A 57,671-nucleotide genomic window follows, 5' to 3' on the forward strand; every position below is an offset into this window, starting at 1 on the left:
CACGACAACCACACCAGGACCACCGGGAACGAACCATCAACCGGAAACCTACCGCCACCACGGGGCGAGAACCTCGCCCACCCGCAGCAACCCGGACGACACTACACCCACCCCCCGACACCGTCAAAACACCCGCCGACACCGCACGAACGGGGTGTGCCCGCAGACCCGGAACGGCATCGGGCAACTTTGCTGCGACGGACTTTCTGCTGCCGAGGGTCTGTGCTGACGGACCGGACAGCCCCCTCCCCGGCAGCCGCAGGTCGGACGGTGGGGGCACTGGCGGCATCGTCGTGCTGCACCGTGAATCACCAAGGATGTGGCGCCCGATCGATCCGGCGCCCTGCGCCAGCGCGAGCGCCCCTGCGGAGCAATGCGGGTCGGTCCCGGCCGCATCCGTGGGCCATGGGATCTGTGGTGCCTGCTGGGCCGCTCGGCGACGTCGTCGGCTGTTGAGCCGGCCGCTGCCCGGGACAGGCGAGTCATCGCTGCGGGCGGGGCTGCAGCGGACGTGCTGCGGACGAGGGATCGAGTCGTGGTGATCGAGCGGTGCGCATCCGCGTGATCACGCGCCATCTCTGTGGCGAGGACATCTGCGGCCGGTGAATTCGTTCGACACCTGGATCCGTCGATGACGGAAAGGTCCTCCGTCTCACCCTGCGAGAGGGTACGGGAAGAGCGGCAGACGGGAGTCGAACCCGCGACCTCCACCATGGCAAGGTGGCGCTCTACCAGCTGAGCTACTGCCGCATTCGTGGCTCCAGCAGGAGCCACGAGAAGACATTACCCGATTCTTGCGGCGTGTGCGTCACGCCGGCCAGGAAGGCCCCGGGTGCGCTCCCCTTTTCCGTGGTCCCGGCCTGTGCCATGACCGTGGCGATTACGCCTCAGGAGCGCAGGATTCGCCCGGCCGGGCTCAGAGGTGCGAGTCGCGCTCGGTGACGGACTCCCGGCCGGCAGGGTCGACGTGTCGGGTCTGGGTGCTGGTGCGCCGTGGGATGAGGGAGATCACCAGCAGCACCGCGCCGACCACGGTGAGGATCCACCCCACCGTGACCAGGCTGATGGCGAACGAGCCGAGGCTGATCGTGTTGCCGCTGGTGGCGAAGACCAGGATCAGTCCCAGAACGAGCGTGATGGCGGCACCGGCGGAGAAGTTGCGGTTCATGAGGGGCTCCTAGGAATCGCGGCAAAAGCATGTGCTTTGCAGTTGCAATCATCCTACAGACGGGCCGGCACGCTGATAAGCCCGCGAACGGTCGAAGACTCACAGGTTCTCCCCCAGCGCCGATGCGACGCCGGGGACGGTCTACAGCCCCTCGTGGGCCATATTGGCGAACCGGGAGTAGTGGCCCTGGAACGCCACCACGATCGTCTTGGTGGGACCGTTGCGGTGCTTCGCCACGATCACGTCCGCCTCACCGGCGCGCGGTGACTCCTTGTCGTAGACGTCGTCGCGGTGCAGCAGGATCACCATGTCGGCATCCTGCTCGATCGAGCCCGACTCGCGGAGGTCCGAGACCATCGGCTTCTTGTCCTGGCGCTGCTCGGAGCCACGGTTCAGCTGGGACAGCGCGATGACCGGGACCTCCAGCTCCTTGGCCAGCAGCTTCAGAGCACGGGAGAACTCCGAGACCTCCTGCTGACGGGACTCGACCTTCTTGCCCGAGCTCATCAGCTGCAGGTAGTCCAGCACCACGAGCTTGAGGTCGTGCTTCTGCTTGAGCCGGCGGCACTTCGCCCGGATCTCCATCAGCGACATGTTCGGGGAGTCGTCGATGAACAGCGGCGCGGAGTCCATCTTGCCCATCGTGGTGGCGATCTTCGCCCACTGCTCGTCCTGCAGGCGCCCCTTGCGCAGGTCCTGCATGTTCAGCGTCGCCTCGGCGGAGAGCAGGCGCATGGCGATCTCGTTGCGGCTCATCTCGAGGGAGAAGATCACCGTGGTCTGGTTGTGCTTGATCGCCGCGGACCGCGCGACGTCGAGGGCCAGGGTCGATTTGCCCATCGCGGGCCGCGCCGCGATGACGATCATCTGGCCGCCCTGGAAGCCCTGGGTCAGCTCGTCGAGCTCGATGAAACCGGTGGGCACGCCGCGCATGCCCTCGCCGCGGGAGCCGGCGGCCTCGATCTCGTCGACGGTGGACTCGATGACCTCCTTGAGCACCGTGTAGTCCTCGGAGGAGCGGCGATCGGCCACCTGGTAGATCTCGGCCTGGGCGGCGTTGACGATGTCGTCGACCTCGCCGTCGGAGCTGTAGCCCAGCTGCACGATCTTGGTGCCGGCCTCCACGAGGCGGCGCAGCACCCCGCGCTCGCGCACGATCTCGGCGTAGAACCCGGCGTTGGCGGCGGTCGGGACCGAGGAGATGAGGGTGTGCAGGTACGCGGGCCCGCCCACGCGCTCGATCTCGCCGCGCTTGGTCAGCTCGTCGGCCACCGTGATGGCGTCGGCGGGCTCGCCGCGCCCGTACAGGGAGATGACGGCCTCGTAGATGGACTCGTGAGCCGGCTTGTAGAAGTCGACGCCGCGCAGCACCTCCACGACGTCCGCGATGGCGTCCTTGGACAGCATCATGCCGCCGAGCACCGACTGCTCCGCGACGTTGTCCTGCGGCGGGGTCCGTCCGAACTCCCGATCGCCTCCGGACGACTGCTCCGACACGTGCCCACCTCTCCCTGCGCCCGCGCGGGGGCACGGACGGACGAACGACGACGCCGCCTCGTCTGCGGGCGGCCCCACCATTCTCGCACCGACCGCGGACACCGCTTGCCGCCCGGTGGTGTCCGTGGACACCATGGACCATGGCGCTCACCACAGACCTCAGCGGTCCCTGTTCGTGGGACATCCGGACCACGCGGGAAGAGCTGGCCGCGGGCCGGATCAGCCATGTGGAGCACCTCGACGCCCTGCTGGAGCGTCTGCCGCCGGCCCAGCGGCTCGGGGCGGTGATCAGCGTGGACCCGGAGCTGGCGCGCGCCTTCGCCCACGCCCTGGACCGCCGGGAGACGTGGGGGCCGCTGACGGGGATCCCCCTGGGCGTCAAGGACGTCGTGGACGTGGCCGGGTTCCCCACCACGGGTGGCACGCGGGCGCTGGAGGACCATGTGGTGGGCCGGGACGCCCCTGCGGTCCGGCGTCTGCGGGCGGCCGGCGCCATCCTGTTCCTGAAGACCAACCCGCACGAGCTGTCCTTCGGCATCACCTCGACCCACGGCTCCCTGGGCCCGGTGCACCACCCGCTGGACCCCGCGCTGGCCGCCGGCGGCGGCAGCGGGGGCTCGGCGGTGGCCGTGGCGGTCGGCCTGGTCCCGGCGGCGGTCGCCGCGGACACGGGCGGTTCCTCCCGCATCCCCGCCGCCCTCTGCGGGATCGTGGGGTTCCGGCCCACGCTGGGCCGCTATCCGTCGTCGGGGGTCCTGTCGATCGCCCACTCCCGGGCCACGATCGGCACCGTGGCCCGCACCGTGGACGACGTGGTCCTGCTGGACGCGCTGCTGGCCGGGGAGCGCCCGAGCGGCCCGCCCCGCGCCCGGCACCTGGAGGTCGAGGACGAGGGTCCCGGCCCGCTGCACGGGCTCCGGCTGGGCGTCCCCGGGCTGTTCCTCCGGGACCTGGAGCCCGGGGTGGACACGGTGTTCGGCGCGGCCCTGCGAGCGCTCGAGGCCGCCGGCGCGGAACTCGTCGAGGTGGACGTCGCCCCGGCCCGGGATCATGCGGCTGCCGCCGGGATGGCGATCGTCCTGCACGAGTTCCTGCCGGACCTGCAGGCGTACCTGGCGGACCGGGGCGGCGGGCCCTCCCTGGAGCAGGTGCGGCGCGGGATCGGCAGCCCGGACGTCCGGCGGATCTGGGAGCTGGCCGAGGTGTTCCGCGCCGCCGACGACGAGTACCGGGCCGCCCAGCAGGCCCGCCGGCTGGCCCTGCGGCTCTACACCGGGGCGCTGGAGGCCCGGGGCGTCACGGCCCTGGTGCAGCCGACCTGCCCGGTGACGGCCCGCCCGCTCGGCGACGACGGGACCGTGGAGCTCAACGGCCGCCGTGTGCCCACGCTCGAGACCTTCACGCGCCACTCCGACCTCGCGGACACCATCGGCACGCCGGGGATCACCCTCCCCGCCGGGCGCACCGCGGCGGGGCTGCCCGTGGGTCTCGAGCTGGCGGCCGGTCCGGGCGCGGACGCCGTGCTGCTGGACCTCGCCCGGACGGTGGAGGCGCTGCTGCGGGAGCGGTGAGCCGGCCGCACCTACGGACCGGCGCGCGGGCCGGGCCGCGGGGGCGGGAAGCCCTCGGCACGGTCGAGGGCCTCCTCGGTCGCCCGGCGCCCGAAGGCGATGAGCTCCTCGGCGCGGTGGAAGTCCAGGAGGCGGCCGGTCTGCTTGGGCACCGTGATGAGCAGGTCGGGAGGATAGCCGGCCAGCCGGTAGCGCAGCACCATGGACTGCAGCGCCTCGAGGGACAGCTGCATGACGTCGAGCGTGCGCAGTCCGGCGGGGAGCACCCCGAGCACGTCCTCGGCCGCCTCCTCGAGGAGCTCGGCGTCGAGCACCTGCGGGAGCTCCTCCGGGACCTCCCCGGGGAACTCCTCCCCGAGCCGGCGGGTGCGGGCCTCGGCACCGCGACCCCGAGTCTCCGCGATGCGCTCCATGACGGTGCGCGCCAGCTCCCGGTCCAGGAGATGGGCGGCGCTGCGGCGGAACCGCTCCGCCCGCTCCTCCGCGGGGCGCGCCGCGGCCGTCTCCCGGGCCGGCACCCTGCCCTCGCCGGGCATCCGCTCCCCCGACAGGGACACGGCCACGGTGACGTCCGCGCGGGAGGCGACGGTCGCGGCGATGGGCACGGGGTTCAGGATGCCGCCGTCCGCGAGCAGCCGTCCGTTGATCATGACCGGGGTGATGATGCTGGGCAGGGCGATCGACGCCCGCACGGCGACGTCGACCGGGCCCTCCTGGAACCAGACCTCCTTGCGGGCCAGCAGGTCGGTGGCCACGGCGGTGAAGGGCATGGGCAGGTCCTCGATCAGGGCGCCGTCCAGCAGCTCGCGCACCTTGGCCATGATCTTCTCGGCCCGGATCACCCCGGGGGACGACGGCGAGGGATCGAGCAGCCGGAGCACGTCCCGCTGGGTCAGTCCCTGCACCCACTGCGCGTACGGGCCCAGGCGTCCCGCCGCGTGCAGCCCGCCGACGAGCGCCCCCATCGAGCTGCCCGCGATGGTCACGATCTCGAAGCCCCGCTCCTCGAGCACCTCGATCACGCCGATGTGGGCGTAGCCGCGGGCACCCCCGCTGCCCAGGGCCAGGGCCACGCGCGTGGTGCTGCTCATCAGCCGCTCCTTCCCCGGCCGCCGGACGGCCCGTGCAGGTTCCCTGCCCAGGGTGGCAGGGAACCTGCACGGGAGGAAAGGACCACGTCCCGCCCACCGGGTGGAGACGTCGCTCCGCCCGTTCCGCACACGAGTTTTCCACCCTGTGGACAACCGGTGGAAAACGCCGGGCGCGGCTGTGCACAGGGTGGGGGAAACCCTGTGGAAATTTGTCCACAAGAAACAATCAATCCTGCGCTGACCAGGCCAAACGATCACTCACAGGCTGTGCAGGACCGGTGGGGCCGCCACCGGTGTCATCCACAGCACAGACGCGCCCGGCCGTGCTCAGAGCACCGAGGAGAGCACGCCCAGCCACAGCAGCGGATGGCACAGCACGGACAGCGCCAGCAGCACCAGGAAGCGGGTCCGAGCGCCCGCGAACCCGACGGCTCCGGCCAGTGCGACCACCGCCGTGACGGTGGCCCCCACCGCCGCGGCCACGAAGCCGACCACGAAGACCGTCATCGCGGTCTCGGCTCCTCCGGAGTTGCCTCCCAGGAAAGCGACGACGAAAGCCAGTACCGTGAAGAGCAGGCACCCCACGCCGAACCAGTACAGGGCGGACGGTGTGACACGCGGGATCAGGGACGGCATGCACCCATTGTCCCCCGAGGATCCGCGCCGCACCGGCACACCGCTCCAGGAGCGCCCCCCGGGCGCCCGAGCCGCCGAGGAGGCCCCGTGGACGACAGCCAGCGCATGTGGGAGGACCGGTACGCCTCCGGGGAGGACTCCCCGGACGGCACCCGTCCGCATCCGGAGGTCGCCGCCCTCCTGGAGCGGACGGCCGGGGAGCACGCGGGCCGCACCCCGGCCGCGCTCGACCTCGGGGCCGGCACGGGTCGGCACACCCTGTCCCTGGCCCTGGCCGGCTACGACCCCACGGCCGTGGACTTCTCCCCGAGCGCCGCGCGCGTCCTCGCCGACGCGCTGGCCGAGCGGGGTCTGCCCGGCCGCGCCCTGGTGGCGGACCTGCGGACCTGGAGCCCCGAACAGGAGCAGCTCTCCGGGCCCGATGTGGTACCCCGGCAGTTCGACCTGGTGCTCGCCGTCTACTTCCAGCACGACCTCTCGCTGCTGCGCCGCGCGACCGAGTGGCTCGCGCCGGGCGGCCGGCTGCTGTGGATCACCCACGCCCCCGGCAGCGTGGAGGGCCCGCCGCCGACCGTGCCGCGCCCGGACCTGGAGGAGACGGTGGCCGTGCTCGAGGGCAAGGGCCTGGACCTGCTGCGCGCCGAGCAGGTCCGCACGACGCCGACCGCGCTCGACGTCGTCGTCGAGGGGGTCCGGCCCCGCTGAGGCCCCCCGACATGCGGAAGGGCCCCCGCGGCGCACCGCGGGGGCCCTTCTGCCGTGCAGGACCGGGAACCGGTCAGGCGGGGACGACCTCGAACTCGACGTTCGCGTTGACGTCCTCGTGCAGGCGCACGGAGGCCTGGTACACACCGGTGGTCTTGATGTGCTGGTTGAGCTCGACCTTGCGCTTGTCCACGGAGCCGAGGCCGGCGGCCTCGACGGCGTGGGCGACGTCCTCGGCCTTGACGGTGCCGAAGAGACGTCCCTCGGCGCCGGCCTTGACCGGGATGGTCACGGTGGCGGAGGTCAGCTTCTGGGCCAGGGCCTGGGCGTCCTCGAGCGAGGCGACCTCGCGGGCGGCGCGGGCGGCCTTGATGCTCTCGATCTGCTTCTCGCCGCCTCGGGACCACGGGGTCGCGAAGCCGCGCGGGAAGAGGTAGTTGCGGGCGTACCCGTTCTTGACCTCGACCACGTCACCGGCAGCGCCGAGGCCGGTGACCTCGGTCGTCAGGATGATCTTTGCCATGAGTGTCTGTCCTCTCTGATCAGCGGCCGGCGCCGGAGTAGGGCAGCAGCGCGACCTCGCGGGCGTTCTTGATCGCCAGAGCGATCTTGCGCTGCTCCTGCACGGTCACACCGGTGACGCGGCGGGCGCGGATCTTGCCGCGATCGGAGATGAACTTGCGCAGCAGCGCAACGTCCTTGTAGTCGATCTCAGTGACTTTGGCAGCCTTGAGCGGGTTCTGCTTTGGTTTGGGCTTACGAAGTTCAGCCTTGGCCATCGTGGTGCTCCTTGTTCTTCAAGTGGAGCCCGCGGCTGGTCACCGCGGGATGGGGTGTGTGTCGGGAAAAGCGGGGAAGGCCTAGAACGGCGGCTCGTCGTCCTGTCCGCTGCCCCAGTCGTAGTTGCCGCCGGAGGACTGGCTCCACGGATCGTTCTGGGGCGCGGCCTGCGGAGCGGGCTGACGCCCGCCGCCGCCACCACGGCCACCGCCGAAGCCGCCGCCCTGCTGGCCGCCGCCGAACCCGGAGTCGCCCCCGAATCCGCCGCCGCCCTGCGGGGCGCCGCCGCCGAAGCCACCGCCCTGCTGGCCGCCGCCGCCGAAGCCGCCGCCCTGCCCGCCGGAGCGGGCGTTGCGGTTGACCTTGGCGGACGCGTAGCGCAGCGAGGGACCGACCTCGTCGACGTCGAGCTCCGTGACGGTGCGCCGCTCGCCTTCCTTGGTCTCGTACGAGCGCGACTTGAGCCGACCCTGGACGATGACGCGCATGCCCTTCTGCAGGGACTCCGCCACGTTCTCGGCCGCCTCGCGCCACACGGAGCAGCGCAGGAACAGGGTCTCCCCGTCCTTCCACTCGTTGGACTGGCGGTCGAAGGTGCGGGGCGTGGACGCAACGGTGAAGTTGGCCACGGCCGCACCCGACGGGGTGAAGCGCAGCTCGGGGTCAGCGGTCAGGTTGCCGATTACGGTGATGACGGTGTCACCAGCCATGTGGACCTCCCGGGTCGAAGAAGTTCGCGGTCGTACGGGACGTACTGGGGATCTCCAGCATCTCACCGGTGGGCCCTCGCGGGGCACCCTCGGCGATCAGCCTGTGAAGTCCTTACTCGGCGGAGATCTTCTGCTCTTCCGGGCGGATGATCTTGGTGCGCATGATCGCCTCGTTGAGGTTCAGCACACGGTCGAGCTCCTGGGCGGTCTGCGGGGTCGCGGTGAAGCGGACCACGGCGTAGATGCCCTCGGACTTCTTCTGGATCTCGTAGGCGAGGCGACGGCGGCCCCAGATGTCGACGTTGTCGACGGTGCCGTTGTCCTTGGTGACGACCTCGAGGAACTTCTTGAGAGTCGGCTCCACGGCACGATCCTCGACCTCGGGGTTGATGATCACCATCAGTTCGTATTCACGCATGTTCGAACCCACCTCCTTCGGGCTGAGCGGCTGCGGTCCTTCCGCAGCAGGAGGTTCTGTAGCGTCGTCCGCGCGCCGGCGCCGCACGTCGGGCGGCGGGCACACAGACCTCACAACACTACTACATCCGCGGCTCCGCACCGAACGGGGCGCACGGCCGGGGCAGCCACGTCCGGGGGACGCTCACCGGCGGTAGGCGCTCCGGGCGATCGAGGCGTTCACGAACGCGGTGCGGAACGGCATGGTGAAGATGTCCAGGAACATCAGCAGCGCCCACGGCACGAGGAACAGCAGACCGATGCCGATGCCCACCGTGCTCCAGCCGAGACCGCCCAGGAACAGGTAGATCAGGCCCCAGACGGGCTGGCGGAGATAGAATTTGTGCACTCCCAGCGAGCCCAGGAAGAACCACAGGACGTAGGCCAGGAGCAGGGACTTGCCGCCCACCACGTTCACCACGGGCGCCCCGGCGGGCACGCCGTGCCCGCTCCCGTAGGGCTGTCCGTACGGCGCGCGGGGATACCCGGTGGGCGCCCCTTGACCGGTTCCGAACGGCTGCCCGTAGGGCGCGCCGCGGTAGCCGGCACGGCCGGGATCGTCGTTCAGCGGGACGGGGCGGTAGTACTCGGGCTCGGGAGCCACGGGGGTCCTCTCGGGGGCGGGCCGTCCGCGCGGACGGGATGTCGGGGGACCGTCCGGGGGACGGCCTCGACCAGCACAACGACCGGTCGGTGAGCGCTATTCCGGGCGGCGGACCGCCGCGAGGTGCTCGGGGCGCACCGGCCCCACGTGCCCGGCGAACTCCTCGCGCCCGCGCAGCCAGGCCGCGACGAACGGGCACACGGGCACGATCGTCAGGCCTGCGGCCACGGTGTCCTCGAGCGCGGCGGCGGCCAGCCGGCTGCCCAGGCCCTCGCCCTCCCGGTCGTCGTCCACCGTGGTGTGGAAGAAGATCCGCTGGGGCCCGGCCGGGGTGCCGAAGGGACGGTAGTGGGCCTCCCCGACGACCGTGCCGCCGTCGAGCAGCTCGTAGCGGTGCCGGTCGGGGGCGTGGCGGACGGTGATCGTGGCATCCTGCGGCACGGGTGCTCCTGTCGGGTCGGTGGCGGATTCCCCCGTAGCCGGCCGCGGCACAGGGGTATTCCGATTAGGCTACGCTTTTCTTGTCAAATGATCGTCGTGCGGTCACCCGGACCGCCGCGCCCGAGGAAGAGGCCCCGATGCGCCGTCGCCCCCTGTACGTCACCACCGGCATCCTGACCGCGATGACGGCGGTCGTCACGGGCTGCGGCACGCTCGGCCTGGGCGAACAGCCCGCCGACCTGCAGATCTACTCGGCACGGCACTACGACCTCGAGGGCGCGTTCGGCCAGTTCACGGACGAGACCGGGATCACGGTGGAGTTCATCAGCGGCGACGACGCCGAGCTCCTCGAGCGGCTCAAGGCCGAGGGGGACGACACCCCGGCGGACGTGTTCATGACCGTCGACGCGGGCAATCTCTGGAACGCCGCCCGGCAGGACGAGCTCGCCGCGATCTCCTCCCCGACCCTGGACGAGGCGGTGCCCGAGGACCTCCGGGACCCCCAGGACCGCTGGTTCGGCCTGGCGATGCGGGCGCGCACGCTCACCTACAACCCGGACAACGTCGACCCCGCCGAGTTCGACGGCCAGGAGAGCTACGCCGGGCTGGCCGACCCGAAGTGGAAGGGACGGCTGTGCATGCGGGACGCCACCTCCGCCTACACCCAGTCCCTGGTCGCGAGCCTGATCGACCTGCACGGCCGGGAGAGGGCCCTGGAGATCGTGGAGGGCTGGGTGGCCAACGACGTGGACATCCAGAGCAATGACGTCCTGCTGCTCGAGTCGATCGACGCCGGGACCTGCGACGTGGGGATCAACAACCACTACTACCTGGCCCGCACCCTCGAGGAGAACCCCGAGCTGAACGTCGACCTGTTCTGGGCCAGCCAGGACGGCGCCGGCACCCACGTGAACATCTCCGGGGCGGGCGTGGTCGAGGGGTCGGACAACCCCGAGGACGCGCAGCGGCTCATCGAGTGGCTGGCCACCGACGGCCAGAACGCGTTCGTCGACGCCAACCACGAGTTCCCCGTCAACCCCGCGGTGGAGCCCGAGCCGACGATCGCCGCCTTCGGGGAGTTCGAGCGCATGCCGCTCAACGCGGAGGCCTACGGGGACCTCAACGCCGAGGCGGTCGATCTGCTGGCCGAGGCCGGATACCGGTGACCGAGACGGCCGTCCTCGCCGAGGCCCGGCCACCCGTCCCCCGCCCGCGCCGGGGCGCGGGCACGGGCCGCCCGTGGTGGACGGCCCTCGTCGTCCTCGTCGCGGTCCTCGTCGCGACCCCCGTCCTGGCCGTGGTGGCCGACGGCCTCGGCAGCCTGGGCGAGGGCAGCCCGCCGCGCGGGCTCGGCCGGATGGTGCTCACCACCCTGACGCTCATGCTCGGCGTCGGAGCGGGGACGCTGGTCGTGGGCGGGGGGCTGGCGTGGCTGGTCACGGCCTACCGCTTCCCGCTGCGCGACGTCCTGGTGTGGCTGCTGGTCCTGCCGCTGGCCATGCCCGCCTACATCCTCGGCTTCGTGTTCCTGTCCACCTTCGACGTCTCCGGGCCGGTGCAGTCCGCCCTGCGGGCGGTGCTGGGCACGGACGTGTGGACGCCGGAGGTGCGCTCGCTGCCCGCCGCGATCCTGGTGATGACCCTGACCCTCTACCCCTACGTCTACCTCCTGGCCCGAGCCGCGCTGGTCGAGCAGACGGCGGGCACCTACGACGCCGCGCGGACGCTGGGCGCCGGCCGGGCCCGGGCGCTGCGCCGCGTCCTGCTGCCCCTGGCCCGTCCCTCCCTGGCCGCCGGACTGGCCCTGGTGATGATGGAGACGCTCACCGACTTCGCCACCGTGCAGTACTTCAACGTGCAGACGGTCTCGGTGGGGGTCTACCTGGTGTGGAAGGGCAGCTTCGACTTCCACGCGGCCACCCAGCTGGCCGTGCTCGTGCTGCTCTTCGCGGTGGCCGTCCTGGCCGGCGAGCGCCTGCTCCGCGGCCGGGCCCGGTTCCACCAGCGGGGCGGCCGCGGCCAGGGGCTGCAGCCGGAGCGGCTCACCGGGTGGCGCGCCTGGGGCGCCACGCTCCTCGGCGTCGCCGCCCTGTCCGCCGGTTTCCTCCTGCCCGTGCTCCAGCTGCTCGTGTGGGCCATCGGCGAGGTGGTCGGCGATCCCGCCACCCTGACCGACCCGCGCTTCGCGGACCACCTCACCAACAGCCTCGTGGTCGCGGCGATCGCCGCCGGGGCCTGCGTGCTGCTCTCCCTGGCGATCGCGCACGGCGTGCGGATGAGCGGCGGGCGTCTGGCGGCCTCCGCGGCCCAGCTCACGACGTTCGGCTACGCCGTCCCGGGTGCGGTGGTGGGCATCGGCGTCCTCATCGCCTTCGCCGGGCTGGACACCGCCCTGGAGCGCGCCGGGGTCCCGGGCGGCACCGGGCTGCTGGTGACGGGCTCGGTCCTGGGGATCCTCTACGCGTACGTGATCCGCTTCCTCGCCCCGGCCTACCAGGCCGTGGACGCGAGCCTGGGCAAGATCTCCCCGACGATCACCTCCTCCGCGCTCAGCCTGGGCGCCTCCCCGCTGCGGGTCCTGACCCGGGTGCACCTGCCCCTGGCCCGCCCCGGCGTGGCGGTGGCCCTCGTGCTCGTGCTCATCGACGCGGTCAAGGAGCTGCCCATCGTGCTGCTGCTGCGCCCGTTCGGGTTCACCACGACGTCCGTGTGGGTCTACGAGCTCGCCCGCGAGAACTTCTGGGAACGGGCGGCCCTGCCGGCGCTGGTGATCGTGGCGGCGGCGGTCGTGCCCGTGTTCGTCCTGGTCCGGCAGACGCGCCGGGCCGAGCACCACGGAAAGGTGGGCCGATGACCGTGCGGACCGTGAGCGCGGACCGCGCACCCCGCGCCGGCCAGGCGCCGCCCGCCCTGGTCCTCGACCGGGTCAGCAAGCACTACGGGGACTCCGCCGGCGCCAGCGCCCTGGACCTGACGGTGGCGCCCGGGGAGCTGGTGACGCTGATCGGGCCCTCCGGCTGCGGGAAGTCCACGACGCTGCGGCTCGTGGCCGGGCTCGAACGGCCCGACGAGGGGACGATCCGCATCGCGGGGGAGGTGGTGGCGGACGGGCGCCGGTTCCAGGAGCCCGAGCACCGCCGGGTCGGCCTGGTCTTCCAGGACCACGCGCTGTTCCCGCACCTGACGGTCGCGAAGAACGTCGCGTTCGGGCTCGACCGGTCCCCGCGGGCCGGGCGCCGGGTCCGGGTCGGGGAGGTCCTCGAGCTCGTGCGGCTGAGCCACCTCGCCGACCGCTACCCGCACGAGCTCTCCGGCGGCGAGCAGCAGCGCGTGGCCCTGGCCCGGGCGCTGGCGCCCCGGCCGGCCGTCGTCCTGCTGGACGAGCCGTTCTCCAGCCTCGACGAGTCCCTCCGCGCCCAGGTGCGCCGCGACACCACGGCCACGCTGCGCGAGACCGGCACCACCGCGGTGCTGGTCACCCACGACCAGACGGAGGCCCTCTCCGTGGGCCACCGCGTGGTGGTCATGCACGACGGGGTGATCGAGCAGGCCGACACCCCGGAGAAGGTCTTCGAGCAGCCCAGCACCCGGTTCGTCGCCTCCTTCATGGGCGACGCGGACTTCCTCCCGGCGCGGGTGCACCGGGCGCTGCTGACCTGCGAGATCGGCATCGTCTCCACGGTGCCGGGCTGGGCCGACAGCGACGTGGCGGTCGACGTGGTGCTGCGCCCGCACGAGGTGGCGCTGCGCCCGGACCCGGACTCCCCCGCACGGGTCTCGGCGGTCGAGTACCACGGCGCGTTCGTGCTCCACCACGTGCGCCTGGCCTCGGGCCGGACGCTGCGCTCCTGGCAGCCCCACAACGTCCGCCACCCCGTGGGGACCCCCGTGGCCGTGACGGTGGCCGCGGGCACCACCCCGACGCTGCTCGTCGACGACCGGGCGGTCACCGCTCCGCCGCGGACCCGGTCCGGGGCCGGACGTTCCCCCATGTCCGACGAATTGGACAAGACTTTTCTTCGCTAATCGATTCTTCTAAGGTGGCGCCGTGACCACGCAACCGGATCTGGCCCGCATCCCCTTCGTGGCCGGGCTCGCCCGGCACGGGGACCGTCCTGCCGTCCTCACCCGCGACGGGACGCTGAGCTACCGCGAGCTGGCCGAGCGCGTCGACGCCGTTGCCGCCCGCCTGGGCGGTGGACGCCGGCTGGCGGCCCTGGCCGCGGCCAACGACCTTGACTCCCTCGTCGCCTACCTCGCCGCCCTCAGCGCGGGCCACCCGCTGCTGCTGGTCCCGGCCGACAAGCCGGAGGCCCTGGCCTCCCTCGTGGCCGCCTACGACCCCGACGTCGTGCTCCGGTCCGGGGACGGCTCCCTCGTGGTGGAGGAACGGCGCCCCGGCACCTGTCACGACCTGCACCCCGACCTGGCGCTGCTGCTGAGCACCTCCGGCTCGACCGGCTCCCCGAAGCTCGTGCGCCTCTCGCACGAGAACCTGGCCGCCAACGCCGAGGCGATCGCCGAGTACCTGGCCATCGGGCCCGGCGACCGCGCCGCGACCACGCTCCCGATGTCCTACTGCTACGGGCTGTCGGTGATCAACAGCCACCTGCTGCGCGGGGCCGGGCTCGTGCTGACGGACCTGTCCGTGGTCGACCCCTGCTTCTGGGAGCTGTTCCGCGAGCACGGGGCGACGTCCTTCGCCGCGGTGCCCTACACCTTCGAGCTGCTCGAGCGCGTGGGCTTCGCCGAGATGGACCTGCCCCGGCTGCGCTGCGTCACCCAGGCCGGCGGGCGGCTGGCGCCCGAGAAGGTCCGTCACTACGCCGAGCTCGGCCGGCGCCGCGGCTGGGACCTGTTCGTCATGTACGGGGCCACGGAGGCCACCGCCCGGATGGCCTATCTGCCCCCGGGCCTGGCGACCGAGCGTCCCGGGTGCATCGGCGTCCCCGTGCCCGGCGGGGCCTTCCGGATCGACCCCGTGGAGGGCCTGGCCGACGGCGAGCTCGTCTACACCGGCCCCAACGTCATGCTCGGCTACGCCGAACACCCGTCCGACCTCGCCGCCGGGCGCACCGTCGAGGAGCTGCGCACCGGCGACCTGGCCCGCCGGCACCCCGACGGGCTGTACGAGGTCGTGGGGCGGCGCAGCCGCTTCGTGAAGATCGTGGGCCTGCGCGTGGACCTCGGGCAGGTCGAGCGCACCCTCGCCGAGCTCGGCGTGACGGCGGCGGCCGCCGGCTCGGCCCCGGGCTCGGACGAAGGCCTCGTGGTCGCAGTCGAGGGCGCGCACGAACCGCGGCTGCTGGGCAAGGTCCTCGCCCAGAGCGTGGGCCTGCCCCGCACCGCCGTCGCGGTGCACGCCGTGGAACAGCTGCCCCGCCTGGCCACGGGAAAGGTGGACTACCCGGCCGTCGCCGCGCTCGCCGCCCCCCGGACCGTTCCTGCCCCGCCCGCGGAGAGCGCGGCGCAGGGACCGCAGGACGTCAAGCGGATCTTCGCGGAGGTGCTGGACCGCCCCGACGTCGGCGACGACGACACGTTCGTCTCCCTCGAGGGCGACTCGCTGTCCTACGTGGCGGCCTCGGTCCGGCTGGAGCAGGCCCTCGGGCACCTGCCTCCGGACTGGCACGTCACGCCCGTCCGGGACCTGGTCCCCCGGGCGGCCCGGCCCCGGCGGCGCCTGGTGTCGTTCCTGGAGACCGGCGTCGTCCTCCGGGCGGTCGCGATCGTGTGCATCGTCTGCACCCACGTGGAGCTGTTCACGTTCCAGACCGCCCACCTGCTGTTCGCGGTGGCCGGCTACAACTTCGCGCGGTTCCAGCTCACCGGTCGGCGCCTGCCCCGCCTGCGGCGCCACGCGCGCAGCCTGGGCCGCATCGTGGTCCCCTCCGTGGCCTTCATCGCCGTGGCCCACCTGCTCACCGACGACTACACGCTGGCCAACGTGGTGCTGCTCAACGGGATCGTGGGCCCGCAGGAGCTGACGAGCCAGTGGCACTTCTGGTTCGTCGAGATGCTGGTCTACGTCCTCGTGGCCGTCACGGCCCTCATGGCGCTGCCCTGGGCCGACCGGGCCGAGCGACGTCTCCCGTTCGTCTTCCCGCTGCTCCTGCTCGGCCTGGGGCTGCTCAGCCGCTACGACGTGGTGGACCCCGGGCTGCCCAAACCGGCCCCGGTGTTCTGGATCTTCGCCCTGGGCTGGGCGGCCGCCCGGGCCCGGACCCCGCTGCAGCGGTGCCTGGTGTCGGCTCTCACGGTGCTGAGCATCCCGGGCTACTTCGACAGCGCGCTGCGGGAGGGCACGCTCGCCGTGGGCATCCTCCTGCTCCTGTGGGCGCCGACCCTGCCCGTGCCGGCGGGGCTGCGGCGCCTGACCGGCCGGCTGGCCGCGGCGTCCCTGTACATCTACCTGACGCACTGGCTGGTCTATCCCGTGCTGCTGCCGGTGCACCCGGTCCTGGCCGTGGTCGCCTCGCTCGCCGCGGGCGTGGCCTACTGGCTCCTGGCCGAACGGGTGCTCCGCAGCCGGATGCGGCGGGGCAAGGCGTTCGGGGGCCAGGCGCCCAAGGGCGAGGCACTCGGGGGCGAAGCACTTGGGGGCGAGGCACTCGGCGACGGAGGCGGGCCGGGCGCCGCCGGCGGGCCCGGGCGCACACACCGGACCTGGTCGGGCCCCGTGGCTAGTCCAGGCCCACGCTGATCTCGGCGCTCTGCCCGGTGGAGCGCACACTGGCGAGCACCGGGAACTCCACGCGCTCCGTGACCGGCTCACCGTCCTCCAGGTAGCTCAGCCGCGCCTCGGCGGGCCGGTACGGGTCCGCGACCCAGCGCAGCGGGTCCTCCGGCGAGCCGACCAGCACCAGGGCGGGCCGGGAGACGAGCCGCCAGCGGACGTCGGTGATGCCCGGGTCCCCCGCCCCGCCCCCGTCGGGAAGACCCGCGGCGGTGTCCGGGGACTCCTCCGGGCCGGTGTGGCGCGCCGAGCTCGGGCAGCCCTCCGGAGCGAGCTCCTCCGAGGCCATGCAGGTGCGCAGCCACTGGGTGATCCGTTCCTCGGTCTCCTGCCACATCCGCGGGGACGGCTCGATCCGCAGGTCCACGGACGCCGGGCGCGGATCGCGGAAGGCCATCCGCACCGGGGGCAGGGGCACGGGCACCTGGTAGTAGGAGTTGCCGGGCAGCCCGATCGCGTAGTCCCCGGGCAGGGCCTCGAAGCGCCACGCGCCTCCCGGGCCGGTGGGGTCCGGCACGCGCTCGTCCGGGTCCGGGCGGATGCTCTCCCCGTTGACGGAGATCTCGTCCAGGGGTGCCGGGAGGTGGACGGCCAGGGGCGCCACGTCCGGGGAGTCCAGCTCCCAGTGGTCGTTGAACGGACCGCTGCGCTCCACCCGGTGCACGCCGTAGGTGTGCACCTCCTCCCGGACGCGGTCCCCGCCCTCGGGGTCGTCCCACCACACGCGCACCCGGATCTCGGCGTGGTCGTCCTGCACGTCCGCGCGCAGCACCTCGTGGCCGCTGATCCGCCCGGCCGCGTTGCGGTAGACCCGGTTGGCGAAGATGTTGAGGGTGGGATCCGCGACCACGGCCTCCGCCCGGGACAACAGCTGCCGCGAGCGCCCGTCCTCGAGGCCGCCCAGCCAGGTGTGCACGGGGTCCTGGGGGGCGCGGTCGACGAAGAACCAGTTGAACGCCGAGCTCAGCCCGGTGACCAGGACCACGACCGCCGCCAGCCAGGTGAGCAGCGTCCGGCGCAGCCCGTGGGCGTCCTCGGCGGTGAGGACCGCGCCGGGCTCCCGTTCCCGTGGCACCGCCACCGCTGCCTCCCCGTCCGACGCCAGCTCGTCCGGCGCGCGCCGGTGCTCCGGGCCGCGCTGCGGCCCACCGGCTCACATCGTAGATCGGGCGCCGCGGCAGCGGCAGGAGGAGCCCTACAGCGCGCGTTTCTTGGTCACGAGGATCCCGGCGAGCACGAGGAGCAGACCCCAGGCGCCGTAGACCAGACCGGACTCCACGTGGTTGAGCACGGCGTCCGAGGGCTGGTACACCGTGGTCAGCTGGGTGCTCGCCGCCCCGGGGGAGTAGGGCTTGGCGTCCTCGAGCCACTCGAAGGACAGGGCGAAGAGGACGAACTCCAGGACCAGCAGCAGCACCACGAGGACCACGATCCCCCACGTGGTGGACTTCAGCAGGGCCCCCAGTCCGAAGCCCAGCCACGCCGTGATCGTGTAGAACAGGCCCACGGCGAGGATGTTGAGCAGGATCGCCTCCTGCCACACGTCGTAGCCCAGGTCCCCGCCGGCGAGGATCGGCTGGACCAGCAGGTGGCACAGGAACGCGCTGAGCACTCCGAAGAGGAACGCGACCACGGAGAGCACCACCGTCTTGGCGAGCATCACCGGGGTGCGCCGCGGCACGGCCGTCATGGTGGTGCGGACGGCGCCGGTGGAGTACTCGGAGCCGATGAACAGCACGGCCAGCGCCCCCAGGAGCAGCATGACCAGCTGCAGGCCGCCGTTGGCGCTGGTCATGGCCAGGTACTCGCTGAAGCCCATTCCCTCCGGCAGGGCGACGCCGGACTGCTCGGCGATCTGCTGGTCGGACTCCGCGACGAACGCGTCCCGCTGCTGCTGGACCTCCTCCTCCGTGAGGCCGATCTCCTCGGGGCTGCGCCCGTCGAGCGTGGCGTCGACCTGCTCCTGCGCGGCCTGCTGGTTGATGTCCTGCAGGGAGGTGGTGCTCCAGGCGCTCAGCGCCCCGAAGCCCAGGGCCAGCAGGAGGGCGACGGCGAGCAGGATCCAGTGGGAGCGCAGGGAGCGGAACTTGATCCACTCCGAGCGCAGGACCCGGCCGAAGCCCAGGCGGGCGTCGAACGCGGGGCCGGCGTGCCCGGTGGGGCCGGTGCCGGTGGTCTCCGGACGGGGTGCGGTCGAGGTGCTGGTGCTCATGCTCGGTCTCCGGTTCGTGCGGCGGGGCCCGCCCAGGGCGCCCGGGTGGTCTCGACGGGGGCGCCGCCGGAGCGGTACTCGACCTCGTCCTGCGTCATGGCCATGTAGACGTCCTCGAGGGTCTCGGTCTGCGGGGTGAGCTCGTACAGCAGCACCCCCGCGGACAGCGCGGCCTCGGCGATCCGCCGCGGCGCGGGCCCGGTGACCAGGGCCCCGTCGTCGTCGAACTCCGTGATCTCGGCGTGCTCCTCCCGCAGGGCCCGGCGCAGGGCCTCCCGGTCGGTCGTGCGCACGCGGGTGCGGGCGCGCTCCCCCGCCAGGAGCTCCTCGATGGGCGCGTCGGCCAGGATCCGTCCGCGGCCGATCACCACGAGGTGGTCGGCCGTCTGGGCCATCTCCGACATCAGGTGGGAGGAGAGGAAGACCGTGCGGCCCTCCGAGGCGAGGTACCTGGCGAGGTGGCGCACCCACACGACGCCCTCGGGGTCGAGGCCGTTGACGGGCTCGTCGAGGACCACGGTGTGCGGGTCGCCGATCAGGGCCGCGGCGATGCCCAGCCGCTGGCCCATGCCCAGGGAGAAGCCGCCCACCCGCTTGTCCGCCGCGGCGCCGAGCCCGGTGAGGTCCACCACCTCCTGGACGCGGGAGCGCGGGATGCCGTGGGTCGCGGCGAGCGCGGACAGGTGGGCCCGGGCGGTGCGCCGGGGGTGGACGGCCTTGGCGTCCAGGAGCACGCCGACCTCCGAGAGCGGGGCGCGGTGCTCGGCGTACGGGCGGCCGTTGACGCGGGCGTGCCCGCTGGTGGCGGACTCCAGGCCCACCAGCAGGCGCATGGTGGTCGACTTGCCCGCCCCGTTGGGCCCCAGGAACCCGGTGACCCGGCCCGGACGGACGGTGAAGCTGACGTCGTCCACCGCCGTCTTGCCACCGTAGGTCTTCGTCAGGTTCTCGATCTCGATCACCGGCGCTCCTCCCGAGCACTCGTCATTGCGGTCCACCCTCAACGTACGGGACCCGGGACACCGTCCGGCACCCTCGGAAGGATGAGCTCCGCGGTCCTCCGCGGGCCCGGTCTCCCTCTTCCGGCGGAGGAGGCGACGGCGTTCACTCCGCCTCGGGAACGCCGATCTGCATCGCCCGGCGTCCGCGCAGGACGTCGACGGCCACCACGACCAGGAACCAGACCAGGAACAGCACCCGCACGGCCGCCAGCAGGTCCTGGGCGTCCCAGCCCGTGCGCCCGGTCCACGGCAGGACCGGCCACGCCGCCTCCGGCAGCACCAGCGTGGTCCACCACAGCACCTCGACGAGCTGCCAGGCCGCGAACTCGATCCAGTTGCGCCGGCTGAGCACCACCAGCGGGGCGAGCCACAGGGCCTGGACCAGGGAGTAGCCCGGGCCGGTGAGCACGAGCACGGTGAGCAGCAGGAAGGCGACCTGGACGACGCTGGGCTCCTGGCGGGTGAGCAGCGTGAGCACCAGCACCGCCGCGCAGCCGAGCACGAGGGCCAGGAGCACGTGCTGCCCGGTCTCCGCCGCCCCGGGCACGGCGTCCGCCCGGCCCCAGACGCTCCACAGGGAGGAGCCTGCCACCGGGCGGTCGGCCGCCGCCCGGAACCGGCCGAGCCACTGCTCCCACGCCGCGATCATGAACGGGCCGTTGACCAGCAGCCAGGCGGCCAGGGTCCCGGCCAGGACCACCGCGAAGTCCCGGAACTGGCGGTACCGGGCGGCGAGGAACAGCACGGCCAGCAGGACCACCAGGGGGAACAGCGCCACGGACGCCCCCAGGCCGAGGAACACCCCGGCCGGTCCCGGGCGGCCGCGCACGTGGAGGAGCAGCGCCAGGACCATGAGCAGCACCGCCCACAGGTCCCACGTGGTGAAGCCCACCAGTGCCGCCACCGGGGCCAGGGCCAGGACGAAGGCGTCGGCCCGGCGGCGGCCGGAGAGCCCGGAGACCACGGCGACCGTGGTCAGCCACAGGAGGGCCAGCAGCACCACGGACAGGTTCGCGAACACCCCGCCGCCCACGTCCGTGCCGAGCAGCGCGGAGAGCCGGGCCGCGACCCACCCGAGCACCGTGGTGATCATCCCGACCAGCGCGGGCTGGTCCCCGGCGGGGCCTCCCGTGAAGAACCCGTCCAGCGTCCCGGCCGTGGCCGCCGGGGTCACCTCGGTGGCGCACAGCGCGGGAAGCTGCTCGGCGGCCGCCCCACCGGGCACCCGGCAGGGCAGCCGCAGCAGGTAGGCCACCATGACCGTGTAGAGGCACAGACCCGCCAGCTGCAGCCCGTGGCCGCCGAGGCGCCCGCCCAGCCGGCTCATCCGGTGCACCGCCGTCCGCGCAGCGCGTCCGCCGTGACCCGGGCCGCCGGAGAGGCCGTCGCCACCGGGTGCAGGGCGATGCCGCTCCGGGCACCCGTCGGGAGCAGGACATGGAGTCCGCGATATATGCCTCGAGGAGCATGAAACCGGTTCGTCGTCGCGGCGGCGGACGGCAGGACGCCGACGGCGCCCGTCTGCGGCACCGGGTGCTCCGGCGGCGCGGAGTGCCGCCCCGGGTCCGGGGCGGTGCGGGGGGTGTCCGGGACGGACTCCACCCGGGTGCTCACAGGGTGTCCGCCGCCCAGGCCCGCAGCCGCCGCTCCGCTTCCTCGGGGCCCAGCTCCCCCTCGTCGAGACGCAGGTCCAGCAGGAACCGGTAGGCCTGCCCGACCACGGGGCCCGGGGGGACGCCGAGCACCGCCATGATCTGCTGGCCGTCCAGCTCGGGGCGCACCGCGTCGAGCTCCTCCCGCGCGGAGAGCTCGGCGATGCGCCGCTCCAGGTCGTCGTAGGCCGCGGACAGCCGCGCCACCTTCCGCCGGTTCCGGGAGGTCACGTCCGCCCGCGTCAGCCGGTGCAGCCGCTCGAGGCACTCCCCCGCGTCCCGGACGTATCGGCGCACGGCCGAGTCGGTCCAGCCGGCGTCCCCGTAGCCGTAGAAGCGCATGTGCAGCTCCACCAGCCGGCTCACGGTGCGGATCGTGTCGTTGTCGAAGCGCAGCGCCCGCATCCGCTTCGCGGTGAGCTTGGCACCCACCACCTCGTGGTGGCGGAAGCTCACCGCACCGTCGGCCCCGAAGCGGCGGGTCGCGGGCTTGCCGACGTCGTGCATGAGGGCCGCGAAGCGCAGGGCGAAGTCGGGCGCGGGCACGGGACCGTCCGGGCCGGACTCCAGCTCCGCGGCCTGCTCGAGGACCGTGAGGGAGTGCTGGTAGACGTCCTTGTGCCGGTGGTGCTCGTCCCGCTCGAGCTGCAGGGCGGGCACCTCGGGCAGCACCACCGCGGCGAGCCCCGTCCCCACGAGGAGATCGACCCCCTGCCGGGGCCGGCGCCCGCAGATCAGCTTGATGAGCTCGTCCCGGACGCGCTCGGCCGAGACGATCGCGATCCGCTCCGCCATGTCGGTCATGGCCTCGCGCACCTCCGGGGCCACCTGGACGTCGAGCTGGGAGGCGAAGCGGGCGGCGCGCATCATCCGCAGGGGGTCGTCCGAGAACGAGTCCTCCGGGGCGCCGGGTGTGCGCAGCACCCGGGCGTGCAGGTCCTTGACCCCGCCGTGCGGGTCGACGAGCTCGAGCCCGGGCAGGCGCAGCGCCATCGCGTTGATCGTGAAGTCGCGGCGGAACAGGTCGTCCTCGAGGGAGGTGCCGAAGGCCACCTGCGGTTTGCGGGACTCCGCGTCGTACGCCTCGGCCCGGTAGGTGGTCACCTCCAGCTGCACGTCGCCCCGGCGCATCCCGATGGTCCCGAAGTCCCGGCCGATCTCCCACACCGCGTCGGCCCAGCCCGCGACCACGCCGAGGGTCTGGTCGGGCGTGGCGTCGGTCGTGAAGTCCAGGTCCAGGGCGGGCCGGCCCAGGAAGAGGTCGCGCACGGGCCCGCCCACGAGCGAGAGCTCGTGGCCGGCGTCGGCGAACCGCCGCCCCAGGTCGAGGGCGGCGGGATGGATCGCGTCGATGTCGGGGAGCTGCGTCATGGTGCCGCCCATTGTTCCAGACCCGGGACCGCCGGCCCGTCCGGACAGGGCCCTCGGGCGGTCCGGGAACCGGCTCGCGGACCCGCCTGCGGCCCCGTTCCTGGACCCGATCATGGACGGGTGCCCCGGCGCGTCGAGGGCCTCCGTACGGACCCTCCGGCGCTCGGGCGGGAGCCGGGGGGATTGTGGCAAGGTAGGAGACATGGCTTTCCCCGTCCCCAGCGCACCGAAGAAGCGGCCCACCGCGCCGGCCGCCGCGCTGCCCACGGTCGAGGAAGTCTCCGCCGGGGGGATCGTCGTCGACCTCGCCACACCCTCCCACCCGGTGGCCATCATCGCCCGGATCAACCGGGGCGGACGCCTCGAGTGGTGCCTGCCCAAGGGCCACCCCGAGGGCGAGGAGACGAACGAGGAAGCCGCGATCCGCGAAATCGAGGAGGAGACCGGCATCGCCGGGCAGGTGCTGAGCCCACTGGGCAGCATCGACTACTGGTTCACGGTCTCCGGGCACCGCGTGCACAAGACGGTCCACCACTTCCTGCTGCGCGCCACCGGCGGGCACCTCACCACGGACAACGACCCCGACCACGAGGCCGTGGACGTCGCGTGGGTGGACATCGACGACCTCGGCCGGAAGCTGTCCTTCCCCAACGAGCGGCGCATCGCCGACATCGCCCGTGAATACATCATCCACCAGCTCTGAGACGGAGCGCTCCCCCGGCGAGCGCCAGGACGCGCCACCCGCCCCGGTCCGGCGCTCGGGTGCGGCCTCCAGCGCCATCATGGCCTCCGGCACGCTCGTCTCCCGCGCGCTGGGGTTCGTCAAGATCGTGCTCATCACGGTGGCCATCGGCTCGGTCACGACCGTCTCCGACGTCTTCGAGCTGGCGAACACGCTGCCGAACCTGATCTACGTCCTCGTGGCCGGCGGGATCTTCAACGCCGTCCTGGTGCCCCAGATCATCAAGGCCTCCCGGACCGCCGACGACGGCGGGGCCGACTACATCTCCCGCCTGCTCACCCTGGCCGTGCTCGCGCTGCTGGGGGTGACGGCGGTCGTGGTGGCCCTGGCGGGACCCATCGTGCGGACCATGGGCACCGACTGGACCGAGGCGCAGCTCTCGCTCGGACTGACGTTCGCGCTGTTCACGTTCCCGCAGATCTTCTTCTACGGCCTCTACACCGTGGTGGGTCAGGTGCTCAACGCCCGCGGCGCCTTCGGCTGGTACATGTGGGCGCCGGTGGTCAACAACGTGGTGGCCATCGCGGCGCTGCTCGTGTTCATCCAGCAGTTCGGGACGTACGCCCAGACGGAGCACTCCCTGGACGACTGGACACCGGCCAAGACGTTCTGGCTGGCGGCCATGGCGACCGTGGGCGTCGCCACCCAGGCCCTCGTGCTCTTCTGGCCGCTGGGCCGGCTGGGACTGCGGCTGCGCCCCCGCTTCGGCTGGCGCGGCATCGGGCTCTCCACCGCCGCGCGGCTGGCCGGCTGGACCCTGGCCACGGGGATCATCGCCAATCTGGCGTTCCTGGCCCTCACCAAGGTCGCCGCGATCCCCACCGGCTACCGCCCGGAGTACCTCGCCATGGACCCACCGCAGCAGATCGCGGGCGTCGCGGCGCTCAACCAGGCCTCGATGCTGTACTCCCTGCCGCACGGGGTGATCGGGCTGTCCATCGCCACGGTGCTGTTCAACCGGATGGCCGCCGCCTCCACGGACGGGGACCGGGCCGGCATGGTGGCGTCCCTGTCCTCGAGCCTGCGGATCACGGGCGTGGCCACGGTCTTCGCCACCGTCGCCCTCATCGTCTTCGCGGGACCCCTCGGCATGCTCTTCAGCGGCGGTGTGCCCTCCGCCGGAGCCGTGATCGGCCAGGTGATCACGGTGATCGCGATCGGCGCGCCCTTCATGTCCATCTCCTTCATGCTCGGCCGGGCCTTCTACGCGCAGGAGGACGCCCGCACCCCGTTCCTGGTGCAGGTCGGGGTGGCGCTCTTCACGGTGCTGTCCGCCCTGCTGATCTGGTGGTTCATCGCCCCGGACCACATCATCTTCGCGGTCGCCGCGTGCTACGCCGCCCAGAACATCCTGAGCACGCTCGTCTACCACCTCGTCCTGGTCCGCCGGATCGGGGACTACGACCTCGCCCGCATCATGGACTCCCACGCCCGGATCCTCGTGGCGTCCCTGCTCGCCGGCGTGGTGGGTGCCGTGGTCCTGTTCCTGCTCGGCGGCTACGACCCGGACGGCTTCCCCTGGACCAACCAGCTGACCGCGATCGCGACCGTGGCCGTGGGCGGGACCGTCATGGGGACCGCCTATCTGGGCGCCCTGCGGCTCTGCCGCGTCCGGGAGCTCGACAGCCTCGTGCGCCCGGTCCTCGCCCGGCTCGGCCGCTGACCGTGTGACACGGCTCTCCGCCGCGGGCCGCCGGGACCGGTAAAGTGCTGAGTGGTCGGTGACGTGGGTCAGGAACACCCCTTCTGCCCCGCCGGCCACCCCCACCCGCGAATTCCGGCCCCTCCGCGAATTCCCGACCCCCAGGGAGCCAACGTGCCCGCACCGATGAAGCTCGGTTCCGTCCTCGGCGGCCGCTACAAAGTGATCACCGATGTGCTGGCCACCGCCGAGGGCGACCACGTGCTCGAGGGCCAGGACCAGATCCTGGGCCGCCGCGTCTCGATCCTGCTGCCCGCGGAGCGGCACACCTCCCTGCTGGTGGAGAACGCGCGCTCGATGGCCAACGGCAGCATCGGCGCCCCGTTCCAGATCCTCGACCTGGGGCAGGCGGAGGACCACACCTACCTCGTCACCTCGCACACCCCGGCCGCGGACATGCTGGACTCCCTGCTCGTGGAGCCCGACGAGATCGAGGACGAGTCCCTCAGCGACGACATCTTCGGCGCACCGCGCGGCACCGGCAGCGCCTCGTACGTCTACGACGAGCCGGACCCCACCAGCCCGACCCCGGTGGTCGCCACCGAGCCCTCCGACGACCTCGGCGCCGCGGCCCCCGAGCCCAAGGTCACCCGGTGGCGGGACGACGACTCGTACGACGACGCCGCGCCCGCGCCCTCGGTGCGCACCCGCCTCGGCCGGCCGGTGCGGGTCAGCGCCACCTCGACCCGCTCCACGCTCTTCGACCGGGCGGCCGCGAGCGGCACCGCCGCCGTGGCCGGCCGCACCGCCGGCACCGACATCGATCCCGGCTACGACGGCGACAACCGCTACGACAGCTACTACGACGAGCACCAGGAGGCCCCCCACCGCGAGCCGGAGACGGCCGGCGGCCCGCCGCCGCGCGGCAAGGACACCGCTCCGCGCACCCAGAAGGGCGGCAAGGGCCTCCTCCTGCTGGTGGTGGTGCTGCTCGCACTGCTGATCGGGGCCGTGGTGTTCAGCTTCGACCGCCTGGGCGGGCTCTTCGGCGGGGCGACCGCCCCGGATCCGGCCGCCAGCGCCCCTGCCGGGGGAAACGAGGGGGCGGAACAGGCCCAGCCGAGCGCGGAGGCCGAGCCGGAGGCCCCGGAGGCGGACCCGCAGCCCGCGGCCGTGACCCGGATCGTGCCCGGCAACGCGGACTTCATGGTCGACCAGGACGCCCAGCTGAGCCAGACCGTGGACGGCAATCCCTCGACCTACTGGATCAGCTACGGCTTCTCCGACCAGAACTTCGGCAACCAGGCGCCCAGCGTGGGCCTGGCCGTCGAGCTCGAGGAGCCCGCACCGGTGGAGAGCCTGCGGCTCAGCCAGTCCTCCGGGTCCGGCGGCATGTTCGACGTCTACGTCAACGACGCCCCGACCCTGGACGGCGCCCAGCAGGTAGGCTCCGGCTCCTTCACCGGCCCGGAGATCACGGTCCCGCTGGCCGCCGGGGCCCGGGAGGAGAGCCACCAGTACGTGATCGTCAACTGGACCCAGCTGCCGCAGCTGACCAACCCCATCGCCGGGTTCACCTACGGCCTGCGGGTCGGCGAGATCCAGCTGGACTGACACCCCCGCTCCCCCGGCGGCCGCGGCCGGGGGGCACGGCACCGGAATATCCGCCGTGCGCCCCCCGTTGTGCCAGTGGTCCCCGCGGCCGGACCCGTCCGGCCGCTCCCTGTACGGAAGGTCAGCAGAACAGTGAGCCCCGACTTCGGTCCCGTGATCAACGCCCTTGATCTCACCCCGCGCGGCGGCGAGCCGACGTCCGCCCCCGAGGACGAGGTCGTCCACGAGGTGATCGTCGTCGGTTCCGGCCCCGCCGGGTACACCGCCGCGATCTACGCCGCACGCGCCAACCTCCAGCCCATCGTGTTCGCGGGCTCCGTGACCGCCGGCGGCGAGCTCATGAACACCACCGAGGTCGAGAACTACCCCGGTTTCATCGACGGCATCCAGGGCCCGGAACTGATGTCCAACATGCAGCAGCAGGCCGAGCGCTTCGGCGCCGACATCCGCTACGAGGACGTCGTGGCCATGGAGCTCGAGGGCGAGATCAAGACCGTGACCCTCGAGGACGGCTCGGTGCACCGCGCGCACGCCGTGATCATCGCGACCGGCTCCGCGTACCGGGAGCTCGGTCTGCCGGACGAGAAGCGACTCTCCGGCCACGGTGTGAGCTGGTGCGCCACCTGCGACGGCTTCTTCTTCAAGGAGCGGCACATCGCGGTCGTCGGCGGCGGGGACTCCGCCCTCGAGGAGGCGACCTTCCTCTCCCGCTTTGCCTCGAAGGTGACCATCATCCACCGGCGGGACAGCTTCCGCGCCTCCGAGATCATGCAGCAGCGCGCCTTCGAGGACCCGAAGATCGAGGTGCTGTGGAACGCCGAGGTCGTGGCCATCAACGGGGAGGAGAAGGTCCGCTCCGTCACCGTGCAGGACACCGAGTCCCGGGAGACCTCGGAGCTGCCCGTGACGGGACTGTTCGTCGCGATCGGCTCCGACCCGCGCACCGCGCTGGTCGCCGACCAGCTCGAGCTCACCGTCGACGGCACCATCCAGGTGGACGGGCGCAGCTCCACCACGAGCCTCGCCGGAGTCTTCGCCGCGGGCGACGTCGTGGACGCGACGTACCGCCAGGCGATCACCGCCGCCGGCTCCGGGTGCGTGGCCGCGGTCGACGCCGAGCACTATCTCGCCGCCCTGCACGACCGCTCGGTGCTGCACAGCTGAGCGTCCCCGGCCCTGCAGCCGGACCGGGCGGCTCCGGCCGCCCCGGCCGGCATGGTCCATAATCGAACCAGTTCCGCCCTTCGCACGAGTTCCACCCAGAGCGCCGAGCACGCCCCGAGCGTGCCGGCGCCCGGACAAGGAGAAACATGAGCGCCGCCAAGAACGTCACCGACGCCGACTTCAAGACCGAGGTCCTGGAGTCGGAGAAGCCCGTCATCGTCGACTTCTGGGCCGAGTGGTGCGGCCCGTGCCGCATGGTCGGCCCCGTCCTGGACGCGATCGCCGCCGAGCACGCCGAGGCGATCGAGGTCGTCAAGCTCAACGTCGACGAGAACCCTGCCGTGGCGTCCCAGTACGGCATTACCTCGATCCCCGCGATCTACCTCTTCTCGGGCGGCGAGGTCGTCAGGAAGGCCATCGGCGCCAAGCCGAAGAGCGCCCTCGAGAAGGAGTTCGCCGACTACCTGACCCCCGGGAACTGATCGGCCGTACCGACATCCCGGCCGCACCGCGCTCATCCGTCCTCTCCCCCGAGCGGGAGGGGACGGATGAGCCGTTGTACTGGCACTGACGCCGACCCGACGACCCGTGGGACACCTGTGAAACTCGACGACACCGAACCGATGCTGCGCCGGAGCATGACGAACCGGCGTGTGGTGGGCCTCCGGGAGCGTCTGCTCCGGGCGGGCGTCACCGTGGCCTACCTCGCGCCGCAGGACGTGAACGACCCCTCCTACTTCGACGACCACGTCGACGCCGCCGTGCGGGCCTTCCAGCAGGAGCGCGGTCTCATCGTCGACGGCCTGGTGGGCCCCGAGACCGACCGCGGCCTCAACGAGGCCCAGTACGCGCTGGGCGACCGCTCCCTCTATCTCGACGAGGACCGCCCGTTGCGCGGCGACGACGTCGCGGGGCTACAGCACAACCTTTCTCGGTTGGGTTTCTACTACGGGCACCTCAACGGGATCTTCACCCGGGGCACGCACCATGCCGTGCTGGAGCTGCAGCAGAGCCTCGGCGTGGCTGCCACGGGCGTGGTGGACCGTGAGACCATCGCCGCCCTCGCCCGGATCAACAAGAACATCACCTCCTCGAAGGCCTTCTCGCTGCGGGACTACCACCGGCTCGAGCGCGCCACCTCTGCGCTCCGTGGACGTTCCGTGGTCCTCGTGCCGTCGCGCGCCGCGGGACAGCAGCCACCGGCCTCGGCCGCCCCGGACTTCGCCGAGCGCGCGGACGAGGTCACCACCGACGTCGCCGTCCTGGCCTTCGGTCTGCTGCGGGAGATCGGCGCCGAGCCGGCGATCGTCGCACCGGACCGCACCCTCAGGGACCGTCGCGGCGACGACGTCCGGTGCGTGCCCTCCGTGCACGACGCCATCGGCGGCCATCCGGACTCGGTCGTCGTGTCACTGCACTGCGACTGGAACGACTCCCCCGCCGCCACGGGTCTCGCCTCGTACTACTGGGGCGAGCAGGACCACTCGGAGGTCTACTCCCCCATCGGTGAGCGTGCCGCCGGTCTCGTGCTCAAGGAGATGGTGGCCCGCACCGGCGCCCTCGATCTCGGCAGCCACGCCCGGCAGTGGGAGCTGCTGCGCACCCATGACGCCCCGACGGTCTGGCTGGACCTCGGTTATCTCTCCAGCGCCACGGACCGCGCGGCCCTCGCGGATCCCGAGCACCGCAGCCACCTGGCGGAAGCCGTCGTGTTCGGCCTGCAGCGGATGTTCCTGCTCGCGGAGGACGACGTGCCCACGGGCACCATGCGCCTGGACGACGTCGCGGAGTTCAACGGCCGCTGAGGCCGGCCCGCACAGCGCGGAGCCCCGGTGTTTCACGTGAAACACCGGGGCTCTGTCGTCTCCGTTCCCGTCAGGAACGCTCGATCCCCGGGTCCAGGACCTCGATGATCCGGTTCAGGTCCTCCACCGAGGCGAACTCGATGGTCATCTTGCCCTTCCGGGCCCCGAGCGCGATCTTGACGCTGGTGTCCAGCCGATCGGCGAAGGCCTCCGCGATGTAGTCCAGCCGCTCCTTGTGCCGGCCGGCCGGCGCCGCCGCGCGCGGCGTCTTCCGCTCGATCCCCTCGCTCAGCGACACGGCCTCCTCGGTGGCCCGGACGGAGAGCCCTTCGGCGACGATGCGCTGCGCGAGCCGCTCCATCTCCGCGGGGTCGGCCAGGGACAGGAGGGCGCGGGCGTGACCGGACGAGAGGACACCGGCCGCGACCCGGCGCTGCACGAGCGGCGGCAGCCGCAGCAGGCGGATCGTGTTGCTGATCTGCGGACGGGACCGCCCGATGCGGCGCGAGAGCTCCTCCTGGGTCGTGTTGAACTCCTCCATGAGCTGCTGGTACGCGGCGGCCTCCTCCAGGGGATTCAGCTGGCTGCGGTGCAGGTTCTCCAGCAGGGCGTCACGGAGCAGGTCGTCGTCGGAGGTCTCCCGGACGATGGCCGGGATGGTGCCGAGGCCGGCGCGCTGGGTCGCCCGCCAGCGCCGCTCTCCCATCACCAGCTCGTAGGACGTGTCGCCGTCCTCCCGGCTGGGGCGCACCACGATCGGCTGCAGCACGCCGAGCTCGCCGATGGAGTACGCCAGCTCGGCGAGTTCCTCCTCGTCGAACACCTGCCGCGGCTGCTTCCGGTTCGGGTGGATGGCGTCGACCGCGATCTCCGCGAACGTGGCGCCCGGGACGGCGGTCAGCTCTGGAACCAACTCCTCCGTTCCACGTGAAACATCCGCGTTGCCGTCCATGTCACCACTCACCGCCTGTCCGTCCGGCGCACGCCGTGCTGGCAGCGGCGACTCCTGGGCGTCAGGACGCTCCGGTGTCCGCGGCTCCGTTTCACGTGAAACGTCATCTGCAGGGGCGCTGGAGTCCTCGGACCGGGTCGGCGATCCGTCCTCGGGCGTGCCGGTACCGCGGTTCTCCGCGACGGTCGCGCTGCCGGCGGCCGTCTTGTCCTGGCGTGCCGAGCTCGGCGCCTCGCGGCTCGCCGGCGTGTCCGGGGCGCTCGAGGGCAGGAAGAACATGTCGGACGGTCGGCTGACCAGCGTCGTGTTGCGCAGCGCCTCGCCCATGTCCATGCGGGCCTTCATGGCCTTCTGACGCGCCGCCGGGCTCACGGACCGGCTGCGGGGCCCGGCTGCGGTGCGGCCGGTCGGCGCGGAACTCCCCTCGGTACGGGTTCCCCCCGACTCACTCGCGTCGGACCCGGACTCCGGCGCCACGGCCTCGTCGGCGAACAGCGTGTCAGCGGGGCCCCGTTCCGTGGTGCCCTGCTCATCGCTCCGGTCGTGGACGGCCAGTGGCGGCTCGGGGGACTGCGCGGAGGCGGATGCGGAGGTGACCGCAGATCGGGACGCCGGCGAGCCCGCTGCAGCGCGCGACCGCTTCGGCGCGGACTTGGCCGCGCTCTGACTCCGGCCCCCAGACCCGCTGGTCCGGGCATCCTCCGAGGACGAGACGGCCGGTGTTTCACGTGAAACGTCTGCGATGCTGGTGCCAGGAACCAGGGGAGGAGACGACTGCCCCTCGGTCTCCCCGGCCGCTGTGGCACCGACCGGCGTCGCCGACGCTTCCGTCGGTGCCTCTGCGGCCGGCGCGCTCGGAATGAGCGCTCCCAGTCCTCGACCCAGACCACGTCGTCGTTCGCTCACGGTGTTCCTCTCCTCGCGCGGCAATCCGGTCAATTCTAGCGGAGCCACGTCCCCGCCCGGTCGCTCCACGCCCCGGCCGCGCCGGCGACGATGGCCGGAGGACCGCGGGGCGGCCGGCTGCCACGCTCCGCGACAGGACGTGGTCTTGCGGCGAGCACCGTAGGCCCTGCCGCGTCGCCCACCACACGTCATGCGGTCAACGGTGGGCGGAGCGGACCCGCGCAGGCGGCGTTTCACGTGAAACATCGGAAATCCTCGGGCCGGGTCCTCCGGACTCGCGGTGCACGCACAGCAGAGCGCCCGCCTCCGGGGGAGGCGGGCGCTCTGGGAAGTGGAACCGGTCAGCGGCCGGTGCGCTGGGCGATCTCGGCGGCGGCCTCGAGATAGGACAGGGCACCGGTCGAGCTGGGGTCGTAGCTGATGACGCTCTGCTGGTAGCTCGGCGCCTCGGAGATGCGCACCGAGCGAGGAATCATGGTCTCCAGGACCTCGGCGGGGAAGTGGGTCCGCACTTCCTCGGCCACCTGGGACGCCAGGTTGGTCCGGCCGTCGTACATCGTGAGCAGGATGGTCGACACCTTGAGCTCCGGGTTGAGGTGCTTCTGGATCATCTCGATGTTCTTCAGCAGCTGGCTCAGTCCCTCCAGCGCGTAGTACTCGCACTGGATGGGGATGAGCACCTCGGTGGCCGCGACGAACGCGTTGAGGGTCAGCAGACCCAGGCTGGGCGGGCAGTCGATGAAGACGTAGTCGAGCCGCTCCAGACCGTCCGCCTCCCGCTGCCTGGCGTAGGCCTCAAGCGCCCGGCGCAGGCGGTGCTCACGGGCCACCATGGACACCAGCTCGATCTCCGCCCCGGCGAGGTCGATGGTCGCGGGCACCACCCACAGGTTCTCCGCCTCGACGGAGGTCTTCACCACGTCGGCGATCGGCATCTCGTCGATGAGGACGTCATAGGTGCTGTCCACCTCGGAGCTGTGCTCCACACCGAGGGCGGTCGAGGCGTTGCCCTGCGGGTCGTTGTCGATCACCAGGACGTTCTGGCCCTGTCGCGCCAGCGCGACGGCGAGGTTCACCGAGGTGCTCGTCTTGCCCACGCCACCCTTCTGGTTGCTGATGGTGAAGACCCGCGTCGCGGCGGGCTTCTCCAGCTGGACCTTTTTCAGCCTGGCGCGTCGCCTGGTCTCTTCCACGAGCGTCCTCCCCAGCGGTGTGTCGTCCGCCATCGTCGTCATCTTGGACAGCTGTCCGTCGGTTTCACGTGAAACACGGCTGCCGCGGTCGGGTACAACCTTGAGCGGTTGATCAATCGGATCCGGTGGGAACTCCTCGCCGAAGCCCACCGGGCTTTGCTCACCGTCGTCGATCGGCATCTGACCGCGCACCTTCCCGGTTCGTCTGGATGTGGTTCCCTTCGGGCGCATCCTCCCTGCGGGAGGCGTCCGGGTCCGGCCGCCGGGCGGGGGAGCGAGGACCACCCCGAGAGGACGGCCACGGCGCCACGCCCACGGCACACGACCCCCAGCCTACCGGCGTCGCACGTCGCCGACGGCCGGAGCGCTCACAGCCGCACACGGACCACCGTGGTCGGCTCGGCGAGCAGGGCGTCGCCCACGGTGAGGACCTCGGTGGAGCGGGCGCCGTGGCGGACCAGCTTCTTCTGCGCCTTGTCGATCTCCTGGGCGGCGGAGCGTCCCTTGAGCGCCAGGAGCTCGCCCGTGCCGCGCAGCAGCGGCAGCGTGATGTCGAGCAGGCCCACGAGCGCGGAGACCGCACGGGCCGTGACGACGTCCACGTCACCCACCTCGTCCTTGGCCTGTTCGGCCCGGGCGCGGAGCACCCGGACGTTGGTCAGTCCCAGGTCCGCCACGACCTCGTCGAGCCACTGCACCCGGCGCTCCAGCGGTTCGATCAGCGTGAGGCGCAGATCGGGCCGGGCCAGCGCCAGGCACAGCCCCGGCAGACCCGCTCCGGAGCCGACATCGGCCACCCTCGCGTCCTGGGGGAGGAGCTCCTCCACCACGGCGCAGTTGAGCACGTGGCGGCTCCAGAGCCGCGGCACCTCGCGGGGACCGATGAGCCCGCGCACGATTCCCGAGGACGCCAGGTGCGCGACGTAGCGCTCCGCAAGTGCCAGCCGGTCCCCGAACAGCCGCTCGGCGGCCAGACGCTCCTGGGGGTCCGGCAGCGGGGGCTCCTGCGCGGCGGGGGCGGGGCGGGGGTTGCCGGCCATCAGGCCTGCTCGGCGGAGACCACGATGTGCCGTCCCGCCCCCTCGCCCTCGGACTCGCTGACCAGGCCCTGCTCCGCGACCACGTCGTGCACGATCTTGCGCTCGTAGGCGGACAGGGGTTCGAGGTGCACCCGCTCCCCGGTCTCCTGGGCCTCCCGCACGGCGGCGAGGGCCATCTCCTGCAGCGCGGTGGACCGGCGCAGGCGGTAGCCCCCGATGTCGAGCACGAGCCGCGAGCGGCGTCCGGTCGTGGACAGGACGGAGAGCCGCACGAGCTCCTGCAGCGCCTCGAGGACCTCCCCGTCCTCGCCGACGAGCACGGACAGGCTCTCGTCGTCGTCGCCCTCCGCGACGACGGACAGGTACGTGCGGCCGTCGCGGACCTCGATGTCGATGTCCCCGTCGAGGTCCGCCGTGTCCAGGAGCTCCTCGAGGTAGTCGGCCGCGACCTCGCCCTCCTCCTCGAGGGGATCGAGCGTGGGATCCGTTGCCGGGTCCTGGTCCTGGCCGGTCTGCGCGGCGGGGTCCGCCGGCGCGTCGCCCTCGACGGGGTGGGGGGTCGGCTGCGCCTCGTCGGCGTCCTGGGTGGTCTGCCGGATGTCGCTCATGTCGTCTCCTGTGGCCGTGGAAGCACGGGGCCGGGAATCCCGGCCCCGTGCGGGGAGGAAGTCGCGGGGGTGACCCGCAGCGGTCATCCCGCCTGTTTCTTCTTCGCCTGCTGCCGCTGCCGCTTCTTGCCGACCGGCTGCTGACGCTGTCCCGCGGCCGCGCGGGCACGCTGCTCCTCGACCTCCGCCTCGTGCTCCTCACGGGTCTTGCCGAACGGGGGGAGTCCCTTGGCGGCGCGGCGCTCGTTGAGCTCCTGCTCGGCCTGGGAGCCGGGGGTCGGGTTGTTGCGGATGACCCACCACTGCTGGCCCATGGACCACACGTTGGAGACGGTCCAGTAGATGAGCACACCGATGGGGAAGTTGATGCCGCCGATCGCGAAGACGAGCGGGAACAGGTAGAGCATCATCTGCTGCTGGCGGTACATGGGGGAGGCCTTGGCGGTCTCGCTCATGTTCTTGGCCGTCAGCTGCTTCTGGGTGAAGAACTGCGAGGCGGACATCGCGATGATCATCACGACGGCCAGGACGACGGTGGCGACGTGGTTGCCGTCGCCCGGGTTGAGCAGGGTGGAGAAGAGCGGGGCGCCGAAGAAGGTGGCCTCGTTGAAGGACTGCACGGTGGCGGCATTGAGCACGTGCACGCCCTCGCCGGCCGCAGCCGACGTGGGCACTCCGTTGAGGACCTGGAACAGGCCGAAGAAGATCGGCATCTGCACCAGGATGGGCAGGCACGCGGAGAACGGGTTGGAGCCGTGCTGCTTGTAGAGCTCCATCTGCTCCTGGGCCATGGCCTGACGGGAGAGCTGGTCCTTCTTGCCCTTGTACTTGGCCTGCAGCTTGGCCATCTCGGGCTGCAGCTCCTGCATGCCGCGCATGGACTTGATCTGCTTGAGGAACAGCGGGATGGTCAGCGTGCGCATGACCAGGGTGAGACCCACGATGCACAGCACCCAGGTGATGCCCGCGGCGGGATCCATCCCGACGGCCGTCAGCAGCTCGTGGAAGACCCACAGCACGGCGGAGACGACCCACCTGAAGGGGAAGAGGATCAGTTCGAACAGATTCATGGGGAGGGCTCTCCTTGGGCCGCGGGGCCGGTGCCTCCGGCGGGGTGGTGCTGGTGGCGCTCGGCAAGGGTGGGGTGGTTCAGCAGGACGATCTTGGGCAGGGACGCGAAGTCGGGAAAGCTCCGACCGCCGTCCGGGACCCTGTCGATCCCACCGGCCGCCCAGGGGTGGCAGCGCAGGAGCCTGCGGACGCTGAGCCCGAGGCCGCGCACGGCGCCGTGCACCGCGACGGACTCGAGAGCGTAGGCCGAGCAGGAGGGGAAGTACCGGCAGACGTCCCCGTACAGGGGGGAGACGATGGTCCGGTAGAGCTTCAGGCCCGCGATGAGCGCGTTCTGCGGCAGGAACCAGAGAGCCTGCCACGCCGACGCCGGGCGGACGTACTCGTGGGGAGCCGCGGTGAGGAGGTCCTCGTGCCCATGGGCGTGCTGGCTCATGACGCTGGCTCCTCCCGTCCGGGTCGGTGGTCTTCTGCCGGAGGCGTCCCGGCCGCGGCGCGGGGGACGCCCGCGCGCGCGGACGCCGTCCGCCAGGCCTTTGCGTAGTCGGCGGCCAGCTCCGCCCAGTCCGCGGCGGAGGCGGGCGGGAGCGCTCGGACGACCACATCACAACCGTACGGGACCTGCCTGACCGTGGTCTGGGCGAGTTCCCGCAGGCGCCGCTTCACCTTGTTGCGCCGGACGGCGTTGCCCACCGCCTTCGAGACGACGAAGCCGAAGCGCGCCGGGCGGTCCTCGGCGGTGGGGCGCACATATACGACGACGTTCCGGCGCCCGTTGCGGGCGCCGGAACGCGTGGTGGCCGAGAACTGGGCCGAGGTCCGGATCCGGTGCTGCTCAGGCAGCACGGTCCGGCTCCTGACGGGCCCGGTGCTCCGGCGGTCCCGGCACGGATCCTGCCACCCGGGAAGGGGTGGTCGTCCGGGACGCCGGTGCCGACATGGGACGGCTCAGGCCGAGAGTTCGGTGCGGCCCTTGCTGCGGCGGGCGGCGAGGATGGCGCGGCCGGCACGGGTGCGCATCCGGGCGCGGAAGCCGTGCTTCTTGGCGCGACGGCGGTTATTCGGCTGAAAAGTCCGCTTGCTCACTGGTTACTCCAAAGGCGTCGGGGTGTGCGCCGCGTGGTCCTCGGCGCACCGGGTCGGTACGGCGAAGGGGCGGGCGCAGCAGTGCTGGTGGATGCGTCCGAGCATGCGGAAGGGCATGACAGGGGACACAAGAGACTACCTCACCCTAGACAACGGGCCGGGGACGGTCAAATCAGCGGCCGACGACGCCCCTGGGCGCCGGCTCCCCCGGGCGGCCCCGGGCGTGCGGCGCAGGGGGAGCAGGGGACGGACGGGCGCCGGTGCGGCCTCCGGGGCCGGGCGGCGCTGTGCAGTGCACATCCTACCCACAGCTGTGCACGGATCTTGCTCACATCCTGTGGAAAACCCGTGCGCCACCGGCCGCGGAACGGCGCGGATCGGGGGCCGAACTACACGTCTGTAGTTCCCGGGAGCCCAGCGGATCAGCTATAAACAGTTTCGGAGCATGTTCTAGGCTGGCACTCCCGGTCGGCCCCCGAACAGCTTTTCCACCGTTGTGAACAACTCTGTGGAAAAGGCCACCGCAGCAGGGCCGGGACGACCCGTCAACCACCTCGTCATCCCGACGACATCCCGATGACAACCCGACGACAGCAGGAGTACGCGTGGGCACGCAGGACAATCAGGCGCTCAGCGCGCAGTGGGCCGAATGCGTGCAGTACATGTACGAGGACCCCATGACCACCGGCCGGTACCGGGGGTTCATCTCCCTGGCCCAGCCGCAGGGGCTCATCGGCACCACGCTGCTCGTCGCGGTCCCCAACGAGCTGACCCGGGAGTTCTTCCAGAACCAGATGGCCTCGGTCCTGCGCTCCTCCGTGGGACGCGCCTTCAGCCCGGAGACGCTCGTGGCGTTCGTCGTCGACGCCGACCTCGAGGCCGCTCCCGCCCCGGAGCCGGGACCGCAGACGGCCGCGCTGCCGCCGATCAGTGAGCTGGAGGCCGAGCGCAACCGCACCGACGGGCCCACCCGGACCGATGCCGGGGACACCGCCGACGCCATGGAGATCGATCAGCGCGTGCTGGACCTCGCCGCGGCGCGCCCGGAGCCGGTCGCACCGGCCGGCGGCGGCCGCACCCTGCCCCCGCCGCGCGACCCGCAGGCCGCCCCGCCCCGCCGCCCCGTGCAGGACACCGGCACCGCCCCCGCCGTGGTGGGGGAGTGGGACAGCTCGGCGCGGCTGAACCCGAAATACGTCTTCGACTCCTTCGTGATCGGGCAGTCCAACCGGTTCGCCCACGCCGCGGCGTTCGCGGTCGCAGAGACCCCCGCGAAGGCGTACAACCCGCTGTTCATCTACGGGGAGTCCGGCCTGGGCAAGACCCATCTGCTGCACGCCATCGGCCACTACGCCAAGCGGCTGTACCCGCAGGTGCGCGTGCGCTACGTGAACTCGGAGGAGTTCACCAACGACTTCATCAACTCGATCCGCGACGACGAGGGCTCCTCCTTCAAGGAGATCTACCGCAACGTGGACATGCTGCTGATCGACGACATCCAGTTCCTGGCGGGCAAGGAGCACACGCAGGAGGAGTTCTTCCACACCTTCAACGCGCTGCACAACCACGAGAAGCAGATCGTGATCACCTCGGACATGCCGCCCAAGCAGCTCACCGGCTTTGCCGAGCGCATGCGCTCCCGGTTCGAGTGGGGCCTGATCACGGACGTGCAGCCCCCGGAGCTGGAGACCCGCATCGCCATCCTCCGCAAGAAGGCCACCAGCGAGGGCATGGACGCCCCCGACGACGTGCTGGAGTACATCGCCTCCCACATCTCCACCAACATCCGCGAGCTCGAGGGCGCCCTGATCCGCGTGACCGCCTTCGCCTCGCTGAACAAGCAGGCCGTGGACCTGCCCCTGGCCGAGCTGGTGCTCAAGGACCTCATCACCGACGACGGCGCGCAGGAGATCACCGCGGCCTCGATCCTGGCCCAGACCGCGGTGTACTTCGACATCACCCTCGAGGAGCTCAAGAGCAAGTCCCGCACCCGCACCCTGGTCACGGCGCGGCAGATCGCGATGTACCTGCTGCGCGAGCTCACCGACATGTCCCTGCCGAAGATCGGCCAGGAGCTGGGCGGGCGCGACCACACCACGGTGATGCACGCGGACCGCAAGATCCGCACCCTGATGGCCGAGCGCCGGCAGATCTTCAACCAGGTCACCGAACTGACGAACCGCATCAAGCAGCAGCAGCGCGAGGGCTGACCGCCGCGAACCCGTCGCCGACGGGCCCGCCGGGACACCGGCGGGCCCGTTTTCTTGTCATTCGTCCACAGGCCGCCGCCGCGCCGTTCCGGGCCGGCCGACCCGCTTCTGCACAGGAAACGGCCCCTTGTGGAGCGGCTGTGCACAGGACAGAACCCACACCTGTGGATAAAATTGTGGAAGACCGCCGGGCTGCGGTGGAGAACCTCGGCACAACTGCGGCTCGGGCTGTGGAACCCGCGGAACCGCGCGGATCCTGTCCACCGGGGAAACAGCTTTCGGTGGACCGCGAATCACAGGAACTCAACAGGGCCCTGCCGCCCGGCATCTGGCCAAGAGGCAGTTATCCACAGATTCCACAGCGGTTATTAACACTCCCGTCCTTAAAGAGATCTCCGGCCAAACAACAAGAATCCTGGACTCCCGGCCCCGGTGAGGCCTCCGGCACCGGCGAACCACAAGAAGTCCGCCACGGCCGGCCGAATGGCCGTCCGCCGAAACGGACGGATACGATGCAGGGGGCGAAGACCCGGTCGGCCGCACCTCGCGGCGCGGCGGACGCCGTCCTCCGGGCGCGGGCTCCGCCGCCCCTGCTCAGACTGAAAGGCAGCAACCTCTCGTGAAGTTCTCCGTCGAACGCGATGTTCTCGCCGAGGCCGTGACCTGGACCGCCCGGTCCCTCTCTCCTCGGCCCCCGGTCCCCGTGCTGTCCGGTCTGCTCATCCGGGCGGAGGGCGGATCGCTGTCCATCGCCAGCTTCGACTACGAGATCTCCGCGCGGCTGTCGATCAGCGCCGACGTGCAGGAGGAGGGCACCACGCTCGTCTCCGGACGCCTCCTGGCGGACATCTGCCGTTCGCTGCCGTCGGCACCGGTCGAGGTCCAGGCCGACGAGGGCAAGGTCACGCTGACCTGCCGGTCCTCCCGGTTCAACCTCGCCGCGATGCCCGTGGGCGACTACCCCGAGCTGCCGGCCCTGCCGGACGTCTCCGGCGTGGTCGCCGGCGACGAGTTCGCCCTCGCCGTCTCCCAGGTCAACATCGCGGCCAGCAAGGACGACACCCTGCCGATCCTCACCGGCGTGCGCGTGGAGATCGAGGGCGAGAAGATGACCCTCCTGGCCACCGACCGGTACCGGCTCGCCATGCGGGAGCTGACCTGGCGGCCGTCCTCCCACGAGATCTCCACGGCCGCGCTGATCAAGGCCCGTACGCTCAACGACATCGCCAAGACCCTCGGCCCGGCCGGGGACATCAACATCGCGCTGTCCGACTCCGCCGAGCTCGTGGGCTTCGAGTCCGGCGGGCGCCGGACCACGAGCCTGCTCATCGACGGCGAGTACCCCAAGATCCGCTCGCTGTTCCCCGAGCACACCCCGATCACGGCTGCGGTGCGCACCACCGAGCTCGTGGAGGCGGTCCGGCGCGTCTCGCTCGTGGCAGAGCGCAACACGCCCGTCCGCCTGGCCTTCACCCAGGGCCAGGTGGCCCTGGACGCCGGGACCGGCGAGGACGCCCAGGCCTCGGAGGTCCTGGACGCCCACCTGACCGGGGAGGACATCACCGTGGCCTTCAACCCCACGTACCTGTCCGAGGGCCTGCACGCCTTCTCCTCGGACTACGTGCGGTTCTCCTTCACCGCCCCGCCCAAGCCGGCGGTGCTCTCCGCGCAGGCCGAGCCGGAGGGCGAGGACCGGGACGACTACAAGTACCTGCTGATGCCGGTCCGGCTCCCGAGCCAGTGACCGGCCGGCGCCGAAGCGGAAGCTGCTGACCCGGGCGTGTTCGTCGACCACCTCTCCCTGCTGGACTACCGGACGTATGCCCTGCTGGACATACGTCTGGGGCCCGGGACCACCGTGTTCCTGGGCCCCAACGGCGTGGGTAAGACGAACATCGTCGAAGCCCTGGACTACACCGCGGGGCTCTCCTCCCACCGCGTGTCCTCGGACGCGCCGCTGATCCGCTTCGGCGCCGAGCGGGCGATCGTCCGGGTGCGTGTGCGGCGCGGCGGCCAGCAGACGGTCCTCGAGCTCGAGCTCAACGACGGCCGCGCCAACCGGGTGCGCATCAACCGTGCCGCCCCCGTCCGTGCCCGGGACGCGCTCGGCGTCGTGCGGACGGTCCTGTTCTCCCCGGAGGACCTCTCCCTGGTGAAGGGCGACCCCTCGCACCGGCGCCGGTTCCTGGACGACCTCGCCCGGTCGATGCGCCCGGTCCTCGCCGGCACCATGGCCGACTACGAGAAGGTGCTCAAGCAGCGCAACGCGCTGCTGAAGTCGGCCCGCCGCAGCGGCCGCTTCACCGAGACCCACCGCTCGACGCTGGCCGCGTGGAACGACCAGTTCGCCCGCACCGGCGCCGTGATCCTGCACGCGCGCCTGCAGCTGATCGACGCCCTGGCCCCGCAGGTGGCCACCGCCTACGACCAGCTCACCGACGGCACGAAGTCCACCACGCTGCGCTACGTGTCCTCGGTCCTGCCGGAGAGCGCCGGCGGGGACGTGGGTCAGCTGCGCGACTTCACCCCGGCGGACCTGCACCGGCTGATCCTCGAGGCATGCGAGGACGCCGAGCAGCGGGAGCTCGAACGGGGCCTGACCCTGATCGGCCCGCACCGCGACGAGCTCGAGCTGCTGCTGGGCCCGGCCCCCGCCCGCGGCTACGCCTCGCACGGGGAGACCTGGTCCTACGCCCTCGCCCTCCGGCTGGGCTCCTGGTACGTCCACCTCGCGGACGACCCCGCCGAGGGCGCCGCGCCGATCCTGCTGCTCGACGACGTGTTCGCGGAGCTCGACGCCCGGCGCCGGAGCCGCCTGGCCGCGATCGTGGCCTCCGCGGAGCAGGTCCTGGTCACCGCCGCGGTCGAGGAGGACCTGCCCGCCGAGCTCGTCGCCGGCCCGCACGACGTGGTGCGGGTAGGGCCCGGGACGGCCGTGCGCGACGACGAGCGCCCGCCCGCGGGAACTGGCTCGGGGACGGGCCCGGAGACGGAGGAGGCTCCGTCGTCGTGAGCGGGCCCGAGCGCGGGGACCGGCTCCCCGATCCCCCGGACGGTCTCCCGGCGGACCCGCCGGACCCGGAGGCGAACGTCGTGCGGATCGAGGACGAGATCGACGCCCCCGCGGCGCTGCTGACCCGGTTGCGCCACGCCGCCGAGGCGCGCGGGGACGGCCGCCTCTACGGCGCGGCCGCGCGGCGCAACCTCAAGAACTTCGGGGCGGCGATGGAGTCGGCCACCGCGTCCCCCGCCGAACGCCTGGGGCGCCGCGGCAACGACGTGGACCCCCGGGCGCTCGGCGGATACTCCGGGGCGGGCCGCTCCGCCCGCGATCCCCGGGGCGTGGGCTCGGTGCTGGACGGCCTCGTGTCGGGGCGGGGCTGGAAGTCGCCGGTCGCCGTCGGGTCGGTGCTCTCCCGCTGGGACGAGCTCGTGGGCCCGGGGATCGCGGGGCACTGCCGGCCGGAGAGCTTCGACGAGACGGTGGTGCGGGTCCGCTGCGACTCCACCGCCTACGCCGCCAATCTGCGGCTCATGGTCCCGCAGCTGCTGCGCATGTTCGACGAGCACCTGGGGGAGGGCATCGTCACCCGGATCGAGATCCTCGGCCCGGCGGCGCCGAGCTGGAAGCGCGGCCGCCGGTCGGTGCAGGGCCGGGGCCCGCGGGACACCTACGGGTGAGGCCGGTGCCGCGGAGCGCTGAGCGGCCTCGTGGCGCGCTGCGGCCCCCCGGGAACGATCAGCGGGTGGTGGAGAGCAGGAAAATTCGTCCTGAGGGCCTTTTCCGGCCGCTCAGGGGCATCTGCGGGCACCCCTGGCCCGTCGTTTTCCGATAGAATCGGTGGCAGACAGGAATCGACGGACCGGGCCCCCCACGGCCGATCACGGCACCCGCCCGCGGCGCGGACGTCCGGAGTCGTCGAACCGTTCCGACCCTGCACGAGCCGATGAGTCGTCGAGCGTCTCATCGGCGTTCTCTTGTGCTGTCCGGAGCGGCCGGAACGCCCAACAGGAGGAGCCAGGAACCCGTGGCAATAGACGATCCGCAGAAGCGCGAGTACGGTGCCGGTGACATCACCGTCCTGGAGGGACTCGAGGCCGTCCGGAAGCGGCCCGGCATGTACATCGGCTCGACCGGCCCGCGGGGGCTGCACCACCTCGTGTACGAGGTGGTCGACAACTCGGTCGACGAGGCGCTGGCCGGCTACTGCGACCACATCGAGGTGACGCTGCAGGCCGACGGCGGGGTGCGGGTGGTCGACAACGGCCGCGGCATCCCCGTGGACATCCACCCGACCGAGGGCCGGCCGACCGTCGAGGTCGTCATGACGATCCTGCACGCCGGCGGCAAGTTCGGGGGCGGCGGCTACGCCGTCTCCGGCGGTCTGCACGGCGTGGGCATCTCCGTGGTCAACGCCCTGTCCCGCCGTGTGGAGACCCAGGTGCGCCGCCAGGGCCACGTCTGGCGGATGGTCTTCGCCGAGGGCGGCCGGCCGCAGGGAGAGCTGGTCCGGGGCGAGGAGACGGAGGAGACCGGCACGACCCAGGTCTTCTACCCGGACCCCGAGATCTTCGAGACCGTGGACTTCGACTTCGAGACCCTGCGGGCGCGCTTCCAGCAGATGGCGTTCCTCAACAAGGGCCTCCGGATCAGCCTGACGGACGAGCGCGTGGCCGAGGAGTCCGGTGAGGAGATCGCCGGCTCCGCCTCCGACCACTCGGGGGGCCGCGCGGCGGCCGGCGCCGACGGGGAGCCGGTCGAGGGCCGCGACGGCGGCACGGACGTCCCCCGGCTCAACCACGAGGACGAGAGCGACTCCGGCCATCGCCGGGTCGTCTACAAGTACGACCACGGCCTGCTCGACTACGTCACCTTCCTGAACACGTCCAAGAAGGCCGATCTCGTCCACGACGACGTCATCGCCATCGAGACCGAGGACACCGACCGGAAGATGTCCCTCGAGCTCGCCATGCAGTGGACCACCGCCTACACCGAGTCGGTGCACACCTACGCGAACACGATCAACACCCACGAGGGCGGCACCCACGAGGAGGGCTTCCGCTCGGCCATGACCTCGCTGGTGAACCGGTACGCCCGGGAGAACAAGCTGCTGCGGGACAAGGACGAGAACCTCACCGGCGACGACGTGCGGGAGGGCCTGACCGCGGTCATCTCGATCAAGCTCGCCGAGCCCCAGTTCGAGGGCCAGACCAAGACCAAGCTCGGCAACTCCGAGGCGAAGGCCTTCGTCCAGCGCGAGGTCAACGACCGGTTCGGCGACTGGCTCGAGCGCAACCCGGCCGCGGCGCGGGAGATCATCCGCAAGGCCATCAACGCCTCGCAGGCGCGGCTCGCGGCCCGGAAGGCGCGCGAGACCACCCGCCGCAAGGGCCTGCTCGAGTCCGGCGGGATGCCGGGCAAGCTCAAGGACTGCTCCTCCAAGGACCCGTCCCTGTCCGAGATCTACATCGTGGAGGGCGACTCCGCGGGCGGCTCCGCGGTGCAGGGCCGCGACCCCGCGCACCAGGCGATCCTGCCCCTGCGCGGGAAGATCCTCAACGTGGAGCGGGCGCGGCTGGACCGGGCGCTGTCCAACGCCGAGGTCCAGTCCATGATCACCGCCTTCGGCGCGGGCATCGGCGACGACTTCGACATCGAGAAGGCGCGCTACCACAAGATCGTGCTCATGGCCGACGCGGACGTGGACGGCCAGCACATCACCACCCTGCTGCTGACGCTGCTGTTCCGCTTCATGCGCCCGCTCATCGAGCACGGCTTCGTCTACCTGGCCCAGCCCCCCCTGTACCGGATCAAGTGGTCCAACGCACCGCACGACTACGTCTACTCGGACGCCGAGCGGGACCAGGCCCTCGCCCGGGGCCTGGCCAACAACCAGCGCATCCCCAAGGACAACGGGATCCAGCGCTACAAGGGTCTCGGCGAGATGGACTACACCGAGCTGTGGGACACCACGATGGACCCCGAGCACCGCACGCTGCTCCAGGTGACCATGGAGGACGCCGCGGCCGCGGACCAGATCTTCTCCGTGCTCATGGGCGAGGACGTCGAGTCTCGCCGCGAGTTCATCCAGCAGAACGCCAAGGACATCCGGTTCCTCGACATCTGATCCGCGACATATGACCGGTTCGGCATATACGGCCGAGACCGGGGCGCCGGCAGGACACCGAGAACCAGCAGACAGAACGGAATGACCGCATGAGTGACGAGATCCAGGACGGACAGACCCCGGAGGACGCCGGCCCCACCGGCGGCCTCGAGAGCTCGCCCGTGCTGACCGACCGCGTGGAGCAGGTGGACCTGCAGACCGAGATGCAGCGGTCCTACCTCGACTACGCCATGGCCGTCATCGTCGGCCGCGCCCTCCCGGACGTCCGGGACGGGCTCAAGCCGGTGCACCGCCGGGTCCTCTACGCGATGTACGACGGCGGCTACCGCCCGGACCGCTCCTTCAACAAGTGCGCCCGCGTGGTGGGCGAGGTCATGGGCCAGTACCACCCGCACGGCGACTCCGCGATCTACGACGCCCTGGTGCGCCTGATCCAGCACTGGGTGATGCGCTACCCGCTCGCGCTGGGCCAGGGCAACTTCGGCTCCCCGGGCAACGACGGCGCGGCGGCCCCGCGGTACACCGAGACCAAGATGGCGCCCATCGCCATGGAGATGGTCCGGGACATCCACGAGGAGACCGTGGACTTCCAGGACAACTACGACGGCAAGAACCAGGAGCCGTCGGTGCTGCCGTCCCGGTTCCCGAACCTGCTGGTCAACGGGTCCTCCGGCATCGCGGTGGGCATGGCCACCAACATCCCGCCGCACAACCTGCGCGAGGTCGCAGACGGCGTGCAGTGGTACCTGCGGAACCCGGACGTCTCCAACGAGGACCTGCTCGAGGAGCTGCTGCAGCGGATCAAGGGCCCGGACTTCCCGACCGGGGCGCAGATCCTCGGCCACAAGGGCATCGAGGAGGCCTACCGGACCGGGCGCGGCTCGATCCCGATGCGGGCCGTGGTCAACGTCGAGGAGATCCACGGCCGCACGTGCCTGGTGGTCACGGAGCTGCCCTACCAGGCGAACCCGGACAACCTCGCGATGAAGATCGCGGACCTCGTCAAGGACGGCCGGATCACCGGCATCGCCGACATCCGGGACGAGACCTCCGGGCGCACCGGCCAGCGCCTGGTGATCGTGCTCAAGCGGGACGCCGTGGCCAAGGTGGTGCTCAACAACCTCTACAAGCACACGCAGCTGCAGGACAACTTCTCCGCCAACATGCTCGCCCTGGTGGACGGGGTGCCCCGCACCCTCAGCCTCGACGCCTTCATCCGGCACTGGGTCACCCACCAGATGGACGTCATCGTGCGGCGCACCCGATACCGGCTGCGCCAGGCCGAGGCGGAGGCCCACATCCTGCGGGGCCTGCTCAAGGCCCTCGACGCCCTCGACGAGGTCATCGCGCTCATCCGCCGCTCCCCGACGGCCGACGACGCCCGCACCGGGCTCATGGAGCTGCTGCAGATCGACGAGGACCAGGCACAGGCCATCCTCAACATGCAGCTGCGCCGGCTCGCCGCCCTCGAGCGGCAGAAGATCCAGGACCGGCACGCGGAGCTGGAGCGGCTGATCGCCGAGTACACCGAGATCATCGCCTCCGAGGCGCGCCAGCGCGACATCATCTCGACCGAGCTCGAGGAGATCGTGAGCCGCTACGGCGACGACCGCCGCTCCGAGATCCAGTACGGCTACGACGGCGACATGTCGATGGAGGACCTGATCCCCGAGGAGGAGATGGTCGTGACCATCACCCGCGGCGGATACGTCAAGCGCACCCGCTCGGACCAGTACCGGTCCCAGCGCCGGGGCGGCAAGGGGGTCCGGGGTGCGCAGCTGCGCGCGGACGACGTCGTCGAGCACTTCTTCGTGACCACCACGCACAACTGGATCCTGTTCTTCACGAACCTCGGCCGGGTCTACCGGACCAAGGCCTACGAGCTGCTCGAGGCCGGCCGGGACGCCAAGGGCCAGCACGTGGCCAACCTGATGGCCTTCCAGCCCGGGGAGCGGATCGCCCAGGTCATGGAGCTGCGCTCCTACGACGACGCCCCGTACCTCGTGCTCGCCACCCGCAACGGGCTGGTGAAGAAGACCCGGCTGCTGGACTACGACACCAACCGCTCGGCCGGCGTGATCGCGATCAACCTGCGCGAGGACGACGAATTGGTCTCGGCGCAGCTGGCGTCGGCGGCGGATGACCTGCTGCTCATCTCCCGCCACGGGATGTCCCTGCGCTTCACCGCGTCGGACGACGTGCTGCGCCCCATGGGCCGGGCCACCTCGGGGGTCACCGGCATGAAGTTCCGCGGCGGCGACGAGCTGCTCTCGGCCAACGTGGTGACCGACGACGCCTACGTCTTCGTCGTCACCGAGGGCGGCTACGCCAAGCGCACCAAGGTGGAGGAGTACCGGGTGCAGGGCCGCGGCGGGCTCGGCATCAAGGTGGCGAAGCTCGCGGAGCAGCGCGGCCGCCTGGTCGGCGGGCTGATCGTGGGGGAGGAGGACGAGGTCCTCGTGGTCATGGAGTCCGGGAAGGTCGTGCGCACCGGGGCCTCCGAGGTCCCCGCCAAGGGCCGGGACACGATGGGCGTGATCTTCGCCAAGCCGTCCGCGGGCGACTCGATCACGGGCGTGGCCCACAACGCCGACCGCGAGATCGCGCAGGAGGTCGACGCCGAGGCCGTGGCCGAGATCGACGTCCAGCAGGACGAGTCCATGGAGACGGCCGACGTGCAGCAGGCCGAGGACACCGGTGAGCTCGATTCCGTCCTCGGAACCGGGGACACGGCGGGCGATGAAGTAGCGTTGGACGCGAACAACAACGGAGGTAACGCATGAGCTCGAGTTCCGGCTCCAACGCCGCCGGCAAGTCCGGACGCGCCCCCCTCGCGTCCGCGCCCCGGCCCGGTGCCGCGGCGAAGCCGGGCCCGGCCACGTCCGCGAAGTCCGGGACGGCCGACCGCACCGCCCCCCGGCCGGTGAAGTCCGCCCCGGCCCCGGCCAAGAGCAGCCGGCCGGCCGCTTCCACGAAGGGCCTGGTCCGCCCCGCTCCGCGCCCGAGGGTGCGCCGGGCGCGGCTCGTGGTCTCGAAGGTGGACACCTGGTCGGTGCTCAAGCTCGCGTTCCTGCTCTCGGTGGCGCTCGGGATCATCACCGTGGTCGCCTCCGTGGTGCTGTGGATCGTCCTGGACCTCACCGGGATGTTCGACGGCATCAACGAGCTGCTCGGCATGCTGGGCGGCGCGGGCGGGGCGCTGAACGTGAAGGACTTCCTGTCCCTGGGGCAGATCGCGATCTTCGCGACCATCGTCTCGGTGGTCAACGTGATCCTCCTGACCGCTCTCTCGGTGCTCGCGGCGCTGCTCTACAACATCGCCGCGGCCCTGGTGGGCGGGGTCGGTCTCACCCTCACGGACGACTGACCCGGCACGGTACGGTCACCGGACGCCGGTCCGGGCCGGATTTGGCACGGATCGGCAACTCCGGTATCGTTTCTTATCGGTCCGCAAGGGCCGGAAGGGCGTATAGCTCAGACGGTTAGAGCGCTTCGCTGATAACGAAGAGGTCCCAGGTTCAATTCCTGGTACGCCCACGGTTCCCTTTTTCGCATGTCAGGAGGCAGGCGTGAACAGGAAAGTGGCTGCGGTTCTCGCCCTGGTCGGAGCGTCCGTCGCGGTGCTCTCCAAGCTGCGGGAGACCGACGCCGACCGTACCGCGTGGGCGGACGCCACCGACGAGGTGGAGTAGTCCGGCACTGCGGGGGCGTGGCGCAATTGGTAGCGCATCTGCTTTGCAAGCAGAGGGTTAGGGGTTCGAGTCCCCTCGCCTCCACCACCTGAGATCCCGATCGAGCTCGCGCTCGGTCGGGATCTTCGTCGTCCGGTCCGGGTGCGTCCGCCGGCCACGCGCCGCACCGCTCGGCGCCGCGTCCCCTCCTGCTCCACCGCAGAGGCCCCCGCTTCCTGGACGGGAGCGGGGGCCTCTGCGGCGGGAGCGGGGGCTCAGGACTCGTGGTCGTCCTTCTTGCCCTGGATCTGCTCCTTGACCTCGTGGATCGTGGCCTTGGCGTCCTCGCCCACGGACTGGGCGTTGTCCTTGACCTCGGAAGCCGCCTCCGATACACCGCCGGACTGGCCGGCCGGGGTGGTGGCGTCCTTGACGTCGTCGACCTGCACACCGGTGCCGGCGGCCACGGTGGTCTGCTGGGCGACCGGGGAGGCCGTCACGCGCGGGGACGTGGCCGCGGGGGTCTTCCAGGGGTCCTCCACCGGGCGGGACGCCTTCCAGGCGGCCACACCGGCGACGCCACCGGCGACGAGCAGTCCCAGCACCAGCAGGCCCTTGTGCGAGCTCTCGGCCTTCTTCTGCTGCTTGGCGTAGTCCTTGGCGACCTTCGAGGCCGCCTTCTTCGCGTTGGCCACGGCCTTCTTGTCACCGGTCAGCTTGGCCACGATGGCCTCGAGCTGCTCCGGGGTGTCCGCGTCCGCGAACTTGCCCGCGAGCAGGGCGGCGGCACCGGCGTACTTCGCCTGCATCGCGGCGCGGCTCTCGGCGGCGCGGTCGGCGGCCTTCGCGGCGACGGGGGCCGCGGCCTTGGACGCCTTCGCGGCGACCGGTGCGGTCACGGCGGCCGCCTTCAGCTTCGCGGAGCCGGAGAGGTCGTGGGCCCGGCCGAGGCCCTCCTGGACCTTCGGTCCGGCGGTCGCCACACCGCCGGCGAGCGCGGCGGCACCCGCCTCGACGCCGTGCTGCAGCCGGGGTGCCAGCTCGCCGATCTCCTTGGACGCCCACTTGCCGGCGTCGAGCACCTTGCTCTCCGCGGCCTTCTGCGCCGCGGCGGCCTTCTTCTCGCTCTTGGACTTCGTGAAGCTCATGAATCCATCCCTCCTCGGGTCGTGACAATCCATGGTCAGCATACGTGCAGAGTCCACCCCGATGGAGGTCCTCCCGCGCGATGCCGGGGCTTTTCACTGTGCGCTGAACGCCACGGGACGTCACGGAGCGGCCTCCGCCCGCGTGCAAGAATGACCCCATGACTTCTGCCATCCCCACTGCCAAGGCGACGATCCACACGAACCACGGTGACATCGTCGTGAACCTGTTCGGCAACCACGCCCCGAAGACCGTCAAGAACTTCATCGGCCTCTCGGACGGCACCCAGGAGTGGAGCGACCCGCGCACCGGTGAGAAGCAGACCGGTCCGCTGTACCAGGACGTGGTCTTCCACCGCATCATCCGGGACTTCATGATCCAGGGCGGGGACCCCCTGGGCCAGGGCATCGGCGGGCCGGGCTACGAGTTCGACGACGAGATCCACCCCGAGCTCACCTTCAACGAGCCCTACGTGCTCGCCATGGCGAACGCCGGCAAGCGCAACGGCCGGGGCACCAACGGGTCCCAGTTCTTCATCACCACGGCCCCCACCACCTGGCTGCAGGGCAAGCACACCATCTTCGGCGAGGTCGCCGACGACGCGTCGCGGAAGGTCGTCGACGAGCTGAACGACGTCCGCACCGGCGGCATGGACCGCCCGGTCGAGGACTGCGTGATCACCTCGATCGACGTCGAGCAGCTCTAGGCCCCAGCAGGACCCCGCCCCGGCGCCGCCGGGGTCACGGCGCAGGCCCGTCCGGAGCGATCCGGGCGGGCCTGCGTCGTCCCTGTCCACCGATCCCGGCCCGCGGGCCGGTCCACGAGGAGTTCCAGTGAGCGGCGAGCGACCGCAGTACGGCACGTCCACCGGGGGAGAGGTCCCCGTGTGCCCGCGCCACCCGGACCGCCCCAGCTACGTCACCTGCCAGCGGTGCGGCCGCCCGGTGTGCCCGGAGTGCCAGCGCACGGCCGCGGTGGGCGTGCACTGCGTCGACTGCGTGCAGCAGGCCTCGCGCCGCCGCCCCGCCGTGCGCACCGGTCTGGGCGGCCGGGCGCCGCAGGGCTCGCCGATGCTCGTCACGTGGTGGCTCATCGGCGCCAACGCCGTGGTCTACGCCCTGCAGTGGCTGGTCCAGGCCGTGGGCGTGAGCCTGCTCCAGATGTTCGCCTACGCCCCCGTGATGACCACCTCCGAGCCGTGGCGGATGCTCACCAGCGGGTTCCTGCACTCGATGTCCAGCCCGTTCCACCTGCTCCTGAACATGTACATGCTGTACCTGTTCGGGCGGATGCTGGAGCCCGCGCTGGGCCGCACCCGGTTCCTGCTGCTGTTCCTGCTCTCCGTCCTCGGGGGATCGGTCGGCGTCCTGCTGCTCTCGCACCCGCTGAGCCTGGTGGTCGGCGCCTCGGGCGGCGTCTTCGGGCTCTTCGGCGCCCTCTTCGTCCTGCAGCGGCACCTGGGGCAGTCGATCACGCCCATCGCCGTGCTCATCGGGATCAACATCGTCTTCGGCTTCCTCTTCCCCGGCATCGCCTGGCAGGCGCACCTCGGGGGACTGCTCACCGGTGCCCTCGTGGCCTTCGGCTACACCGCGGCCGCACGACGGCGCGCCGGCCGCCGGCGCTGAGCCGCCGGGTCGGCCCCACGAGGTTCTCCACAGGCTCTGTCCCCAGCTGTCGACAAGTTACAGCCGTGGAATTCCACGCATGTGACCCGCGCTGTGGACGGCGCCACGGCGGCGTCCACACCTGTTAATAACGCTGTGGAGAGGCGACTGTGCACACGGTTCTCCACACCTGTGGACAACGTTGTGCACCGGTTGGGGAGAAGCGGGAACCGGTGCGGGCGCGTCGTCCTCAACCGATCCTCAGCGCGGTGCGGGACACTGGAGGCTGACCGCGCGGCCCCGTGACGGCCGGCGAGGGAGGAGGGCGCGTGCGCGTGCTGCTGGTGGAGGACGAGGTGGACCTCGCGGAGTCGGTGCGCCGCGGCCTGACGAACGAGGGCTTCGTGGTCGACGTGGCCCACGACGGCGTCACCGGGGCGTGGCTGGCCCGGGAGAACCCCTACGACGTCGTGGTCCTGGACCTCATGCTGCCCGGCAGGAACGGCTACGCCGTCCTCGAGGAGATGCGTGCCGCCGAGAACTGGGTGCCCGTCCTGATGCTCACCGCGAAGGACGGCGAGTACGACCAGACCGACGCGTTCGACCTCGGCGCCGACGACTACCTGACCAAGCCCTTCAGCTTCCTCGTCCTCGTCGCCCGGCTGCGGGCGCTCATCCGCCGGGGCGCCCCCGAACGGCCGGTGGTGCTCGCCGCCGGCTCTCTGGAGCTGGACCCGGTCCGCCGGACCGTGACCCGCCGCGGGCAGCGCCTGGAGCTCACCGCCAAGGAGTACGTCATCCTGCAGTACCTCCTGCAGAACAAGGAGAAGGTGGTCTCCAAGCTCCAGATCATGGACAACGCCTGGGACGCCGGCTTCGAGGGCTCGGAGAACATCGTGGAGGTCTACGTGGGCTACCTGCGCAAGAAGATCGACGCCCCCTTCGGCCTGTCCACCCTGCAGACGGTCCGCGGCATGGGCTACCGCCTGGTGCCCGACGAGCCGGGGGCAGCGAGCCCGTGACCGCCCGCCGGGGATCGCCGTTCGAGCGGTGGGGCGTGCGCCGGCGCAGCACGGCCGCCGCGGGCCTGCTGATCCTGCTCGTGGTCGCCGTGGCCGGGGGCGTGCTGCTCGAGCTCGTGCACCGCACCGCTGTGGGGGCCGCCCACGATCAGGCCGTGGCCCGGCAGGCGGAGATCCTGCAGGACCTCGGCGTTCCCTGGCAGCCGCGCACGGCCGGCGGCACCGCCCGGGAGACGGCCGTCTACACGACCTCCGGGCTGGGGGAGCTGATGCAGCGGCTCGGGCGGCCGGGCGTGCTCGTGCAGCTGCAGGACGCCGACGGGCGGTTGGTCGCCGCCGCGCCCGCCTCCACGCTCGAGGCCGGCCTGTCCCCGCCCACGCTCGAGCCGGGGCAGTACTTCGACTCCGCGGCGGACGCCGCCGGACCGGGCGCGCGCGCCGCCGACTTCGTGTATGTCTCGCACGGCATGTACATCAACGACGTCCCCTTCACGCTCACCGTGGCCGTGCCCATGGCGCTGCAGCAGACCACGCTCCGGACCGTGGGCCTGTTCCTGCTCGTCGGCGGTCCGCTGCTGGCCCTGCTCGGCTCCGCCCTCATGTGGTTCCTGGTCGGCCGGTCCCTCGCCCCCGTCCGGCGGATCACCGGGCAGGTCCGCCGGATCGGCACCGCCAACCTCGGGGCGCGGGTGGACGTGCCGCCCACCGGGGACGAGGTCGCCGCGCTCGCCGGGACGATGAACGGGATGCTCGACCGGCTGGAGGCCTCCGACCGCGCCCAGCGCCGGTTCGTGGCGGACGCCTCCCACGAGCTGCGCAGCCCCCTCGCGACCCTGACGACCACCATCGAGGTGGCCGCCTCGGATCCGTCCGCCACGATGTGGCCGGAGGTCGCTCCCGTGCTCCGGTCCCAGTCCCGCCGGATGGGCCGGCTCGTGGAGGACCTCCTGACCCTCGCGAAGATCGACGACGCCGGGCTGCGGCTGCGCGTCGCGGACACCGACCTGGACGAGGTGGTGCGGGAGGAGGTCGCGCGGATGCGGCCCGCGTCGCGGCACGAGGTCCGCGTGCACCTGGATCCGGTGCGGATCCGGGGGGACGGGAGCCGGCTGCAGCAGGTGCTCCGCAACCTGCTCTCCAACGCGGAGCGGCACGCGGAGTCGTGGATCGCCGTGTCCCTGCGGACGGAGGGACAGGACGCGGTCGTGACCGTGGACAACGACGGCACCGGCATCGCCCCGGCGGACCGGGAGCGGGTCTTCGAGCGGTTCGTGCGCCTGGACGACTCCCGTACCCGGGACACCGGCGGCTCCGGTCTGGGACTGGCGATCAGCCGGGAGATCGCGGCCGCCCACGGGGGCACGGTCACCGCGGGCGAGGACGGGCGGGGCAACTGCCGCTTCGAGCTCCGGCTCCCGCTCGGGCCCGGCGGCGCCGGGGTCTGAGCCGCGCTCAGTACCCCGCGGAGGCCTCGCGCCAGATCCGCCCCGCCAGGTCCGGGACGTCCTGCTCCGGGGTGCCCCGGGCGCGCAGCGCCTGGCCGATCTGCCGCTCGGCGGTCGAGGCGAGGTGCTCGCGCATGGCCTCTCCCGCGGCGTCCCCGTCCTGGCCGAGCACCGCCTGCACCAGGGCGTCGTGCTCCCCGGCGAGCTCCCCGACGGGGCGGAGCGTCGTGGCGGTCACGACGCCCAGGAAGGACGTGGTGGCGCGCAGCCGCTCCACGAGCCGGGCCGCCTGCTCGTTCCCGGCGAGCTCAAGCAGGACCAGGTGCAGCCCCTCGTCGGCCCCGGCGGTCGCCTCGAGGTCCTGCGCCCGGGCCGCGGCGTGCATCGCCTCCCACTGCGCCCGGACGCGCTCGAGGTCCGGCGGCTGCGCGAGGCCCGCCGCCCGACGGGCGGCGGGGACCTCCAGGGCGGTGCGCACGGCGAGGATCTGCGCGACGTCGGTGGGGCTGACCTCGACGATCTCGAAGCCGCGGTTGCGGTGGAACCGGATCAGCCCGGCCTCGCCCAGCCGGAGGAGGCCCTCCCGCACGGGGCTGCGGGAGACGTTCATGACGGAGGCCAGCTGCTGCACGGAGTACAGCCGCCCGGGCTCCATCTGACCGGCCATGACGGCCCGCCGCACCGCCGCCATCACCTGCACGGCGAGCGAGCTCTGGGTCGTGGCGGTCACGGCGGGCAGGGTGGGAGTGTCGGTGGGGTGTCGGCCGTCCGCCGCCGCGCCGGAGGGAGGACGGATGCGCTCGGTCACGGCGTCACGGTGAGCTTGATGTCGCCGGGGCGGTGCTCCTCGGCCCGCTGCATGGCCTCGGGCAGCCGCTCGAGGGGGAGCTCGGGGCCCAGGCAGTGCTCCACGTCGATCTCGCCCTCGGAGATCCGGCGCAGCGCCTCGCGGAAGGACGTGAGCCCCGGTTCGGCCTGCGCCGCCACGGAGCACTGCAGCCGCAGGTTCTTGCGGAACGCAGTCCACAGCGGGATGTCCGTGGGGCCGTGCCGCTCCGGCAGGCCGAAGAAGCCCACGACCCCCCGGTCGGCCGCGAGGTCGACGGCCTGGTCGCGCAGCACGTCGTGCCCCACGGCCTCGATCACGAGATCGGCGCCGCGGCCGCCGCTCACCTCGGCCACGACCTCGCCCAGGTCCTGCTCGGGCACGTGCACGGGGGTGGCGCCGAGTCCCCGGGCGACCTCGAGCCGGCCGGGGTCGAGGTCGGAGGCGACGACGTGCTCGAAGCCCAGCCGCCGGGCCTCCTCCACGAAGAACAGCCCTGCGGAGCCGGCACCCATCACCACGCACGTGTGCGCGCGCCGGGCGGGCGTCTCCACGGGCCAGAACTGGCGCATGGCGTAGAGACACGTGCCGTACTGCTGGGCCATCATGAGCCGGCGCAGCTGCCGGGAGTCGGTGGGGTCGGTGCCCGCGGGCAGCTCGACGACGTGCCGGTCGTCCACCAGCTGCAGCTCCGCGAAGCACCCGCCCATCTCACCCTGGGGCACGGTGAGCACGAGCGAGCCCTCCCGGACGTGCGGCGACCGGGACTGCACCACCACCCCGACGCCTTCGTGGCCGGGATAGCCGGGACGGCGGGGACCCTCGGAGTGCAGCAGGCCGTGGAAGACCACGTGCAGGTCCGAGCCGCAGATCGAGGCGTGCAGCATCCGCACCACCAGCTGACCCGGCTCCGTGGCCTGCGGATCCGGCCAGTCCGTGACGGTGATCGTTCCCGTGGCGGGAACGTGGGACCCTCGCATGTGCGCCTCCTGACGTCCGGCACGACGGGCGCCGGGTGAGTGACATGCTACCGACCCTTTGTCTCGGTGATCCCCCATGACAGGAGATGAATGGCGGGCGCGGCGCACCTGCCGGGTGCGGGTGCCCGTCAGGCGCCCAGCGCGAGCTCCAGGCCCAGGACGAGCATGAGCACCGCGAGCGAGCCGTCGAGGACCCGCCAGGAGACGGGCGACGCGAAGAACCGCTGCAGACGGGTGGCTCCCCATCCCAGACCGCCGAACCACAGCACGCTGGCGGTCATCGCCCCGGCGGCGAACCACCAGCGCAGCTGCTCGCCCTGCGCATTGGCCAGCGAGCCCATGACCAGGACGGTGTCCACGTAGACGTGGGGATTGAGCCAGGTCAGGGCCAGCGCGGTGAGCGCCACCCGGCCGCGGCCGGGCGGCGCCGCCCCTGCCGCCACCAGGCCGCCCGCGGGGCGCAGTGCCCGCCGGGCGGCCAGCAGCCCGTAGCCGAGCAGGAACACCGCACCGGCCCAGCGCAGGGCGCTCATCAGCCAGGGCGCCACCTGCTCCAGGAGGGAGGTGCCGGCCACGGAGGCGGCGATCAGGATCAGGTCGGAGACCGCGCACAGCGCCACCACGGTGCCGACGAACTGCCGGCGCAGGCCCTGGCGGAGGACGAAGGCGTTCTGCGCCCCGATGGCCACGATGAGGGCCAGGCCCGAGCCGAGGCCCAGCAGGGCCGGGCCGAGCACCGCGGCGGGGCTCACGCGCCGGCGCCCACGGCCTCGGCGGGGACGGCGAAGACCGGGCGCGGGGACTGCAGCCGTGCGGGGGCCGGCAGCTCCCGGCGCAGGACCCGCTCCCCGGGCTCGAGCTCGAGGGAGAACCCCGCGACGGCGTGGTGCACGTTCTCGCGCAGCACGGTCCGCTCCACGAGCTGCTCGGGGCCGGGCGGCCCGTGCAGCAGGAGCACGGGCTCACCCTCCTGCAGCTCCTGCTCGACGCGCGCCACCGCCGCCATCCAGTGGTTCTCCCGCACCCCCTCCGGGACGCGGAACGGGACGAGGACGGCGCCGCCGGCGGCCTCGTGCGTCCCCGGCGCCAGGACCCAGGCGCGCCGGCCGTGCGGCGGCTCGGCGGGGGGAGTGCGGGCCTGCGCGGGCTCCGGCCACACGTAGTCCAGGCCGGCGGTGTCGTCCGGGAACACGTCCCGGTAGAGCTCCTCGTCCTTGCTCAGCAGCTTGGACCGGTGGGAGCGGTGGAACGCGGCGTCGCCCAGCCACGGGGGCGGGTGCGCCACTCCGTCGTCGGGATACCGGTCCCAGGCCTCCGGGGCGAACTCCCGGATCTGCCACGCGGTGCTGTCGGCCCCGCCGCGGGCGGTCCACTCGTCGACCATCGCCCGCCCGTAGGCCACCAGTGCGGGGACGTGCCCGGTCCACATCGCCGTGGCGGGGTGCCGGTACCAGCCGTAGCCGGGAACCGTGGCCGCGCGCAGCACCTGGAGGGCCTCCACCCGCTGCTTGCCGAGCCGCTTGCGGTCCAGGGCACGGGCGGAGCGGGCGAAGTCCGGGTAGGGGAGGAAGGTCTGCACCGCCCCAGTCTGCTACGGACCGGACCGTGGCCACCACCGTGGCCGCCGCGTGGCGCCCCGCGGGCCACTCCGTAGACTGGCACCATGCCCCTCCCCCGCGCGCTGGAGCCCTTCCGGCTCGGCGAGTACCGTGTGCTCGCCTTCGCGATGTTCGTCAGCGTCTTCGGCGCGGGGATGTGGGCGGTGGCCCTGGTGAACCAGGTCCTGGAACTGGACGGGACGGCCGTGGACCTCTCGGCCGTGACGGCCGTGGGTGCGCTGGGCATGCTCGTGGTCGTGCTCGTGGGCGGCATCGCGGCGGACCGCTTCCCGCTGGCGGCCCTGCTGCGCCTGGTCGAGACCGCGAACGCGCTCACGGCAGCAACGGTCGCGGTGCTCGCCCTGACCGGTGGGCTGCGGCTGTGGCACCTCGGCGCCGCGGCGTTCGTGTTCGGCGCCGGCGTCGGCTTCTTCTACCCGGCCTACTCGGCCGCCCTGCCCCGGGTGCTGCCCGCCCGGCAGCTGCTCGCCGCCAACGGGGTGGAGGGCACGGCACGCCCGCTGCTGCAGCAGGCGGCCGGCCCCGCGGTGGCCGGCGTGCTCATCGGGCTCCTGGCTCCCGGC

At 72.1% G+C, this 57,671-nt stretch carries 53 protein-coding genes and 3 tRNA genes (1 of these 56 running past the window's edge); 27 read left to right on the forward strand and 29 right to left on the reverse strand.

Annotation, left to right across the window (positions count from 1 at the left end):
• Positions 1–677 precede the first annotated feature (677 nt).
• The 3 genes from PU704_RS15395 to dnaB form a co-directional block, all read right to left on the reverse strand.
• Positions 678–750, reverse strand: a tRNA-Gly gene (locus PU704_RS15395).
• A gap of 166 nt (positions 751–916) precedes the next feature.
• Positions 917–1,168, reverse strand: coding sequence for a DUF6458 family protein (locus PU704_RS15400; RefSeq protein WP_047805126.1), 252 nt, complete (start codon positions 1,166–1,168; stop codon positions 917–919).
• Between the two features lie 141 nt (positions 1,169–1,309).
• Complete coding sequence (gene dnaB / locus PU704_RS15405) at positions 1,310–2,665, reverse strand: replicative DNA helicase (protein WP_277551942.1); 1,356 nt, start codon at positions 2,663–2,665, stop codon at positions 1,310–1,312.
• A 140-nt stretch (positions 2,666–2,805) separates the two neighbouring features.
• Here dnaB and PU704_RS15410 point away from each other — a divergent pair, with 140 nt between their 5' ends.
• The gene (locus PU704_RS15410; protein ID WP_047805124.1) at positions 2,806–4,236 is read left to right on the forward strand and encodes an amidase family protein; all 1,431 of its coding nucleotides are present in this window, start codon (positions 2,806–2,808) and stop codon (positions 4,234–4,236) included.
• An 11-nt stretch (positions 4,237–4,247) separates the two neighbouring features.
• On the opposite strand, the gene PU704_RS15415 is transcribed toward PU704_RS15410, so the two are convergent.
• Both PU704_RS15415 and PU704_RS15420 read right to left on the reverse strand, forming a co-directional pair.
• Positions 4,248–5,327 (reverse strand): patatin-like phospholipase family protein, encoded by a 1,080-nt coding sequence (locus tag PU704_RS15415; protein ID WP_277551943.1) that lies wholly within the window; start codon positions 5,325–5,327, stop codon positions 4,248–4,250.
• 327 nt (positions 5,328–5,654) lie between these two features.
• Complete coding sequence (locus PU704_RS15420) at positions 5,655–5,963, reverse strand: hypothetical protein (protein WP_047805113.1); 309 nt, start codon at positions 5,961–5,963, stop codon at positions 5,655–5,657.
• A gap of 87 nt (positions 5,964–6,050) precedes the next feature.
• On the opposite strand from PU704_RS15420, the gene PU704_RS15425 reads away from it, so the two are divergent.
• Complete coding sequence (locus PU704_RS15425; protein WP_053005204.1) at positions 6,051–6,668, forward strand: class I SAM-dependent methyltransferase; 618 nt, start codon at positions 6,051–6,053, stop codon at positions 6,666–6,668.
• A gap of 73 nt (positions 6,669–6,741) precedes the next feature.
• Here PU704_RS15425 and rplI read toward each other — a convergent pair whose 3' ends face one another.
• From rplI to PU704_RS15455, 6 genes are all read right to left on the reverse strand, one after another.
• Positions 6,742–7,191: a 50S ribosomal protein L9 gene (gene rplI, locus PU704_RS15430; protein WP_047805112.1), complete on the reverse strand. Its 450-nt coding sequence runs from the start codon at positions 7,189–7,191 to the stop codon at positions 6,742–6,744.
• 19 nt (positions 7,192–7,210) lie between these two features.
• Positions 7,211–7,447, reverse strand: a complete 237-nt coding sequence (rpsR, locus tag PU704_RS15435) for a 30S ribosomal protein S18 (RefSeq protein ID WP_017835048.1) — start codon at positions 7,445–7,447, stop codon at positions 7,211–7,213.
• A gap of 81 nt (positions 7,448–7,528) precedes the next feature.
• A complete protein-coding gene (locus PU704_RS15440; RefSeq protein ID WP_062735785.1) occupies positions 7,529–8,158 on the reverse strand; it encodes a single-stranded DNA-binding protein in 630 nt (209 codons plus the stop codon).
• Positions 8,159–8,270: 112 nt separating this feature from the next.
• Positions 8,271–8,576, reverse strand: coding sequence for a 30S ribosomal protein S6 (rpsF, locus tag PU704_RS15445; RefSeq protein WP_047805110.1), 306 nt, complete (start codon positions 8,574–8,576; stop codon positions 8,271–8,273).
• 183 nt (positions 8,577–8,759) lie between these two features.
• Complete coding sequence (locus PU704_RS15450) at positions 8,760–9,218, reverse strand: TM2 domain-containing protein (protein WP_047805109.1); 459 nt, start codon at positions 9,216–9,218, stop codon at positions 8,760–8,762.
• 96 nt (positions 9,219–9,314) lie between these two features.
• Positions 9,315–9,659 (reverse strand): GNAT family N-acetyltransferase, encoded by a 345-nt coding sequence (locus PU704_RS15455; protein ID WP_075871247.1) that lies wholly within the window; start codon positions 9,657–9,659, stop codon positions 9,315–9,317.
• Positions 9,660–9,796: 137 nt separating this feature from the next.
• Here PU704_RS15455 and PU704_RS15460 point away from each other — a divergent pair, with 137 nt between their 5' ends.
• The 4 genes from PU704_RS15460 to PU704_RS15475 are packed head-to-tail and all read left to right on the forward strand — an operon-like array spanning position 9,797 to position 16,362.
• Positions 9,797–10,825, forward strand: a complete 1,029-nt coding sequence (locus PU704_RS15460) for an extracellular solute-binding protein (RefSeq protein ID WP_277551945.1) — start codon at positions 9,797–9,799, stop codon at positions 10,823–10,825.
• The gene (locus tag PU704_RS15465) at positions 10,822–12,513 is read left to right on the forward strand and encodes an ABC transporter permease (RefSeq protein ID WP_075871246.1); all 1,692 of its coding nucleotides are present in this window, start codon (positions 10,822–10,824) and stop codon (positions 12,511–12,513) included. The genes PU704_RS15460 and PU704_RS15465 overlap by 4 nt, the downstream gene beginning before the upstream one ends.
• The gene (locus PU704_RS15470; protein ID WP_277551946.1) at positions 12,510–13,685 is read left to right on the forward strand and encodes an ABC transporter ATP-binding protein; all 1,176 of its coding nucleotides are present in this window, start codon (positions 12,510–12,512) and stop codon (positions 13,683–13,685) included. The genes PU704_RS15465 and PU704_RS15470 overlap by 4 nt, the downstream gene beginning before the upstream one ends.
• A 22-nt stretch (positions 13,686–13,707) precedes the next feature.
• Positions 13,708–16,362 carry an AMP-binding protein gene (locus PU704_RS15475; protein WP_277551947.1) on the forward strand — a complete coding sequence of 885 codons (2,655 nt, stop codon included), beginning with the start codon at positions 13,708–13,710 and terminating at the stop codon, positions 16,360–16,362.
• Here PU704_RS15475 and PU704_RS15480 read toward each other — a convergent pair.
• The 5 genes from PU704_RS15480 to PU704_RS15500 form a co-directional block, all read right to left on the reverse strand.
• Positions 16,343–17,476 carry a hypothetical protein gene (locus PU704_RS15480; protein WP_075871245.1) on the reverse strand — a complete coding sequence of 378 codons (1,134 nt, stop codon included), beginning with the start codon at positions 17,474–17,476 and terminating at the stop codon, positions 16,343–16,345. The genes PU704_RS15475 and PU704_RS15480 overlap by 20 nt on opposite strands.
• Positions 17,477–17,590: 114 nt before the next feature.
• The gene (locus tag PU704_RS15485; protein WP_277551948.1) at positions 17,591–18,607 is read right to left on the reverse strand and encodes an ABC transporter permease subunit; all 1,017 of its coding nucleotides are present in this window, start codon (positions 18,605–18,607) and stop codon (positions 17,591–17,593) included.
• A complete protein-coding gene (locus tag PU704_RS15490) occupies positions 18,604–19,569 on the reverse strand; it encodes an ABC transporter ATP-binding protein (RefSeq protein ID WP_047805103.1) in 966 nt (321 codons plus the stop codon). Before PU704_RS15490 ends, PU704_RS15485 begins: the two co-directional genes overlap by 4 nt.
• A 142-nt stretch (positions 19,570–19,711) precedes the next feature.
• Positions 19,712–20,935, reverse strand: a complete 1,224-nt coding sequence (locus tag PU704_RS15495; RefSeq protein WP_277551949.1) for a glycosyltransferase 87 family protein — start codon at positions 20,933–20,935, stop codon at positions 19,712–19,714.
• A gap of 283 nt (positions 20,936–21,218) precedes the next feature.
• On the reverse strand, positions 21,219–22,643 hold the full coding sequence (locus tag PU704_RS15500; protein WP_277551950.1) for a CCA tRNA nucleotidyltransferase: 1,425 nt from the start codon (positions 22,641–22,643) through the stop codon (positions 21,219–21,221).
• Positions 22,644–22,833: 190 nt separating this feature from the next.
• Between PU704_RS15500 and PU704_RS15505 the strand changes: the two genes are divergently transcribed.
• The 6 genes from PU704_RS15505 (at position 22,834) to PU704_RS15530 (ending at position 29,598) form a co-directional block, all read left to right on the forward strand.
• The gene (locus tag PU704_RS15505; protein WP_047805101.1) at positions 22,834–23,334 is read left to right on the forward strand and encodes an NUDIX domain-containing protein; all 501 of its coding nucleotides are present in this window, start codon (positions 22,834–22,836) and stop codon (positions 23,332–23,334) included.
• Positions 23,335–23,413: 79 nt separating this feature from the next.
• Positions 23,414–25,036 (forward strand): murein biosynthesis integral membrane protein MurJ, encoded by a 1,623-nt coding sequence (gene murJ, locus PU704_RS15510; RefSeq protein ID WP_277551978.1) that lies wholly within the window; start codon positions 23,414–23,416, stop codon positions 25,034–25,036.
• Between the two features lie 153 nt (positions 25,037–25,189).
• Positions 25,190–26,629 (forward strand): hypothetical protein, encoded by a 1,440-nt coding sequence (locus tag PU704_RS15515; RefSeq protein WP_152683472.1) that lies wholly within the window; start codon positions 25,190–25,192, stop codon positions 26,627–26,629.
• A 132-nt stretch (positions 26,630–26,761) separates the two neighbouring features.
• Complete coding sequence (gene trxB / locus PU704_RS15520; RefSeq protein ID WP_277551951.1) at positions 26,762–27,793, forward strand: thioredoxin-disulfide reductase; 1,032 nt, start codon at positions 26,762–26,764, stop codon at positions 27,791–27,793.
• Positions 27,794–27,939: 146 nt separating this feature from the next.
• Positions 27,940–28,275 carry a thioredoxin gene (gene trxA / locus PU704_RS15525; RefSeq protein ID WP_047805098.1) on the forward strand — a complete coding sequence of 112 codons (336 nt, stop codon included), beginning with the start codon at positions 27,940–27,942 and terminating at the stop codon, positions 28,273–28,275.
• A 117-nt stretch (positions 28,276–28,392) separates the two neighbouring features.
• On the forward strand, positions 28,393–29,598 hold the full coding sequence (locus PU704_RS15530) for an N-acetylmuramoyl-L-alanine amidase (protein WP_152683471.1): 1,206 nt from the start codon (positions 28,393–28,395) through the stop codon (positions 29,596–29,598).
• A gap of 70 nt (positions 29,599–29,668) precedes the next feature.
• Here PU704_RS15530 and PU704_RS15535 read toward each other — a convergent pair whose 3' ends face one another.
• The 8 genes from PU704_RS15535 to rpmH form a co-directional block, all read right to left on the reverse strand.
• The gene (locus tag PU704_RS15535) at positions 29,669–30,877 is read right to left on the reverse strand and encodes a ParB/RepB/Spo0J family partition protein (protein WP_277551979.1); all 1,209 of its coding nucleotides are present in this window, start codon (positions 30,875–30,877) and stop codon (positions 29,669–29,671) included.
• Positions 30,878–31,797: 920 nt separating this feature from the next.
• Positions 31,798–32,649 (reverse strand): ParA family protein, encoded by an 852-nt coding sequence (locus PU704_RS15540; RefSeq protein WP_277551952.1) that lies wholly within the window; start codon positions 32,647–32,649, stop codon positions 31,798–31,800.
• A gap of 368 nt (positions 32,650–33,017) precedes the next feature.
• Positions 33,018–33,689, reverse strand: a complete 672-nt coding sequence (gene rsmG / locus PU704_RS15545) for a 16S rRNA (guanine(527)-N(7))-methyltransferase RsmG (protein WP_277551953.1) — start codon at positions 33,687–33,689, stop codon at positions 33,018–33,020.
• The gene (locus tag PU704_RS15550) at positions 33,689–34,297 is read right to left on the reverse strand and encodes a Jag family protein (protein WP_047805093.1); all 609 of its coding nucleotides are present in this window, start codon (positions 34,295–34,297) and stop codon (positions 33,689–33,691) included. Before PU704_RS15550 ends, rsmG begins: the two co-directional genes overlap by 1 nt.
• Before the next feature lie 83 nt (positions 34,298–34,380).
• Positions 34,381–35,367: a membrane protein insertase YidC gene (gene yidC / locus PU704_RS15555; protein ID WP_277551954.1), complete on the reverse strand. Its 987-nt coding sequence runs from the start codon at positions 35,365–35,367 to the stop codon at positions 34,381–34,383.
• The gene (gene yidD, locus PU704_RS15560; protein WP_047805091.1) at positions 35,364–35,804 is read right to left on the reverse strand and encodes a membrane protein insertion efficiency factor YidD; all 441 of its coding nucleotides are present in this window, start codon (positions 35,802–35,804) and stop codon (positions 35,364–35,366) included. Before yidD ends, yidC begins: the two co-directional genes overlap by 4 nt.
• Entirely contained in the window at positions 35,801–36,214 is a 414-nt protein-coding gene (rnpA, locus tag PU704_RS15565; RefSeq protein WP_047805090.1) for a ribonuclease P protein component, read from the reverse strand. Before rnpA ends, yidD begins: the two co-directional genes overlap by 4 nt.
• Positions 36,215–36,316: 102 nt before the next feature.
• Complete coding sequence (gene rpmH / locus PU704_RS15570) at positions 36,317–36,454, reverse strand: 50S ribosomal protein L34 (protein ID WP_019181680.1); 138 nt, start codon at positions 36,452–36,454, stop codon at positions 36,317–36,319.
• 662 nt (positions 36,455–37,116) lie between these two features.
• Between rpmH and dnaA the strand changes: the two genes are divergently transcribed.
• The 10 genes from dnaA (at position 37,117) to PU704_RS15620 (ending at position 48,571) form a co-directional block, all read left to right on the forward strand.
• Positions 37,117–38,664 (forward strand): chromosomal replication initiator protein DnaA, encoded by a 1,548-nt coding sequence (gene dnaA / locus PU704_RS15575; RefSeq protein WP_380113555.1) that lies wholly within the window; start codon positions 37,117–37,119, stop codon positions 38,662–38,664.
• A 619-nt stretch (positions 38,665–39,283) separates the two neighbouring features.
• Positions 39,284–40,408, forward strand: a complete 1,125-nt coding sequence (dnaN, locus tag PU704_RS15580) for a DNA polymerase III subunit beta (protein WP_047805089.1) — start codon at positions 39,284–39,286, stop codon at positions 40,406–40,408.
• Between the two features lie 36 nt (positions 40,409–40,444).
• The gene (gene recF, locus PU704_RS15585) at positions 40,445–41,677 is read left to right on the forward strand and encodes a DNA replication/repair protein RecF (RefSeq protein WP_277551955.1); all 1,233 of its coding nucleotides are present in this window, start codon (positions 40,445–40,447) and stop codon (positions 41,675–41,677) included.
• Positions 41,674–42,345 carry a DciA family protein gene (locus PU704_RS15590; protein ID WP_238986136.1) on the forward strand — a complete coding sequence of 224 codons (672 nt, stop codon included), beginning with the start codon at positions 41,674–41,676 and terminating at the stop codon, positions 42,343–42,345. Before recF ends, PU704_RS15590 begins: the two co-directional genes overlap by 4 nt.
• A gap of 266 nt (positions 42,346–42,611) precedes the next feature.
• Positions 42,612–44,792 carry a DNA topoisomerase (ATP-hydrolyzing) subunit B gene (gene gyrB, locus PU704_RS15595; protein WP_380113534.1) on the forward strand — a complete coding sequence of 727 codons (2,181 nt, stop codon included), beginning with the start codon at positions 42,612–42,614 and terminating at the stop codon, positions 44,790–44,792.
• A gap of 89 nt (positions 44,793–44,881) precedes the next feature.
• Positions 44,882–47,575, forward strand: coding sequence for a DNA gyrase subunit A (gene gyrA, locus PU704_RS15600; protein WP_277551957.1), 2,694 nt, complete (start codon positions 44,882–44,884; stop codon positions 47,573–47,575).
• Positions 47,572–48,159 carry a DUF3566 domain-containing protein gene (locus tag PU704_RS15605; protein WP_082157593.1) on the forward strand — a complete coding sequence of 196 codons (588 nt, stop codon included), beginning with the start codon at positions 47,572–47,574 and terminating at the stop codon, positions 48,157–48,159. The genes gyrA and PU704_RS15605 overlap by 4 nt, the downstream gene beginning before the upstream one ends.
• Before the next feature lie 96 nt (positions 48,160–48,255).
• Positions 48,256–48,329 (forward strand) — tRNA-Ile (locus PU704_RS15610).
• Between the two features lie 32 nt (positions 48,330–48,361).
• Positions 48,362–48,484: a hypothetical protein gene (locus tag PU704_RS15615; RefSeq protein WP_255396112.1), complete on the forward strand. Its 123-nt coding sequence runs from the start codon at positions 48,362–48,364 to the stop codon at positions 48,482–48,484.
• Positions 48,485–48,495: 11 nt separating this feature from the next.
• A tRNA-Ala gene (locus tag PU704_RS15620) sits at positions 48,496–48,571 on the forward strand.
• A 167-nt stretch (positions 48,572–48,738) separates the two neighbouring features.
• Here the strand turns inward: PU704_RS15620 and PU704_RS15625 are convergent.
• Positions 48,739–49,611, reverse strand: coding sequence for a hypothetical protein (locus tag PU704_RS15625; RefSeq protein ID WP_047805085.1), 873 nt, complete (start codon positions 49,609–49,611; stop codon positions 48,739–48,741).
• 158 nt (positions 49,612–49,769) lie between these two features.
• On the opposite strand from PU704_RS15625, the gene PU704_RS15630 reads away from it, so the two are divergent.
• The 4 genes from PU704_RS15630 to PU704_RS15645 all read left to right on the forward strand — a co-directional run bounded on the left by PU704_RS15630 (position 49,770) and on the right by PU704_RS15645 (position 53,683).
• Positions 49,770–50,315 (forward strand): peptidylprolyl isomerase, encoded by a 546-nt coding sequence (locus tag PU704_RS15630; RefSeq protein ID WP_047805084.1) that lies wholly within the window; start codon positions 49,770–49,772, stop codon positions 50,313–50,315.
• 127 nt (positions 50,316–50,442) lie between these two features.
• Positions 50,443–51,237 (forward strand): rhomboid family intramembrane serine protease, encoded by a 795-nt coding sequence (locus PU704_RS15635; RefSeq protein ID WP_075871235.1) that lies wholly within the window; start codon positions 50,443–50,445, stop codon positions 51,235–51,237.
• A gap of 308 nt (positions 51,238–51,545) precedes the next feature.
• Positions 51,546–52,238 (forward strand): response regulator transcription factor, encoded by a 693-nt coding sequence (locus tag PU704_RS15640; RefSeq protein ID WP_075871234.1) that lies wholly within the window; start codon positions 51,546–51,548, stop codon positions 52,236–52,238.
• A complete protein-coding gene (locus tag PU704_RS15645; RefSeq protein WP_277551958.1) occupies positions 52,235–53,683 on the forward strand; it encodes a sensor histidine kinase in 1,449 nt (482 codons plus the stop codon). Before PU704_RS15640 ends, PU704_RS15645 begins: the two co-directional genes overlap by 4 nt.
• 7 nt (positions 53,684–53,690) lie before the next feature.
• On the opposite strand, the gene PU704_RS15650 is transcribed toward PU704_RS15645, so the two are convergent.
• From PU704_RS15650 to PU704_RS15665, 4 genes are all read right to left on the reverse strand, one after another.
• Positions 53,691–54,491 carry a GntR family transcriptional regulator gene (locus PU704_RS15650; RefSeq protein WP_053005200.1) on the reverse strand — a complete coding sequence of 267 codons (801 nt, stop codon included), beginning with the start codon at positions 54,489–54,491 and terminating at the stop codon, positions 53,691–53,693.
• Complete coding sequence (locus PU704_RS15655; RefSeq protein ID WP_277551959.1) at positions 54,488–55,489, reverse strand: zinc-binding dehydrogenase; 1,002 nt, start codon at positions 55,487–55,489, stop codon at positions 54,488–54,490. The genes PU704_RS15650 and PU704_RS15655 overlap by 4 nt, the downstream gene beginning before the upstream one ends.
• A gap of 128 nt (positions 55,490–55,617) precedes the next feature.
• Positions 55,618–56,241: a LysE/ArgO family amino acid transporter gene (locus PU704_RS15660; RefSeq protein ID WP_075871232.1), complete on the reverse strand. Its 624-nt coding sequence runs from the start codon at positions 56,239–56,241 to the stop codon at positions 55,618–55,620.
• On the reverse strand, positions 56,238–57,068 hold the full coding sequence (locus PU704_RS15665; protein ID WP_047805078.1) for an MSMEG_6728 family protein: 831 nt from the start codon (positions 57,066–57,068) through the stop codon (positions 56,238–56,240). Before PU704_RS15665 ends, PU704_RS15660 begins: the two co-directional genes overlap by 4 nt.
• An 84-nt stretch (positions 57,069–57,152) precedes the next feature.
• On the opposite strand from PU704_RS15665, the gene PU704_RS15670 reads away from it, so the two are divergent.
• Positions 57,153–57,671, forward strand: partial view of an MFS transporter gene (locus tag PU704_RS15670; protein ID WP_277551960.1) — the 5' portion only. It continues 903 nt past the right edge of the window; only the first 519 of its 1,422 coding nucleotides appear in the window; the start codon lies at positions 57,153–57,155; the stop codon falls past the right edge of the window.

The organism is Kocuria oceani, from assembly GCF_029524215.1.
GTDB classification, from domain to species: domain Bacteria; phylum Actinomycetota; class Actinomycetes; order Actinomycetales; family Micrococcaceae; genus Kocuria; species Kocuria oceani.

Coding starts and splice junctions, on each gene's coding strand:
- PU704_RS15400 (WP_047805126.1), bottom strand. CDS start 1,168: ATGAACCGCAACTTCTCCGCCGGTGCCGCCATCACGCTCGTTCTGGGA.
- PU704_RS15410 (WP_047805124.1), top strand. CDS start 2,806: ATGGCGCTCACCACAGACCTCAGCGGTCCCTGTTCGTGGGACATCCGG.
- PU704_RS15415 (WP_277551943.1), bottom strand. CDS start 5,327: ATGAGCAGCACCACGCGCGTGGCCCTGGCCCTGGGCAGCGGGGGTGCC.
- PU704_RS15420 (WP_047805113.1), bottom strand. CDS start 5,963: ATGCCGTCCCTGATCCCGCGTGTCACACCGTCCGCCCTGTACTGGTTC.
- rplI (WP_047805112.1), bottom strand. CDS start 7,191: ATGGCAAAGATCATCCTGACGACCGAGGTCACCGGCCTCGGCGCTGCC.
- rpsR (WP_017835048.1), bottom strand. CDS start 7,447: ATGGCCAAGGCTGAACTTCGTAAGCCCAAACCAAAGCAGAACCCGCTC.
- PU704_RS15440 (WP_062735785.1), bottom strand. CDS start 8,158: ATGGCTGGTGACACCGTCATCACCGTAATCGGCAACCTGACCGCTGAC.
- rpsF (WP_047805110.1), bottom strand. CDS start 8,576: ATGCGTGAATACGAACTGATGGTGATCATCAACCCCGAGGTCGAGGAT.
- PU704_RS15460 (WP_277551945.1), top strand. CDS start 9,797: ATGCGCCGTCGCCCCCTGTACGTCACCACCGGCATCCTGACCGCGATG.
- PU704_RS15470 (WP_277551946.1), top strand. CDS start 12,510: ATGACCGTGCGGACCGTGAGCGCGGACCGCGCACCCCGCGCCGGCCAG.
- PU704_RS15485 (WP_277551948.1), bottom strand. CDS start 18,607: ATGAGCACCAGCACCTCGACCGCACCCCGTCCGGAGACCACCGGCACC.
- PU704_RS15495 (WP_277551949.1), bottom strand. CDS start 20,935: ATGAGCCGGCTGGGCGGGCGCCTCGGCGGCCACGGGCTGCAGCTGGCG.
- PU704_RS15500 (WP_277551950.1), bottom strand. CDS start 22,643: ATGGGCGGCACCATGACGCAGCTCCCCGACATCGACGCGATCCATCCC.
- PU704_RS15505 (WP_047805101.1), top strand. CDS start 22,834: ATGGCTTTCCCCGTCCCCAGCGCACCGAAGAAGCGGCCCACCGCGCCG.
- murJ (WP_277551978.1), top strand. CDS start 23,414: ATGGCCTCCGGCACGCTCGTCTCCCGCGCGCTGGGGTTCGTCAAGATC.
- trxA (WP_047805098.1), top strand. CDS start 27,940: ATGAGCGCCGCCAAGAACGTCACCGACGCCGACTTCAAGACCGAGGTC.
- PU704_RS15535 (WP_277551979.1), bottom strand. CDS start 30,877: ATGGGCGAGGCGCTGCGCAACACGACGCTGGTCAGCCGACCGTCCGAC.
- rsmG (WP_277551953.1), bottom strand. CDS start 33,689: ATGGCCGGCAACCCCCGCCCCGCCCCCGCCGCGCAGGAGCCCCCGCTG.
- PU704_RS15550 (WP_047805093.1), bottom strand. CDS start 34,297: ATGAGCGACATCCGGCAGACCACCCAGGACGCCGACGAGGCGCAGCCG.
- yidC (WP_277551954.1), bottom strand. CDS start 35,367: ATGAATCTGTTCGAACTGATCCTCTTCCCCTTCAGGTGGGTCGTCTCC.
- yidD (WP_047805091.1), bottom strand. CDS start 35,804: ATGAGCCAGCACGCCCATGGGCACGAGGACCTCCTCACCGCGGCTCCC.
- dnaA (WP_380113555.1), top strand. CDS start 37,117: ATGTACGAGGACCCCATGACCACCGGCCGGTACCGGGGGTTCATCTCC.
- gyrB (WP_380113534.1), top strand. CDS start 42,612: ATGAGTCGTCGAGCGTCTCATCGGCGTTCTCTTGTGCTGTCCGGAGCG.
- gyrA (WP_277551957.1), top strand. CDS start 44,882: ATGAGTGACGAGATCCAGGACGGACAGACCCCGGAGGACGCCGGCCCC.
- PU704_RS15605 (WP_082157593.1), top strand. CDS start 47,572: ATGAGCTCGAGTTCCGGCTCCAACGCCGCCGGCAAGTCCGGACGCGCC.
- PU704_RS15625 (WP_047805085.1), bottom strand. CDS start 49,611: ATGAGCTTCACGAAGTCCAAGAGCGAGAAGAAGGCCGCCGCGGCGCAG.
- PU704_RS15630 (WP_047805084.1), top strand. CDS start 49,770: ATGACTTCTGCCATCCCCACTGCCAAGGCGACGATCCACACGAACCAC.
- PU704_RS15655 (WP_277551959.1), bottom strand. CDS start 55,489: ATGCGAGGGTCCCACGTTCCCGCCACGGGAACGATCACCGTCACGGAC.